At 66.1% G+C, this 56,260-nt stretch carries 54 protein-coding genes (1 of these 54 running past the window's edge); 29 read left to right on the forward strand and 25 right to left on the reverse strand.

Going from position 1 to position 56,260, the window contains the following annotated elements:
- Positions 1-105: 105 nt before the first annotated feature.
- Positions 106-1,362: an MFS transporter gene (locus AC5RVB_RS03360; RefSeq protein ID WP_494141960.1), complete on the reverse strand. Its 1,257-nt coding sequence runs from the start codon at positions 1,360-1,362 to the stop codon at positions 106-108.
- A gap of 119 nt (positions 1,363-1,481) precedes the next feature.
- A complete protein-coding gene (locus tag AC5RVB_RS03365; protein WP_494141961.1) occupies positions 1,482-2,330 on the reverse strand; it encodes an MBL fold metallo-hydrolase in 849 nt (282 codons plus the stop codon).
- Between the two features lie 168 nt (positions 2,331-2,498).
- Here AC5RVB_RS03365 and AC5RVB_RS03370 point away from each other — a divergent pair, with 168 nt between their 5' ends.
- The 5 genes from AC5RVB_RS03370 (at position 2,499) to AC5RVB_RS03390 (ending at position 4,994) form a co-directional block, all read left to right on the forward strand.
- Positions 2,499-2,867: an ArsR/SmtB family transcription factor gene (locus AC5RVB_RS03370; protein WP_290245637.1), complete on the forward strand. Its 369-nt coding sequence runs from the start codon at positions 2,499-2,501 to the stop codon at positions 2,865-2,867.
- On the forward strand, positions 2,864-3,370 hold the full coding sequence (locus AC5RVB_RS03375) for an SRPBCC family protein (protein ID WP_494141962.1): 507 nt from the start codon (positions 2,864-2,866) through the stop codon (positions 3,368-3,370). Before AC5RVB_RS03370 ends, AC5RVB_RS03375 begins: the two co-directional genes overlap by 4 nt.
- A complete protein-coding gene (locus AC5RVB_RS03380) occupies positions 3,370-3,855 on the forward strand; it encodes an SRPBCC family protein (protein WP_494142018.1) in 486 nt (161 codons plus the stop codon). Before AC5RVB_RS03375 ends, AC5RVB_RS03380 begins: the two co-directional genes overlap by 1 nt.
- Positions 3,856-3,860: 5 nt before the next feature.
- The gene (locus AC5RVB_RS03385; protein WP_494141963.1) at positions 3,861-4,286 is read left to right on the forward strand and encodes a VOC family protein; all 426 of its coding nucleotides are present in this window, start codon (positions 3,861-3,863) and stop codon (positions 4,284-4,286) included.
- Positions 4,287-4,430: 144 nt separating this feature from the next.
- Positions 4,431-4,994 (forward strand): hypothetical protein, encoded by a 564-nt coding sequence (locus AC5RVB_RS03390; RefSeq protein WP_494141964.1) that lies wholly within the window; start codon positions 4,431-4,433, stop codon positions 4,992-4,994.
- 72 nt (positions 4,995-5,066) lie between these two features.
- Here the strand turns inward: AC5RVB_RS03390 and AC5RVB_RS03395 are convergent, their stop codons facing one another.
- Positions 5,067-5,993 (reverse strand): hypothetical protein, encoded by a 927-nt coding sequence (locus AC5RVB_RS03395; RefSeq protein ID WP_494141965.1) that lies wholly within the window; start codon positions 5,991-5,993, stop codon positions 5,067-5,069.
- 253 nt (positions 5,994-6,246) lie between these two features.
- A complete protein-coding gene (locus AC5RVB_RS03400; protein ID WP_494141966.1) occupies positions 6,247-6,870 on the reverse strand; it encodes a hypothetical protein in 624 nt (207 codons plus the stop codon).
- Between the two features lie 230 nt (positions 6,871-7,100).
- On the opposite strand from AC5RVB_RS03400, the gene AC5RVB_RS03405 reads away from it, so the two are divergent.
- Positions 7,101-8,471, forward strand: coding sequence for an amino acid permease (locus tag AC5RVB_RS03405; RefSeq protein ID WP_494142019.1), 1,371 nt, complete (start codon positions 7,101-7,103; stop codon positions 8,469-8,471).
- Here AC5RVB_RS03405 and AC5RVB_RS03410 read toward each other — a convergent pair whose 3' ends face one another.
- The gene (locus AC5RVB_RS03410) at positions 8,472-8,777 is read right to left on the reverse strand and encodes a hypothetical protein (protein ID WP_227905519.1); all 306 of its coding nucleotides are present in this window, start codon (positions 8,775-8,777) and stop codon (positions 8,472-8,474) included.
- Between the two features lie 77 nt (positions 8,778-8,854).
- A complete protein-coding gene (locus tag AC5RVB_RS03415) occupies positions 8,855-9,136 on the reverse strand; it encodes a hypothetical protein (protein WP_494141967.1) in 282 nt (93 codons plus the stop codon).
- A gap of 150 nt (positions 9,137-9,286) precedes the next feature.
- Between AC5RVB_RS03415 and gluQRS the strand changes: the two genes are divergently transcribed.
- Positions 9,287-10,183, forward strand: coding sequence for a tRNA glutamyl-Q(34) synthetase GluQRS (gene gluQRS / locus AC5RVB_RS03420; protein ID WP_227905524.1), 897 nt, complete (start codon positions 9,287-9,289; stop codon positions 10,181-10,183).
- Positions 10,184-10,211: 28 nt separating this feature from the next.
- On the forward strand, positions 10,212-11,996 hold the full coding sequence (locus AC5RVB_RS03425; protein ID WP_494141968.1) for a glycoside hydrolase family 15 protein: 1,785 nt from the start codon (positions 10,212-10,214) through the stop codon (positions 11,994-11,996).
- An 18-nt stretch (positions 11,997-12,014) separates the two neighbouring features.
- Here the strand turns inward: AC5RVB_RS03425 and AC5RVB_RS03430 are convergent, their stop codons facing one another.
- Complete coding sequence (locus AC5RVB_RS03430) at positions 12,015-13,010, reverse strand: GmrSD restriction endonuclease domain-containing protein (protein ID WP_227905529.1); 996 nt, start codon at positions 13,008-13,010, stop codon at positions 12,015-12,017.
- Between the two features lie 143 nt (positions 13,011-13,153).
- Between AC5RVB_RS03430 and ppk2 the strand changes: the two genes are divergently transcribed.
- On the forward strand, positions 13,154-14,176 hold the full coding sequence (gene ppk2, locus AC5RVB_RS03435; protein WP_494141969.1) for a polyphosphate kinase 2: 1,023 nt from the start codon (positions 13,154-13,156) through the stop codon (positions 14,174-14,176).
- A 48-nt stretch (positions 14,177-14,224) separates the two neighbouring features.
- On the opposite strand, the gene AC5RVB_RS03440 is transcribed toward ppk2, so the two are convergent.
- The gene (locus AC5RVB_RS03440) at positions 14,225-15,076 is read right to left on the reverse strand and encodes an NmrA/HSCARG family protein (protein WP_494141970.1); all 852 of its coding nucleotides are present in this window, start codon (positions 15,074-15,076) and stop codon (positions 14,225-14,227) included.
- Positions 15,077-15,287: 211 nt separating this feature from the next.
- Between AC5RVB_RS03440 and AC5RVB_RS03445 the strand changes: the two genes are divergently transcribed.
- Positions 15,288-16,010 (forward strand): FadR/GntR family transcriptional regulator, encoded by a 723-nt coding sequence (locus tag AC5RVB_RS03445; protein ID WP_227905532.1) that lies wholly within the window; start codon positions 15,288-15,290, stop codon positions 16,008-16,010.
- Between the two features lie 9 nt (positions 16,011-16,019).
- Positions 16,020-16,805, forward strand: a complete 786-nt coding sequence (locus AC5RVB_RS03450; RefSeq protein WP_494141971.1) for an alpha/beta fold hydrolase — start codon at positions 16,020-16,022, stop codon at positions 16,803-16,805.
- 3 nt (positions 16,806-16,808) lie between these two features.
- On the opposite strand, the gene AC5RVB_RS03455 is transcribed toward AC5RVB_RS03450, so the two are convergent.
- Positions 16,809-17,387 carry a GNAT family N-acetyltransferase gene (locus tag AC5RVB_RS03455; RefSeq protein ID WP_494141972.1) on the reverse strand — a complete coding sequence of 193 codons (579 nt, stop codon included), beginning with the start codon at positions 17,385-17,387 and terminating at the stop codon, positions 16,809-16,811.
- A 9-nt stretch (positions 17,388-17,396) separates the two neighbouring features.
- Positions 17,397-18,593 (reverse strand): cation:proton antiporter domain-containing protein, encoded by a 1,197-nt coding sequence (locus tag AC5RVB_RS03460; protein ID WP_494141973.1) that lies wholly within the window; start codon positions 18,591-18,593, stop codon positions 17,397-17,399.
- A 210-nt stretch (positions 18,594-18,803) separates the two neighbouring features.
- Between AC5RVB_RS03460 and AC5RVB_RS03465 the strand changes: the two genes are divergently transcribed.
- On the forward strand, positions 18,804-20,240 hold the full coding sequence (locus tag AC5RVB_RS03465; protein ID WP_494141974.1) for a DUF2252 domain-containing protein: 1,437 nt from the start codon (positions 18,804-18,806) through the stop codon (positions 20,238-20,240).
- 74 nt (positions 20,241-20,314) lie between these two features.
- On the opposite strand, the gene AC5RVB_RS03470 is transcribed toward AC5RVB_RS03465, so the two are convergent.
- Together AC5RVB_RS03470 and AC5RVB_RS03475 are read right to left on the reverse strand one after the other, a co-directional pair.
- Complete coding sequence (locus AC5RVB_RS03470) at positions 20,315-21,718, reverse strand: GntP family permease (RefSeq protein ID WP_290245651.1); 1,404 nt, start codon at positions 21,716-21,718, stop codon at positions 20,315-20,317.
- A 43-nt stretch (positions 21,719-21,761) separates the two neighbouring features.
- Entirely contained in the window at positions 21,762-22,283 is a 522-nt protein-coding gene (locus AC5RVB_RS03475) for a gluconokinase (protein ID WP_494141975.1), read from the reverse strand.
- A gap of 150 nt (positions 22,284-22,433) precedes the next feature.
- Between AC5RVB_RS03475 and AC5RVB_RS03480 the strand changes: the two genes are divergently transcribed.
- The 3 genes from AC5RVB_RS03480 (at position 22,434) to AC5RVB_RS03490 (ending at position 27,658) form a co-directional block, all read left to right on the forward strand.
- Positions 22,434-23,246, forward strand: coding sequence for a sulfite exporter TauE/SafE family protein (locus tag AC5RVB_RS03480; RefSeq protein ID WP_494141976.1), 813 nt, complete (start codon positions 22,434-22,436; stop codon positions 23,244-23,246).
- A gap of 143 nt (positions 23,247-23,389) precedes the next feature.
- The gene (locus tag AC5RVB_RS03485; RefSeq protein ID WP_494141977.1) at positions 23,390-26,722 is read left to right on the forward strand and encodes a DEAD/DEAH box helicase; all 3,333 of its coding nucleotides are present in this window, start codon (positions 23,390-23,392) and stop codon (positions 26,720-26,722) included.
- A 483-nt stretch (positions 26,723-27,205) separates the two neighbouring features.
- Positions 27,206-27,658 (forward strand): MarR family winged helix-turn-helix transcriptional regulator, encoded by a 453-nt coding sequence (locus tag AC5RVB_RS03490; RefSeq protein ID WP_290245655.1) that lies wholly within the window; start codon positions 27,206-27,208, stop codon positions 27,656-27,658.
- Positions 27,659-27,691: 33 nt separating this feature from the next.
- Here AC5RVB_RS03490 and AC5RVB_RS03495 read toward each other — a convergent pair whose 3' ends face one another.
- Together AC5RVB_RS03495 and AC5RVB_RS03500 are read right to left on the reverse strand one after the other, a co-directional pair.
- On the reverse strand, positions 27,692-28,609 hold the full coding sequence (locus tag AC5RVB_RS03495; protein ID WP_494141978.1) for an NAD(P)-dependent oxidoreductase: 918 nt from the start codon (positions 28,607-28,609) through the stop codon (positions 27,692-27,694).
- A 96-nt stretch (positions 28,610-28,705) separates the two neighbouring features.
- Positions 28,706-29,350, reverse strand: a complete 645-nt coding sequence (locus tag AC5RVB_RS03500) for a CE1759 family FMN reductase (RefSeq protein ID WP_494141979.1) — start codon at positions 29,348-29,350, stop codon at positions 28,706-28,708.
- A 281-nt stretch (positions 29,351-29,631) separates the two neighbouring features.
- Here AC5RVB_RS03500 and AC5RVB_RS03505 point away from each other — a divergent pair, with 281 nt between their 5' ends.
- A complete protein-coding gene (locus AC5RVB_RS03505) occupies positions 29,632-30,162 on the forward strand; it encodes a hypothetical protein (protein WP_227905564.1) in 531 nt (176 codons plus the stop codon).
- Between the two features lie 93 nt (positions 30,163-30,255).
- On the opposite strand, the gene AC5RVB_RS03510 is transcribed toward AC5RVB_RS03505, so the two are convergent.
- Positions 30,256-31,944: an FAD-binding dehydrogenase gene (locus tag AC5RVB_RS03510; RefSeq protein ID WP_494141980.1), complete on the reverse strand. Its 1,689-nt coding sequence runs from the start codon at positions 31,942-31,944 to the stop codon at positions 30,256-30,258.
- Between the two features lie 219 nt (positions 31,945-32,163).
- Here AC5RVB_RS03510 and AC5RVB_RS03515 point away from each other — a divergent pair, with 219 nt between their 5' ends.
- A complete protein-coding gene (locus AC5RVB_RS03515) occupies positions 32,164-32,304 on the forward strand; it encodes a hypothetical protein (RefSeq protein WP_290245660.1) in 141 nt (46 codons plus the stop codon).
- A gap of 156 nt (positions 32,305-32,460) precedes the next feature.
- On the opposite strand, the gene AC5RVB_RS03520 is transcribed toward AC5RVB_RS03515, so the two are convergent.
- Positions 32,461-32,697 (reverse strand): YegP family protein, encoded by a 237-nt coding sequence (locus AC5RVB_RS03520; protein ID WP_494141981.1) that lies wholly within the window; start codon positions 32,695-32,697, stop codon positions 32,461-32,463.
- A gap of 125 nt (positions 32,698-32,822) precedes the next feature.
- On the opposite strand from AC5RVB_RS03520, the gene AC5RVB_RS03525 reads away from it, so the two are divergent.
- Genes AC5RVB_RS03525 through AC5RVB_RS03535 form a run of 3 tightly spaced genes read left to right on the forward strand, consistent with a single transcriptional unit; the run spans position 32,823 to position 34,276 of the window.
- Complete coding sequence (locus AC5RVB_RS03525) at positions 32,823-33,326, forward strand: very short patch repair endonuclease (RefSeq protein WP_494141982.1); 504 nt, start codon at positions 32,823-32,825, stop codon at positions 33,324-33,326.
- A complete protein-coding gene (locus AC5RVB_RS03530; protein ID WP_494141983.1) occupies positions 33,323-34,015 on the forward strand; it encodes an HAD family hydrolase in 693 nt (230 codons plus the stop codon). The genes AC5RVB_RS03525 and AC5RVB_RS03530 overlap by 4 nt, the downstream gene beginning before the upstream one ends.
- A 36-nt stretch (positions 34,016-34,051) precedes the next feature.
- On the forward strand, positions 34,052-34,276 hold the full coding sequence (locus tag AC5RVB_RS03535) for a hypothetical protein (RefSeq protein WP_227905580.1): 225 nt from the start codon (positions 34,052-34,054) through the stop codon (positions 34,274-34,276).
- Positions 34,277-34,340: 64 nt separating this feature from the next.
- Here the strand turns inward: AC5RVB_RS03535 and AC5RVB_RS03540 are convergent, their stop codons facing one another.
- The gene (locus AC5RVB_RS03540; protein WP_494141984.1) at positions 34,341-36,842 is read right to left on the reverse strand and encodes a Tex family protein; all 2,502 of its coding nucleotides are present in this window, start codon (positions 36,840-36,842) and stop codon (positions 34,341-34,343) included.
- Between the two features lie 53 nt (positions 36,843-36,895).
- Complete coding sequence (locus AC5RVB_RS03545; protein WP_494141985.1) at positions 36,896-37,189, reverse strand: DUF503 domain-containing protein; 294 nt, start codon at positions 37,187-37,189, stop codon at positions 36,896-36,898.
- A gap of 79 nt (positions 37,190-37,268) precedes the next feature.
- Between AC5RVB_RS03545 and AC5RVB_RS03550 the strand changes: the two genes are divergently transcribed.
- The 6 genes from AC5RVB_RS03550 (at position 37,269) to AC5RVB_RS03575 (ending at position 43,457) form a co-directional block, all read left to right on the forward strand.
- Positions 37,269-37,757 carry a DUF2243 domain-containing protein gene (locus tag AC5RVB_RS03550; RefSeq protein WP_227929176.1) on the forward strand — a complete coding sequence of 163 codons (489 nt, stop codon included), beginning with the start codon at positions 37,269-37,271 and terminating at the stop codon, positions 37,755-37,757.
- Positions 37,750-38,532 (forward strand): cytochrome c oxidase assembly protein, encoded by a 783-nt coding sequence (locus AC5RVB_RS03555; RefSeq protein WP_494141986.1) that lies wholly within the window; start codon positions 37,750-37,752, stop codon positions 38,530-38,532. The genes AC5RVB_RS03550 and AC5RVB_RS03555 overlap by 8 nt, the downstream gene beginning before the upstream one ends.
- Before the next feature lie 53 nt (positions 38,533-38,585).
- Positions 38,586-40,247, forward strand: a complete 1,662-nt coding sequence (locus tag AC5RVB_RS03560) for a RecQ family ATP-dependent DNA helicase (protein WP_494141987.1) — start codon at positions 38,586-38,588, stop codon at positions 40,245-40,247.
- A gap of 65 nt (positions 40,248-40,312) precedes the next feature.
- Positions 40,313-41,512, forward strand: coding sequence for a type III polyketide synthase (locus AC5RVB_RS03565; RefSeq protein ID WP_494141988.1), 1,200 nt, complete (start codon positions 40,313-40,315; stop codon positions 41,510-41,512).
- On the forward strand, positions 41,509-42,243 hold the full coding sequence (locus tag AC5RVB_RS03570; protein WP_494141989.1) for a class I SAM-dependent methyltransferase: 735 nt from the start codon (positions 41,509-41,511) through the stop codon (positions 42,241-42,243). The genes AC5RVB_RS03565 and AC5RVB_RS03570 overlap by 4 nt, the downstream gene beginning before the upstream one ends.
- A 5-nt stretch (positions 42,244-42,248) precedes the next feature.
- Positions 42,249-43,457, forward strand: a complete 1,209-nt coding sequence (locus AC5RVB_RS03575) for an FAD-dependent oxidoreductase (RefSeq protein WP_494141990.1) — start codon at positions 42,249-42,251, stop codon at positions 43,455-43,457.
- Between the two features lie 20 nt (positions 43,458-43,477).
- Here the strand turns inward: AC5RVB_RS03575 and AC5RVB_RS03580 are convergent, their stop codons facing one another.
- From AC5RVB_RS03580 to speB, 4 genes are all read right to left on the reverse strand, one after another.
- On the reverse strand, positions 43,478-45,151 hold the full coding sequence (locus AC5RVB_RS03580) for an MDR family MFS transporter (RefSeq protein WP_494142020.1): 1,674 nt from the start codon (positions 45,149-45,151) through the stop codon (positions 43,478-43,480).
- A 50-nt stretch (positions 45,152-45,201) separates the two neighbouring features.
- Complete coding sequence (locus tag AC5RVB_RS03585) at positions 45,202-45,717, reverse strand: MarR family winged helix-turn-helix transcriptional regulator (protein WP_227905599.1); 516 nt, start codon at positions 45,715-45,717, stop codon at positions 45,202-45,204.
- 86 nt (positions 45,718-45,803) lie between these two features.
- Positions 45,804-47,459 (reverse strand): thiamine pyrophosphate-binding protein, encoded by a 1,656-nt coding sequence (locus tag AC5RVB_RS03590; RefSeq protein ID WP_227905603.1) that lies wholly within the window; start codon positions 47,457-47,459, stop codon positions 45,804-45,806.
- Positions 47,456-48,424: an agmatinase gene (gene speB / locus AC5RVB_RS03595; RefSeq protein WP_227929182.1), complete on the reverse strand. Its 969-nt coding sequence runs from the start codon at positions 48,422-48,424 to the stop codon at positions 47,456-47,458. The genes AC5RVB_RS03590 and speB overlap by 4 nt, the downstream gene beginning before the upstream one ends.
- A 119-nt stretch (positions 48,425-48,543) precedes the next feature.
- Here speB and AC5RVB_RS03600 point away from each other — a divergent pair, with 119 nt between their 5' ends.
- Positions 48,544-50,226, forward strand: a complete 1,683-nt coding sequence (locus tag AC5RVB_RS03600) for an FAD-dependent monooxygenase (RefSeq protein WP_227929183.1) — start codon at positions 48,544-48,546, stop codon at positions 50,224-50,226.
- 70 nt (positions 50,227-50,296) lie between these two features.
- Here AC5RVB_RS03600 and AC5RVB_RS03605 read toward each other — a convergent pair whose 3' ends face one another.
- The 3 genes from AC5RVB_RS03605 to AC5RVB_RS03615 are packed head-to-tail and all read right to left on the reverse strand — an operon-like array spanning position 50,297 to position 53,860.
- On the reverse strand, positions 50,297-50,872 hold the full coding sequence (locus tag AC5RVB_RS03605; RefSeq protein ID WP_227905606.1) for a cupin domain-containing protein: 576 nt from the start codon (positions 50,870-50,872) through the stop codon (positions 50,297-50,299).
- Between the two features lie 3 nt (positions 50,873-50,875).
- On the reverse strand, positions 50,876-52,042 hold the full coding sequence (locus tag AC5RVB_RS03610; RefSeq protein ID WP_227905607.1) for an AI-2E family transporter: 1,167 nt from the start codon (positions 52,040-52,042) through the stop codon (positions 50,876-50,878).
- A 15-nt stretch (positions 52,043-52,057) separates the two neighbouring features.
- Positions 52,058-53,860, reverse strand: coding sequence for a long-chain-fatty-acid--CoA ligase (locus AC5RVB_RS03615; RefSeq protein ID WP_494141991.1), 1,803 nt, complete (start codon positions 53,858-53,860; stop codon positions 52,058-52,060).
- A 338-nt stretch (positions 53,861-54,198) separates the two neighbouring features.
- Between AC5RVB_RS03615 and AC5RVB_RS03620 the strand changes: the two genes are divergently transcribed.
- Entirely contained in the window at positions 54,199-55,332 is a 1,134-nt protein-coding gene (locus AC5RVB_RS03620; protein WP_227905611.1) for a VIT1/CCC1 transporter family protein, read from the forward strand.
- A 445-nt stretch (positions 55,333-55,777) separates the two neighbouring features.
- Positions 55,778-56,260, forward strand: the 5' end (the start) of a protein-coding gene (locus AC5RVB_RS03625; protein ID WP_494142021.1) for a BCCT family transporter. Its footprint extends 1,335 nt past the window's final position; the window shows 483 of its 1,818 coding nt (coding positions 1-483); it begins with the start codon at positions 55,778-55,780; its stop codon lies off the right edge, out of view.

The raw sequence follows: 56,260 nt of genomic DNA on the forward strand, positions 1-56,260 counted from the left end.
TCGACAGCCCACTTAGTGTTCGGGATCTCTGCTGACGGGGTGTTCAGCGTGCAGGTAATGCTGTCTGCCGCCCGCCCAGGCTGCGTTGACTATGAACGGGTGCCCCTAGACCGCTTGGCCGTCCGGGGAGACCCGGGGGTCCGCTGTATCCGCGACGGGCCGCCCGGGGCGCGGAATGACCGCCACGGCCACCACCCCCAGGGCGGCGGCGAGCGCAAAGACGTAGAACCCGAACGGATAGGCAATCCCCGCCGTGACCAGGGCTCCGGTCAGCCACGGGCCCACAATGGCGCCCAGCCGCCCGACGCCGGCAACAAACCCCATGGCTGAACCCACCACCGCGCGGGGATACAGGTATCCGACGAATCCGTAGACCAGGACCTGTGCGCAGAAAACAAAAACGCCGGTAACCAGAACCACGGCATTCAACAGCAGCGAACTCTCCATCCGGATACTGAGGATGGCCAGCAGCACCGCAGCCGCACCGAACCACGCCATGGTGGTTCCTTTGGGCCCGCGTTTGTCCGCCACCCGGCCGCCAATCAGCAGCCCGATCACTGCGCCGACGTTCAGTACCAGCAGCAGCACCAGCGAGGCGGACACCCTATAGCCGGCCTCCCGCATAATCTGCGGCAGCCAGGTGTTCAGGCCGTACACGAGCATGAGCCCCATAAACGCAGCCACCCACAGGCCCAGGGTTATCCGCAGATACGGCGGACGAAGCAGGTCTCCCAGCTTCACCTGCGCGGCCCCCTTCTCCTTGGAGTCCTTGGCGGCCAGATGCACGGATCCCGTCTCCGGCAGGCGGAACCACATCACAACGGCGGCTGCCAGCCCCAGGGCACCGCCGGCATAGAACAGCCACCCCCAGTGCTCACGGAAGATGATCGCCAACACCGAGGCCAGCACGGCGCCGCAGTGGTAGCCGGTCATGGTGATGGTGCTGGCATTGGCCTTCGCGTTCTCGGAAGCCGCTTCCTGCATGGCGGTGATGGCCACGGGCATGCACCCACCCAGACCCAGACCGGCGATAAACCGGACCACCCCCATCAGTGCAACGCTGGGCATCAGCGGCAGCACGAGGGTGAACAGGGAGAACACCACCACGCACAGGATCAGCGGGACCCGCCGGCCCCAGCGGTCCGACAGAGGGCCGATCAGCGCGGCGCCGATACCCACGCCCACCAGGGAAATGGTGGAGACATAGGTTGCACCGGCCGCGGTGATGCCCACGTGCCGGGTATCCAGCAGGGTGGGAATGGCGGCCCCCAGCGCCACAATGTCATAGCCCTCAAACACCACGGTGAGCCAGCACAAGGCTACGATCCAGCGCCGCCGGGGCGTCATGACCTGTTTCTGCATGATGCGCTTCCTTCGTATGCTTGCCGGTCCGCAACCGTGCCGGAGGGCGAGCCAGCTCCGGTTCATCTGCACAGCGACGGCGGTACTAACGTGGCGCTCAGTGTACGACTGTGCGGGGGTCAGGTGAAGAAGCGGACGCCGTTGCCGGCCAGCCCTGTCCGTCCCGGCACCGGTGCCAGCCCCGGCCGGGTGGACCGGCCGGCGCGGCTGCCGGTCACCGAGGTCCGGCGCACCGCTTCCACCGCATCACGGACAGGCATCCGGAGCGCGGGACCGTGCCCGGGCAACAGCAGGCCGGCGTCCAGTTTCGCCAGGACCGCCAGCGACCCCTGTACTCCGGCACGGTGGTGATGGAACATCGGGTGCAGCAACTGCGGGCCGTTCCGCGTGCTGATGCCGTGGCCGGTCACCAGTGCGTCCCCGGTGGCCACCGCCCTGGCCGCCGGCAGATAAAACGCCGTATGCCCTGGCGTGTGACCCGGCGTGGGTACGGCGACCGGCCCGCCCGGCAGCGAAGCCAGCAACGCGTCATCCCAGACCTCAGCCGATGGAACAGGCACCGCTTTGGAACCGCCGGACTGCAGCGCGCGCACCGTCCAGCGCAACACCCTGGGCCGCCAGGCACGGGCCAGTATCTGCAGCGGTGACACCTGGAATTTAACAACACCCGTCATCTGCAGGTGCTCGGCCGCGCTGCTGAACACCGGCGTGCCGTAACGCCGGGCAAAATGTGCGGCAGCGCCGGTGTGGTCCACGTGCGCGTGAGTGATCAGGAGCGCGACGGCGCCGCCCGGGTCCAGCCCGACGGCGCGGATGGAGGCCAGGACCCGGGGCAGGTCGCCCCGGTAGCCGCCGTCAATCAGGGTGAACTCCCGACCGCGACGCGCAATGATCCAGTTCGACGCCGGACCCTCCACGAAGAAGATTCCAACCGCCTGTTCGGTAAGGGTATAGCCCGCCCGTTTCACGCTCCACGCCTCCCGCGGTCCAGAGGGACACCACCATACTGCCCGGACTTTTTTCACCGCTACCCCTTGAACCCTGCCCGGCCGCGGCGTAGTTCGTAATCAACCGCAAGGTTGAACAACCAGTACCTTGACTACCAGCATCGTGCTTTACAGAAACTGACCAGGCGTATGGACTCCCACAGCGACGAACCCCTTCTGGACCAGGCCTTCCTGGCCCTGGCCGATCCGGTCCGCCGCCACATCATTGCCCGGCTCTCCCGGGGTCCGGCCACGGTCAACGAACTGGCGGAACCCTTCGAGATCTCCAAGCAGGCGGTCTCGAAGCACATCCAGGTCCTCGAGCATGCCCGGCTTGTCACGCGCAGCCGTGACGCTCAGCGCAGGCCCGTCCACCTGAATCCCGCACGGTTGGAGGCGCTCACCGCCTGGATCGGCCAATACCGGCTGGTCCGCGAGGAGCAGTTCCGCAGCCTTGACGCCGTGCTTCACGCACAGGCCGCAGCGAAAGGCGGCCCGCAGGCAAAGGATCCATCATGACCAACGCACTGCAGCTTTCCGTTCCGGACGGTGTTCCGTTCATCGATTTCAGCCGTGAAGTGGACTACCCCGTCGCCCAGGTGTTCCGCGCCTACGCCGAACCTGCCCTGATCCTCCAGTGGCTGGGGCCGCGCGGAATGAAAATGGAGATCAACCACTACGACTTCCGCACCGGCGGCTCCTACAGCTACATCCACACCGGACCGGACGGGGTGCCCTACGAGTTCCGCGGGATTTTCCACACCGTCCGGGAAAACGAAGCCGCCATCCAGACCTTCGAGTTCTCCGGCTACCCGGATGTGACCAGCCTTGAGTTCATGACACTGACAGCGCTCGACGGCGACCGTACCCGGATCACTGCCCACGCCGTCTACCCGTCCATGGAGGCACGGGACGGGATGGCCGCCTCCGGTATGGAAGCGGGTGTCGCCGAGGGCTTTGACCGGATGGATGAACTTCTCGCCCAGCTCCAGCCGGAACCGCTGCAGGGACGGGGTGCGTGATGGGCAACCCTCTGACCCTCAACGCTCCGGCGGGCGAACCGTTACTCGAATACCACCGGGAGTTCGACTTCCCGGTGAGCGATGTCTTCCGCGCGCACACGGACCCGGACCTGTATGCACGGTGGGTCGGGCCGCGGGACCTGGATACCCGAATAGATGCTTTTGAGGCCCGCAGCGGAGGGACCTACCGCTTTGTGCAGTCGCGGGGCGACGACGAATTCGCCTTTCGGGGTTTGTTCCACACGGTTCGGCAGGATGAATTTGTGCTGCAGACCTTCGAGTTCGAGGGGTATCCGGACGTGGTGACCCTTGAATACTCCGCCTTTACGGCCCTGCCCGGCGGGCGGAGCAGCGTGCAGGGCCGCTCCCTCTATCCCTCCGTGGAATCCCGCGATCAGTTCCTGACCAACGGCATAGAGGACGGTATGTCGGCCGGCTATGACCAGCTGGACGAACTGCTGGCATCCGCCCGGACAGGAGGATGATCCGAGTGGATTGGACCCTCGAAGTGGTGCAGGTTCCGGTCAGTGACCTGGACCGCGCGGTGAGCTTCTACCGTGATCAATTGGGCTTTGTCCTGGATCACCGCACCACCACTGACCAGATGGATTTCGCCCAGCTGACTCCGCCGGGTTCGGGCTGCTCAATAGTCCTGGGCATGGCGCAGATGGCACCGGGGTCCCTGCACGGGCTGCAGCTGGTGGTCCCTGATGCCCGGGCTGCCCGGCAGGAGCTGGTGGAGCGCGGTGTTGACGCCGGCGATGTCACGGTCATCGACCCGCGCGACGGCGGGACACTGTTCGGGTTCTCGGACCCGGACGGCAATTCGTGGACGGTTCAGGAAATGAAGGTCCGCGCCGGCCGCCCCCTGATTCCCTTCGAGGCGCGCATCGGCTACGGCGCAGACCGGGACTGACACTGGATGTATTTGGCGAGACAGTATTGACAGACCGGCATGCCGGCCCGATGATGCCTTCCTTATGCTTGACACTCCTGTACTGAGGAGTAACGTGGGGGCTCCCCAAGGCAACGGGACGATTCCGTTGCACGAAGGAGCGACATGTTGAGCACGAGCAAGAGAACCGCCGTCCTACTGTCAACCGCCGGCCTCGTTGCCGGCTCCGTGGCCCTGGCACCGTCAGCAGCCGCTGCAGGGACCGAGTGCGGCCCCGGTGATGTGAAAACAGGCTTCGACCACCATGACGTCACCACCAGTAAGGAAGCCGTCTCCTCGGTCACGCTGTCCAATGCTTCCGGATTCGACGTCCCCGTCTCACTGACTGCGCAGACCCCCGCCACCGCCACCGCTTCGGTGTCCGGTTCTGTTCCTTTGGGGCAAATCCTTGAGCCCCTGCAGGCACAGGTCAACGCCGACGCCTCCCTGAGTAAAAGCTGGAGTCTCCAGGATCCACTGCAGCTTTCGGGGCCGGTAACGCTCGGCCAGTCGAAGATCGCGACGTACGGCTTCGACATCGTGTCTTTCTCCGGATCGCAGCAGATCTGCCAGCTGGACGGACAGTTCGGCCCGCCGAACCGCTTTTCCGGCACCGCGCCCACGGGCACCTACATCGAGGAATACACGGTGCCCTACGTTCCGCAGACGGTGCAGCCGACTGTTCCGTAGCCGCTGACCGGCAGCACGACGGCGGTGCCTCCGCAGTGGGAGGTACCGCCGTCGTCTGTGTTCTTGGGCTTGCTACTGGGCCGACCAGTACGCTCGGTCGTTATTGCTCAGCGAGAAGCTGGGTTCCACGAAGATCTTGGCATCGGTCAGCGCTTCGACCGGGACGTCCATGCAGACCTGGTAAGTGGCTGTACCGCTCTTTTCCAGGGTGGGTACATCCATGTCCGGGTTGGGCACCACGGCACCGCAGGTTGAGCGGTCATACTGCCGGGCGTCGGCCCCGATGAACTTGGTCTGCAAATCGATCCAAGGGTTGCCCTCCCCGTCGCCGGAGTATTCCACCGCAAGATCCACGAGCACGTACTGCCCCACGGGCGGTTCATTGAACTGGTTCGCTGCGAGAATGATTTCGGCCGCATTCGTGTTCACCGCGGTGACGGCGACACTGTAGTCGCCCACCTGTGCCGCAGTTCCCATAGCCAGTGCCTCAGCAGCGGCAGCTTCCTGCTCATTCTCAGAACTCTCGACTACGCCGTCGGCTCCATCTTCGATGGACTCCGTGACATCGTCGATCACCTTGCCGTAGAAGGCCTGCGTTGCCAGGACCCCCACCAGGGACAGGATTACAAGAATCAATGCCGCGATGGACATGCCCTTTGCGCTGGACCGGTTTTTCACCGAAATGATTAATGCCGGAATGGCGAAGCCCAAGCCAATCAGTCCCAGGAAAAACACCACGTTATTCACGATGGGAATCCAGCACAGCAGCAGGGACACGATTCCGATGACCAGCGCCGTGATGGCCAGGCCCTTTCCGGCCTCGGGGTTGCCCGGTTTCCCCGGGCCGGGACCACCTCCGGGACCGGGACCCGCATAGGTGGTCCCTGCATAGCCGGAACCAGCGTAGGCGGAACCAGCAGGGTCCGGCTGGCCACCGGGGCGCCCGCCCTCCCCTGACTGGTTTGAGGGTGGGTAAGGCGTGTTTCCGGTGTTGTCCATAATGGTCCCCATGTGATGTGCGTGCCGGCAAAGCAGGCAGCTGATGAAATGGTGCAGACACAGTTCGAGGTGCCTGCCGGGTTCGGTTGATCCCAAGGGTGAAGGTACCTGCCGCCTCCGACATTTTCGGGTTTTCCGCTCAGATGGAGCCCGAATGTCGGCCCCGCTAACGGCATTCGGCAGCGGCCGCACCCGGATCAGCACCCATGCGGCCCACCCCGTCCACTGTCGATCATTTCGGGCACTTTGGCGCCTACTTCACCGCCCAGTCCACCTCGTCCTCCTGCTCATTGACCCATATATAGGAGCCGATCCGAATGGTGGCCCCGGAGAGGTCCTCCGACGGCACGTCCATGCAGGTCTGGAACTCAGCGGTGTCACCGTTGGCCATGGCCGGAACGTTGTGCATGGGTTTGGCCATCAGCGCCTTGCACTGGCCGTATTCGCTCCCGTCCGCAGCAACGAACTGGATCTGGAGATCCTCCGACGGTGTCCCACTGCCGGTGCCCAGATATTCCGCGCTGATGTCCACCAGCACATAGTTTCCCTGCGGGTCTTCGTTAAACGCCGCGACAGATTTGAGCTCCTCGGTGGCATCAGTGTCCACGCCGGTCACCGTCAGGTTGTAATCGGCCACCTGTTGGGCCGTTCCCACCTCCGGTGCACCGGACTCGGCAACCGGTTCCTCGCCGTCGTTGTCCCGGGACAGGACCAGCCCGGCGATAACCGCGAGCACAGCGAGGAGGAGTACGCCCGCCAGCAGGAGATTCCGCCGCCGGCTGCCGTTTGCCGGTTCCGGCTTTTCCTTGTGCGGTGGCGGCGGGGCCGGCGGCCCTGCCGGCGGATAGGCAGTGCTGTGGCCCGAGCTGTTGTCCATGGTTGTCCCCCCATTGGTGCGTGCAGTTGGGACGAGTCTACAAAACGGTGCGCAGCGTCGAACGGCACCAGGCTCGGGAACAGCCGGTGAAAAGGGAGCCGCCGGCAGCAGGCGTACCATGGATAGGCCGACTATTCGGTTGATCCCCCAATCTCCAAGGTGCGTTGTCTTTGAAGTCCTCCTTTACCCAGGCCTTGGCCCGCGGGCTGAATGTCCGGCACATCCGCTTCATGGCGCTCGGCTCGGCCATCGGCACCGGCCTGTTCTACGGTTCAGCGTCCGCCATCCAGTCCGCCGGTCCGGCCGTACTGCTGGCCTACATGATCGGCGGCGCGGCTGTGTTCCTGGTCATGCGCGCCCTGGGCGAGATGGCCGTCCGGCATCCGGTCTCCGGGTCCTTCGGCCAGTACGCCAGCCGTTACCTCGGCCCCTTCGCCGGCTTCATCACCGGCTGGACCTTCGCCTTTGAAATGGCGGTGGTGGCCATTGCCGACGTCACTGCGTTCGGCATCTACATGGGCTTCTGGTTCCCGAACGTGCCGCGCTGGATCTGGATTTTGGCGGTGGTCCTGCTCATCGCGGCACTGAACCTGATGCGGGTGAAGGTGTTCGGCGAGACCGAGTTCTGGCTGTCCATCCTCAAGGTCTCGGCCATTATTGCCATGATCGCAGGCGGCATAGCGATCATCGTGTTCGGTTTCGGGCTCGACGACGGCGCCACCCCGGGCATGGACACTCTCCTGGGCTCCGGCGGGTTCTTCGCCAACGGCTTCTGGGGCCTGTTGGCGTCCTTCTCGATTGTTATGTTTGCCTTCGGCGGCATTGAAACCATCGGCATCACTGCGGGAGAGGCAGAGAATCCGAAAAAGGCCATCCCGGCGGCCGTGAACACCGTCCCGTTCCGGATCCTGCTCTTCTACGTATGCACCCTGGCCGTGCTGATGATGATCTTCCCGTGGCAGGACATTGACGGCTCCACCAGCCCCTTTGTGCAGATCTTTGATTCGCTCGGCATCCACGCCGCGGCGCACATCCTCAACGCAGTAGTCATCACCGCTGCCCTCTCCGCGATCAACGCCGACATTTTTGGTGCCGGACGGATGATGTACGGGCTGGCCCGGCAGGGCCAGGCACCGGCGTCGTTCGCCAAGGTCTCCCGAAACGGGGTGCCGTGGATGACCGTGGCGGCCATGGCCGTGGTGCTGCTGGCAGGGGTGGTGCTGAACGCGCTGCTGCCCGAGTCCCTGTTCACCATCATCGCCTCGATTGCCACCTTCGCCACCGTGTGGGTATGGCTGATGATCCTGCTTTCGCACATCGCAATGAAGCGGGAGATAGCACGGCGGAACCTGCCAGCGTCGGAGTTCGGTGTTCCGTTCTGGCCGGTGGCCTCCTACGCCGCGCTGGCGTTCATGGTGTTCATTGTGGTGTTGCTCGGCATTATGCCGGGCACCCGGGTAGCGCTGATTGTCGGCGCCGTCTGGATTGCACTGCTCTTTGTCGCCTACCGCCTGTGGGTGCGCGGCGACGGGCGGGTGCGCGCCGAACTGGCCGACGAGACCGGGGTGGACCGGGAAGCACCCCTTCCCGGACGGGTCTAGTCAGCCCCAGTGGATGGCGGTGGCAATAATCGAGGCAATCAGCCCCGCCAGCGCCAGAATCCCGCCGAGCAGCCGGTTGGGCAGGTCCAGCCAGGACGGCCGGTTGGTCAGGAAGGTGTAAAGCCCTGTGCACAGGGCTATCAGTCCGGCCGAGCCGAGCAGTCCGGTGAAGCCTGTCGCCACCCCCTGGGCAATGATGAGCAGCAGCATCACCAGGCCCACCACCACAATGGTCCACCGTGATCCGCCCGTCGTGGTGCTGCGCCGTCCGGATGATGAGCTGCGTCCCGCGTAACCACTTGTCATGATCATCCCAACCGGGGCCGCCGTCCCGCCCAGCACGGAAAGCGGCGGTTGCCTCTTCGCGGAACACGGTACTCCGCTCACCCCGGAAAAAAGCTGGACGTCCCGTGTGAATCGGAGGCCGGACCCCGCTGCGGCAGGTGCACGGTGCGGAAGAGGACAAGCTGGAACGGACCGAGCCGCAGCGTGATGACGGGCCAGTCCAGTTTCACGGCGGACCGCAATGCGGCCGGTCGCTCCCGTTGCCGGTCCCGGGCCGGCAGCCGTTCACGCCTTAGCCGCTGAAAGCCGTTGCGCCGCTCGGCGTCCTCGGTTCGTTGTCGGTGCTCCAGCCGGGCAAGTTCCAGCTCCATGAGTCCCATGCCTGCCACGCTAGGCACTCCCCCGGAAACTTCCCACGCCTTTGCGGACACCTCCGGTCCGCTGGTGTGAGCGGCCTTCCAGGACCCGCGTTGCGCCGGCACCAGGGTGCGGGTGGCCCGGCCGGAGCCGCAGGTTTATAGACTGAGGGGGTGCCTACCTCCGACGCCGCCGGCCGCTTCGCCCCCAGCCCCACCGGAGAGCTGCATGTGGGCAACCTGCGCACCGCCCTGCTGGCCTGGCTGTTCGCGCGCAGCACCGGGCGGCGGTTCCTGCTCCGGATGGAGGACCTGGACCGGGTCCGTTCCGGCGCCGAAGCAGCGCAGCTGCGTGACCTGGCCGCCGTCGGGCTGGACTGGGACGGCGGGATAGTCCGGCAGTCCGAACGCGGCGACCTCTACCTCGAAGCGATCAACCGGCTGCGCAGGGACGGACTGGTGTACGAGTGCTTCTGCACCCGCCGGGAAGTGGCGGAGGCTTCCTCCGCCCCGCATGCCCCGCCCGGTGCCTACCCCGGCACGTGCCGGAACCTCACCGAGGAACAGCGCGCGGTACGACGGCGTGAGCGGCCCGCGGCGCTGCGCCTGCGCGCGCAGATGCCCGAGTTCACGGTGACCGATGAGCTGCACGGCGAATACACCTCCGCCGTGGATGACCTGGTGCTGCTGCGCAATGACGGGGTGCCCTCCTACAACCTGGCCGTGGTGCTCGATGACGCCCTGCAGGGCATCGACCAGGTGGTGCGCGGAGATGACCTGCTCAGCTCCGCACCGCGGCAGGCCTACCTCGGCTCCCTGCTCGGCGCTCCCCCGGTGCGTTACGCGCATGTGCCGCTGGCCCTGAACACCGCCGGACAGCGGCTGGCCAAGCGCGACGGGGCGGTCACCCTTCCGGACCTTGCCGCCGCCGGTATTGACGCTGATGCCGCCCGGGAACTCATTCTGGGCTCACTGGGACTTCCCGGGACCCTGGACGCCGCACTGGCGCAGTTCGACCCGGCACGGATTCCGCGGGAGCCCTGGATTTTCGAGGCACGCAAAACCGCCTGACCGCCTAAAGCATTACGAGGAGCTGCACATGACACTGCCCCAGCCGGACCGCGTGGACGGGTACGTCGATCTGCGCTCCTACGCTGCCATCGGTGACGGACGCACCGTGGCACTGGTTGCCCTGGACGGATCGATCGACTGGTATCCCACACCGGATTTGGATTCCACCCCTGCATTCGCCCGTCTGCTGGATGCGGCGAACGGCGGGCAGATAGAGCTGCGGCCCGCTGCGGATTTCACCGTGGAACGCACCTACGTGGAGGGCACCAATGTCCTGGCCACCACATTCTTCACGGACACCGGAAGCGTGCGGGTCACCGATTCGCTGAACACCGGGGTGGCCGGCCGGTTGCCGTGGGGTGAACTGGCACGGCGGATCGAGGGGCTCGACGGCGAGGTGGACATGCGCTGGTCCGTTGCCCCGGGCAGCAGTTTCAATACCGCCTCCCCGTGGGTGCAGCATTCCGTGCACGGGCCCGTGCTGCAGGTGCAGGGCACCACCATGGCCGTCCGCGGCCGGGGTATCGGCGAGGAGCAGGCCTCCGACCGGGACATCAGCGGTACCTTCACCACCGACGCCGGGTCACGTCACCTGCTGGCCGTGATTTCCACCCATGAGGAACCGCTGCCGCTGCCGGACCTGGACACCATTGACGACGGCGTTGACCGCACCATCGCGAACTGGCAGGACTGGTCCCGCGAGTTCCAGTACGACGGTCCGTGGGCGGACGCCGTCGAACGCAGTGCGCTGGCGCTGAAGCTGCTGCTGCACAGCCCCACCGGGGCCATTGCCGCCGCCGCCACCACGTCCCTGCCGGAAAACGTGAATGGTGGAAAGAACTGGGACTACCGGTTCGCCTGGGTCCGCGACACGGCCTACACCCTGAACGCCATGATCCGCTTCGGGCTGCGCGAGGAAGTCCATGCGGCCGTCTCCGGGATGCTCAAAAGCGTGCGCGAACAGGGCACGGATTTGAAGGTCTTCACCCGGCTCAACGGCAGCCGCGCCGACGGCACCGAGGTACTGGATTTGCCCGGCTGGCGCGGCATCGGTCCCGTGGTCAACGGCAACGACGCCGCCGCGCAGCTGCAGATGGGCGTCTTCGGGGACCTGTTCAACATTGTGCAGCTGTACGTGGATGCCGGCCATGTCCTTGATACCGGCACCGGCCGCTACCTGGCGGACCTGGCGGACCTGGCCTGCGATGTCTGGCAGCGCAAGGACTCCGGCATGTGGGAACTGGACGAGGAACGGCACTACACCACCTCCAAACTGGGGGCCTGGCATGCGCTCAGCTGCGCTTCCCACCTGGCGGACCTGGGCCAGATTCCCGGCACCCCCGAACGCTGGCGGGCCGAGATGGAACGGATCCGGAACTGGGTGGAGACCAACTGCTGGTCCGAGGAGCGCGGCAGCTACGTCTGGTATCCCGGCACCGACCAGCTGGACGCCTCCATCCTGCTGCACGCCATCAGCGGGTTCGACCGCGGGGAACGGATGAACTCCACGCTGGACGCACTGCGCCGCGAACTCGGCCGCGGACCGCTGCTCTACCGGTTCAGCGGCGCCGAGAAGGAGGAAGGAACGTTCGTCGCCTGTGCCTTCTGGATGGCCGCCGCCCTGGACTGCGTGGGCCGCCGGGACGAGGCCGCAGCGCTGATGGATGAGCTGGTGCCGCTGGCCAATGACGTGGGCCTGTACACCGAAATGATCGCCGAAGAGGACTCCTCATTCCTGGGCAATTTCCCGCAGGGACTGTCCCATCTGGCACTGATCACGGCTGCCCTGACACTGGGCGAGGACCGCGACTGACAGGCCTGGCAGGTCCGGTTAGGACTCGCAGCCGACGCCGTCGCCGTCCCGGTCAAACTTGGGATCCCAGCCGGGATCGCCGGTGCGGATGGGGGCGGCTCCGGCGGCCTTGACCGCTGAGCAGTTGGCATAAACGGGCGCTGGGTCACCGGCGAAGGGAGCAGTCCCGGGCCCGGGCTCGACGGCTGCCTCGGCCACGCCTGCCCCGGTCCCGGCAGCGACCGACGCGGACGCGGTTCCGGCACGTTCGGGCACCGGCTGGTCCGGGCAGCCGGCGAGCACGGTCGCGATGGCGTCATGCTCGGCCTGGGTCATCCACAGCCGGTATTCCGCCTTGACCGCAGTCTGCCGGGCCACGTATTCACACCGGAAGGCCTTGTTGGCCGGCAGCCAGGTGGCGGCGTCGCCGTCGGACTTCGCCCCGTTGGCCGGACCGTCCGCGGCCATCAGGTTCAGCGGATCATTGGCGAACAGCCGCCGCTCCTCGGCGCTGAGCTGCTGCGCCCCCTTCTGCCAGGCGTCGGACAGTGCCACCACATGGTCAATCTGCACGGCGGTGCTGGTGGTGTTGCCGCGGACAAAACCGATGGTTGCCCCGGTGTACGGGTCCAGGAAGGTGCCGGACGCAACGACGCATTCCTTGGTGCCGTCCTTGTAGACCACGTCCACGAGGTCGCGGGCCAGGATGTCATTGCGGGTGTCGCAGCCGTTGCGGTCCGTGTCCGCCCAGGCCGGCCCGAACTGCTCACGGTCATAGCCCGTTTTTGGTGCCCGCCCCTTGATCGGGATGCCGGCGAGCTGCTCGAGTGCCGTGCCGGCCGCGGCCGACGGTGCCGGCGTTTCGGCGGGCGCCGCGGCGGAATCCGCGGGCGTCTCCGTGACGGCGGGGGCTGCTGCTGCGGACGACGGCGCGGCGCCGGGAACACTCTCGGCAACAGGGGTGCAGGCGGCAGCGCCGAACAGGACCGCGGGCAGGGCAAGAAGGGACAGAACTTTGGTGCGTAGTGAAGTCATCGCCCTCAATTATCGGCCGCGCGTCCTGCGCTTCCGTTCAGGCGCGCCGCACACGGCCCGCCCGTGATGGAGACCGGGCAGCCTCTTCCAATCAGGTGGCCGTCCCGCGTAAGTTCGGATAACGAACCGTCGCAGGAGGGGCCATGCCAACAAATAAGAGCACCAAGGAAACACCGAAGGACGCCTCCCCTGATGAGCTGGGTGAAAACGGCCGGAAAGACGTACGGCGGGTTTCCGTTTCAGAGGACTATGTCGAGGAACTCGAAGAGATCCAGGAACTGAACCGCAAAGGCAAAAAGGTCAAGGTCAAGGCTGACGATGATGCCTGGCGGCAGAACTACCCCTATGACACCAAACTCAGCCGGCGCAGCTATGAACGGCAGAAACGGCTGCTGCAGATTGAACTGCTGAAGATGCAGCTCTGGGTGAAGGAAACCGGCCAGAAAATGCTGTTGATTTTCGAGGGCCGGGACGCCGCAGGCAAGGGCGGTGCCATCAAGCGCTTCAATGAGCATTTGAATCCCCGCGGCGCCCGCGTCGTGGCCTTGGAGAAACCCACTGCTGAGGAACAGACGCAGTGGTACTTCCAGCGGTATATCCGCACCCTGCCCAGCGGTGGGGAGATCGTGATGATGGACCGGTCCTGGTACAACCGGTCCGGCGTGGAACGGGTGATGGGGTACTGCACGCCGGCGCAGTATCTGGAGTTCATGCGTGAGGTGCCCGAGTTGGAACGCATGCTGGTCAACTCCGGCACGCTGCTGCACAAGCTGTGGTTCTCCGTGGGACGCGAGGAGCAGCTGGCCCGGTTCGCCGCCCGCGAGACGGACCCCGTGAAACAGTGGAAGCTCTCCCCTACCGATCTGGCCAGCCTGGACAAGTGGGATGCCTACACCGAGGCCAAGGAAGCCATGTTCTTCTACACCGACACCGGGGACGCCCCCTGGACGGTGGTGAAGTCGAATGATAAAAAACGTGCCCGGCTCGAAGCCATGCGCTATGTACTCAGCACCGTGGATTATCCGAACAAGGACACCTCCATTGCCCACGAACCGGACCCGCTGATAGTGGGACGGGCCGCCAACCACTTCGAAGAGGACGAGCAGTCACACGGCAGTTTCCCCGTGGTCCGGCCACAGGGCAACGCCGGCGCCTCGAGCTCCTAAGTTCCCTTCGCACGCTCTGCCCGTAAGAAGGCCTGCCGGCGGCTGCCCTCAGCGGGTAGCCAACCAGCCGTCCAGGTCCAGCGCACCGCCGGCCAGCGTGTTGGTTGCCTCGAAGTCCCCCTGATAGGCAGGCAGCTCACCGAACCAGCGGAACATCGCCTGCGAGTCAGCCTGTCCCTCCAGCGACTCCAGGGGAAGCGGCTCATACCGTCCGGGCCGGCCGGCGGCGGCACCGAGCACATTCGCTATCTTGCTTCCGGTCAGTTCGTCTCCGGCGATGCCTAGCGCGCCGCCGGGTACCGCTGACGGGTCCAGCAGCGCCGCAGCGGCCACCCGGCCGACGTCGCGCACGGCCACCATCTGCAGCGGAATCCCGTCCGGCAGGGGCATCCGCAGCACCGTTTCCCCGTCCTCTACTGCGGAAAGATACGGCAGGTTCTCCATAAAAAAGACCGGACGAACCACGGTGAGCCCCACGGGCAGCTCCCGCAGGTACTGCTCGGCGTCGTACTTACTGTCGAAGTGCGGCACGCTGCTGTTCCGTTCGGCGCCGTCCACGGAACTGAAGACCAGGCGCCGGACGCCGGCCTCCGCGGCGGCATCACCGAGCGCCTTGGCCATGGGCGGCTCCCCGGCCGGACCGGCGGGAGTGTTCATGGTGGTCATAAACCACAGTGCGTCCAAACCCTCCATGGCCGGACGGAGCGTCTCCGGGCGGTCCAGGTCCGCCAGGACCACCTCGGCGCCGCGTGCTTCCAGGTCCCTGGCCTGCTGAGAATCCGTCCGCCGCACAAGGGCGCGAACCCGGGCACCCTGCTCCAGCAGCGCCTCGGCGGTCGCTGAACCCTGTTTTCCTGTGGCGGCGAAAACGCCGTAAAGCTCAGTGCTGTTAGCGGACATGGGAATGGCTCCTTCTCGGGCTGGAATTGTCCGGTCACGCTATGACCGCGCGGGGGAATGCACAACCGTTTTACGCGTCCGGCGGAGCGGGAATAAACCATCAAAATAACTGCGTGCCGAATTCGATATTCCGCAGCCGCCCGGAACGTCCGGAGCGCAGGAAAGAATCCAATGCATAGAATGATCGGGTGATTCGAATCCCGGCCGCCGCATGACGTCAAGGCTGCATAACCTCGTCATTGAATCCGTGGGCACCCGGATTATTTCCGGCGACCTCGCGGCCGGTGACACCATGCACTCCGAGCACCTCGAGACCGAACTGCAGGTGTCCCGTTCCGTAGCCCGTGAAGCCGTGCGCGTGCTGCAGTCCCTGGGCCTGGTGGAAAGCGTCAAGCGCGTCGGCATCCGGGTCCTGCCCGAAACCAGCTGGAATGTCTTTGACCCCTCCGTAATCCGCTGGCGGCTGGCCGCGGCCGGTAAGGGTGCCCAGCTGCGCTCACTGACCGAGCTGCGCTCCGCCGTCGAGCCCGCCGCCGCGGAACTCGCCGCCCGGCATGCCCCCTCCGATCTCGGCGCCGAGCTGATGGCCGTCGCCGCCAAGATGCGTTCCGTGGGACGGGCCGGAGACCTGCAGCAGTTCCTGGACCTGGACATCCACTATCACGGGCTGGTGCTCGCAGCCTCTGGCAATGAGATGTTTGCCCGGATGCAGTCGATGATCGCCGAAGTGCTGCGTGGCCGGACCGACTACGGGCTGATGCCCGAGCGTCCGCATGAGGAGGCGCTGCAGCTGCACATGGACGTGGCCGACGCGATATCCGGCGGCGATCCCGAGGCCGCCCGCACTGCCATGGACAAGATCATGCGCCGCACCATGGAGGAAGTCGGCAGTGTCTGGGCCGACGAACCGCGGATTTTTACGCAGCTGCCCTAGGATGATCCGGTGATAGCGCATGAGGTTGGGCAGGGCAGGCCGCTGGTACTGGTGCACGGATTCGAGCTGGACCACCGCAGCATGCTGCCCCTGGACGCCTCACTGGCCGAGGGCCCGTGGCGGCGCATCTACCTCGACCTGCCGTGGACCGCGCAGGCGGTTCCCGGATCCGTTGCGAGCGCCCAGGAGGTGGCCGACGGCGTCGTCAACGAACTTCGGCAGCTGCTGGGTGAGGAGCCGTTCGCGATCATCGGACATTCCTTCGGCGGCATGATTGCCCGCCATGTGGCCCACACGATGCGCAGCCAGGTGCTCGGGCTGGCCACGCTCGGGGCCGTCTTCACTGCCGATCACAACGAGCGGGTACTCCCCGCGCCCGCCGTCATCCGTGCGGATCTTCCCGAGCAGGAGGTCGACGGCGATTTCCTGGGTATTGCCGTGATCCAGACTCCGGACACGCTTGCCGCGTTCAACGAGTTTGTCCTTCCCGGCCTGCGCGGAACGGATCCGCAGGTGACCGAGCGGATTGCCGCGGACTACGCGCTGCAGCGGGAACCGGAGGAAGCGTATCCGGAACCGTTCGAGGCGCCGTCGCTGCATATCTTCGGGCGGCAGGACCACGTCACCGGGTATGAGGACGGCCTGGCGCTGCGGGATCACTATGTGCGCGGGACCTTTGCCGTGCTCGACGCCGCAGGCCACCACCTGTATATGGAGCGTCCCGCGGTGGTTTCGGCGCTCGTAAATGACTGGCTGGCCAGCATCGCGGTACCCTCGCCCGCTCTCCCCCGCTAGCCCCTACCCGGCGGTGGAGGCCCGGTACTCGTCCGCCAGCATGCCCAGCAGCACCTGGTCGTGGAAGGCTCCGCGGTGGAACACGGCGGCTCGGCGGCGGCCCTCTTCAGCGAATCCCAGTGACGTGTAGAGGTGCAGCGCCCGATGGTTGTAGGACCAGGTCTGCAGTTCCGCTTTGTGCGCACCCATTTCCTCGAACACAATCCGCAGGCCCAGCCGCAGCGCTTCCCGGCCTATGCCCTGGTCCTGGAATTCCGGGCCGATGATGATCGCCACGGTGGCAATCCGCTCGGGCACCGCGATGCCCCAGACGCTGATATGCCCCACCAGCCGCTCGGCAGGGTTCACGATGCTGTAGCCGAATCCTGAGGGTGAGTCGTTTTTGCTCCAGGTCCGGAACATGGCTGCTGCGGACTCCTCCGGCCGTGCAACCACCCGGTTTTGCTGCAGGATGGCCTGAGCCGGGTCATTCCACCACTCGGCGAGGTGCCGCAGGTCCTGCTCCCGCAGTTCACGGAAGCGGACCCGCTCGCCCGTGAGCAGAGAGGCGGACCAGTCCTGCAGATCGCTGATGTTGTTCACGCGGCGATCCTAACCCGGCCCGCCGGGGTTTGCAGCGGTCCATCGTTGGAAAGCCGCTACGAGCGGTTTGGCCGAGAACCCATGGGCGAAAACGCTCAGTCCCACGGTCACGGCCACAGTGGTGATAAGCGTGGTCGCTTCCGGGGTCCCACGCTCAAAGGCCAACAGCCCGAACACCACCGAGGCCAGTCCTCTCAGGCCAAACCAGCCGATAAAGGCCCTGGTCTGCCAGCGGGCCCCACTGCCCAGCAGCGCGACGGCGACCGGCAGCATCCGGATGACGGTGAGACTCAGCACGGCGTAGGCAATCACCTGCCAGGTAATGTGCGGCAGTGCGGCCAGAATTGCAACGGCACCGAAGATCATCCAGGTTGCCGCCGCCAGCACCTGCCCCGTTTCCGCGGTGAAGCGGGTGGGCGCCACGATCCCGGGGCCGGAGGCCAGACGGAACGCCATACCGCCCACAAACGCCGCGATGAAGGCACTGCCACCGAGGGATACCGCTGCCGCATACGCGCCCAGGGCAACGGCCAGGCTAAACGGCTGGCGCCATTCGGGCTGAATTCTCTCCGCCGCAGCCCGCAGCAGGTACCCGCCAGCGGCTCCCACCCCAACCCCGGCCAGCAGGCCCCACCCGAGTTGCCCGGCAATGGCGGCCGCGACTGCCGAGGGGAGGCTGCCCTCCAGCGGTGCCATGGTGATGTCCAGGGCCACCAGGAAGAAGGGCACGGCAATACCGTCGTTCAGGCCGCTCTCCACGGTCAGTGCCTGGCGTACCGGGCCCGGCACAGCCGGGTCTTCGACCACGCGCTGGCCCAGCGCCGCATCGGTGGCGCAGAGCATGGCGGACAGGAGGAAGACGCTGGCGAGCGGAAGCTCCGGGAAGAGGAGAAATCCTGCCCCGAACCCAAGAACGAGGGTCAGCGGGAGGCCGATGAGCAGTAACCGGCCCGGCCAGCCAAGGCTGTGCCGCAGGACGCCGAGATCCAGCCGTGCGGCGTCGGTAAAGAGAAGGAAGACCAGGGCCAGTTCTGCCAGCCGCTCAACCGTGTGGCCTTCCACGTGGGCCGATCCGCCGAGCGTCGCGCCCAGGATGGACCCGGCGAGCACAAACACCATCGCGCTGGTCACGCCGTGCCGGCTCAATGGCGACGAAAAGGCGCTGTAGGCCAGCATTACCGCGGCTGCGAGCAATAGCGGGACCATCCTGTCCTCCGTAGCTGTTGGATCAGCGGCGTTCACGGGGCGGGGGCGGTGGGGCCTGCCCGGTACTCACCTTCCGGGATGCGTGCACCGTGAGGGTCGAGGGCGGAGGTTTGGGCTCACCGCTGGCCTAAGGAAGATCGCCGGCGGTAACCTGACCCCGCAGGGCCTGACCGAGGGAAGCAGCGAACTGCTGCAGAGAGGCCGCGGACCATGGGAAGCACCCAAACCACCCGTCCCACTGTCGCGGAGCGGGCAGCAGCAGGCAAGGACCTCCGACAATCGACTTCCGTTTCCGCCCATCAGGGGTGGGGGCCTGCATCGGGCCGCCCGGACCCGGTGACGCTCATCGAGGCACAAAACCGCACCCGCGATCCGGATCTGGTGCCGGTGCGGCACGGCCGGATGCTCGCTTCGCCGTTCACCTTCTACCGCGGCACGGCCAAGGTCATGGCCGCCGATCTCAGGGATATGCCGCGCGCGGGCCTGACGGTCCAGCTGTGCGGGGACGCGCACCTGTCCAATTTCGGGGTCTTCGCCTCACCGGAACGGGCGCTGATGTTCGACCTGAACGATTTCGACGAGACACTTCCGGGTCCGTTTGAATATGACGTTCTGCGGCTGGCCGCGAGTTTCACCATCGCAGCCCGGAACAACGGCTTCTCCACGGAAGAGACCCGGACGGTCACCGGGGCCGCGGTTCGGTCCTATCGGGAAGCAATGCAGGACTTCGCGCACATGGACACCATGGACATTTGGTACGCCCATCTGGCGGAGCAGGACGTTGCGGAAACCATCCGGCGCGCAGCGGAGTCCGGCAAGGGCAAGGCAGACAAGAAGGCCGCCAAACACGTCAAAAGGACGGCCAAGGAGACAGCCCGGAAGGCCCGTTCCCGGGACAGCCTGCATGCACTGTCAAAGCTGGCCGAAGAGGTAGACGGGTCATACCGGATTCTTAGCCGGCCGCCCATCATCGTTCCCCTGAGGGAGCTCGACGTTTCATGGGGGTTGACGGCCGAGGAAATGGAAACAGCCATCCGGGACCAGCTCCGGTCCTACCGGGCGAGCCTGCAGGAAGATCGGCGCCAGCTCCTTGAGCGCTTCGAAGTGGTCGACGTCGCCCGCAAGGCAGTGGGAGTCGGCAGCGTGGGTACCCGGAGCTTCATCGTGTTGTTGCAGGGCCGCGATGCCGGTGATCCGCTGTTCCTGCAGGTCAAGGAAGCCACCCGCTCCGTCCTGGAGGACCACCTCCCCAAAAGCAAGTACCGGCAGCCGGGTGCCCGGGTGGTGCAGGGCCAACGCATGATCCAGGCGGCAAGCGATATTTTCCTGGGCTGGACCAGGGGCGTACAGGACAACCGCTACCTCTACTGGCGCCAGCTGAGGGATATGAAGGGTTCCATAGCCGTTGAGGCGATGAAGCCCTACGGTATGGAGCTTTATGCCCGGATCTGCGGTTGGACCCTGGCCCGGGCGCATGCCAGGTCCGGGGACCCCGTTGCGATTTCCGCTTATTTGGGCAAAAGCGACAAGTTCGACAACTCGGTGGCCGGCTTCTGCGAACGGTACGCCGACCAAAACGAGCAGGATTACTCCGCTTTCGCTGCGGCAGTTCGCTCGGGCCGGCTGCGTGCGGTTGAAGGGGTGTAGCACCGACCCTGGCTCCGCTGAACGAAAAGGGCGGACAGGCCTTCCGGCCTGCCCGCCCTTTGCATGTCCTGCGGCTAGAACCCGGAGGCCACCAGGTAGATCACCAGCGCGAAGGCGAAGCCGACGACGCCGATCAGCGCCTGGCCCACGGTCCACGTCTTCAGCGTGGTCTTGGTATCCATCTGGAAGAAGCGGCTGATAAGCCAGAAGCCGGAGTCATTGACGTGTCCTGCGAAGACCGATCCGCCCGCCAGTGCCAGCACAATGGCCACCACCTGCACGGCGTTGAAGTCGGGGCTGTCCATCACCACGGGCTGGACCAGCGCCGCGGCGGTGGTCAGCGCCACTGTGGCCGAGCCCTGCGCCAGCCGCACAATGGCGGCGATCAGGAAGCCGGCCACAATGACCGGAAGTCCGATGGCGTCCAGCGATTCGGCAATGGCGTTGCCGATTCCGGAGGCGCGCAGCACTCCGCCGAACATTCCGCCGGCACCGGTGATCAGGATGATGGAGCAGACCGGACCCAGGGCACTGTCCACCACCGTTTCAATGAGGGTTCCTTTTTTGCCCTGGCGGCGGCCCAGCAGCCACATGGCAAGGAACACCGTGATCAGCAGGGCCACGGGGGTTTCGCCCAGGGTCCGCAGGATCTGCACCCAGCCGTCCTCCAGGGAGACCACTTCGGCAGTGGCCAGCATGTTCAGGCCGGTGTTCAGGAAGATCAGGAAGAAGGGAAGCATCAGCAGGGTCACGATGGTGCCCAGCTTCGGAGCGGACCGGAACTCGGATTCCGCCGAGCCGGTGGGTGCGTCCAGGATGGACGGGACCGGGAGGACAAACTTCTTGCCCAGGAAGGTGCCGAACAGGTAACCGGCCAGGTACCAGGTGGGAATGGCAACCAGCAGGCCGAAGATCAGGACGAGCCCGACGTCGGCGCCCAGCAGGCCCGTGGCAGCCACGGGGCCGGGGTGCGGCGGCACAAAAACGTGCATCACGGAGAACGCGGCGGCAGCCGGGAAACCGTAGGTCAGCAGTGAGCCGCCCATCCGGCGGGCAACGGTGAAGATGATCGGCAGCATGACCACCAGGCCGGCGTCAAAGAAGATCGGGAAGCCGAACATCAGCGACGCGATGGACAGGGCCAGCGAGGCCCGCTTCTGGCCGAACTTGTTGATCAGCGCGTTGGTGAGGACCTCGGCACCGCCGGAGACCTCGAGCATCCGCCCGAGCATGGCGCCCAGGCCCACCAGCAGGGCAACGCTGCCCAGCGTGGAGCCGAACCCGGACGTCAGTGTGGGCACAATTCCCGAGGCCGGGATTCCGGTGGCGACGGCGGTCAGCAGGCTGACCGTGATCAGTGACAGGAAGGCATGAATGCGGAACTTCATGATCATCACCAGCAGCAGCGCAATGGCGGCCACGGCGATGAGGAGCAGGCCGGGAGTACTCAACGTCCAGTTGAGCTCTAGATCGGTCATCGTTGTCCTATCTGGATAAAACGGTTGGTTAGGGGGAGGGAAGTCAGCGGCTGGTGAGCACGGTTGCCACGACGGCGGCAATTTCCTCGGGCGTGAGGTTGATGTCCACCGGGATGCCTGCTTCATCAGCTTCCAGCGGTTCCAGTGTTTCGAACTGGGAATCGAGCAGCGCAGGAGGCATGTATTCGTGGTTCCGGTGCGAGAGGCGTTCGGCGATCAGGCCGCGGTTCCCGGCAAGGTGCACAAACCGCGTCCGGGGCGCGAAGGAGCGGATCAGGTCCCGGTACCGGCGTTTCAGGGCCGAGCAGGCGATGACGGTGGATTGTCCGCGGCTGAGTCCCTCGGCCAGGGCGGTACCGATGGCTGCCAGCCAGGGTTCGCGGTCAGCGTCCGTCAGCGGGTGGCCGGAGGCCATCTTTGCCTTGTTACTGAGCGGATGCAGATCATCCCCGTCGATGAAGGGCAGGGACAGCGCTTCTGCAATGGCGCGTCCGGAGGTGGATTTCCCACACCCCTGCACCCCCATCACGATCAGCGGGGGAACACCCGGGTTTGCCAACGACATGACAATAGACTCCTCAGACGCGTCATTACATCTGACTTGTGTGACCGAAGCGACAATAAATCAGATTTATCTTCCAAAAGATAGCACGACTGAACGGCCGGCGACGGCGCCGCCTAGTCTGCGGGCTCCCCCGGTGCGAGCGTGGAGTCCATGAGTGTGGTCGGAGTGGCAGTTGCCCTCGTCGTCGGCGCCGTGGTGGGCCTGACCGGGGCGGGCGGTGCCATCATTGCCGTACCGGCGCTCGTATACCTGGTGGGCCTGGACCCGGAGGATGCCGTTCCCACCTCGCTGATTGTGGTGGGACTGTCGTCGCTGGCGGGCCTGCTCCCCCGCCGGCATGTTGGCATCAACTGGCGCCTGGTGGCCGTTCTTGGTGCGGCGGGGATTCCTGCATCATGGGCCGGCGCCGCCGTTGCTGAACGCCTGGATCCGGACGTCCTGATGCTGTTCTTCGCCGGGATGATGGTGCTTGCCGCCGTCCGAATGCTGCTGGCCAGCCGCGTCGGGGCGGCGGCGCGGACCGCCCGCCCTCCGGGGGAAAGCCCGGCGGGAGAAAGCCCGGAAGCGGCCATCCGCGGGATGCTCGTCCGCGGGCTCACCGTCGGCCTGGTGGTCGGTTTCCTCACCGGGATGCTGGGGGTCGGCGGCGGTTTCCTGCTCATTCCAGCCCTCACGCTGATTCTGCGGGTGGGTATGCAGCAGGCGGTGGGAATCTCGCTGGCGGTAATCGCCATCAACTCGGCTTCGGGGTTTGCCGCCCATCTGCCGGGCCTGACCATGGACTGGGCATTGACGTTGTCCTTTGCCGCCGTGGCGGTCATCGCTTCCCTGGCAGCGGGGCGCTTGTCCCGGCGGCTGAATGAGCGAGTAGTCAGCCGCGCGTTCGCAGTGCTGGTTCTGCTGGTGGCTGCCTGGGTGGCCGCCTCCAGCCTGCCGTCCGTCATCTCCGGGCGGGCCCTCTGAACAATGCAGAAGACTTAGCACGCAGATCACGCCATTGTGATCCGCGTTACCCACCATCCTAGGCATGGCCCCCCGGTGGTCACCAAATCCGCCCGCCGGAGCCGGCCGCATAAACGGTCGGTGCTGCGTGAGACGATAAAACCATGCCTGAAACCCCTCCGCTCGTCGACGTCACCGACGTCATCCGCGTGGTGGGCGGCTCCGCGTTCCAGCGCGGACAGACCTACTCGCGGGGCGGGGCCGTGGAGTCCCTGGAATGGGATCCGGCCGGCGAAGTGCTGCGTGCGCAGGTCCGCGGCAGCGCGGCGGCACCCTACCGGACCCTGCTGCAGCTGGGTGCCAAACGGCAGGGCGACTACCGGCTGCTGGACAACCACTGCAGCTGTCCCCTGGGCTTTGACTGCAAGCACGTGGCAGCGGCGGCCCTGCAGAGCAATGCCGAGCATCTGCGCGCCCGGCAGGAGCTCTCCGCCCCGGTATCAAGGCCCACGGTGCCGGCCTGGCAGCAGTCCCTGCAGACCCTGATTGACGCGGACCTGGCGGATGGCACCAAGGCGGTGGAAACAACCCCCCTGGCCCTCCAGTTTGAACTGCGCAATATCGTGGCTGCGGCCACCCGGTGGGGCGCGCCCGCCCCGCGCAGCCAGCACCGGGCCACTCCCTTCCGCCTGGGGGTCCGCCCTGTGGTGCGCAATACCAAGGGCAACTGGGTGAAGAACAACCTGGCCTGGAGCAACATCAGCTACCAGACATACGGGCTGCGGCTGGATCCGGACCAGCACCGCTGGTTCTCCCAGTTCCCGGCACTGCACCGCTCCAACGGGGTGAGCTATTTCGGGCAGAACGACTCCTGGCTGTACCTGGACGATTTCGCCAATCCGCTGCTCTGGCAGCTGCTGGAGGAAGCCACCCGTCTGGGTATCCCGTTTGTCGGCAGCAAAAAAGACGCCCAGGTCCGCGTAGGGAAACTCGCCACCCTCTCACTGGACGTCCGCGCCGCCGGCGTGGAAACCCCGGCACCCCTGCAGCTGCTGCCTACGCTGGAAATCGACGGCACCGTGGTCCCCATGGAGGATGCCGGCATTATTGGCAGTCACGGCATTTACCTGCGTTCCCCGCAGAACACCATCACCCTGGCACCCACTGCCAAAACCCTTACGGAACAGGACAAGGGCCTGCTGCTGCAGGGCGCTCCGGTGATGGTGCCCCGGGCGGACGCCGGAGTGTTCCTCGAAAAGTTCTATCCGCGGCTGCGCCAGGTGCTGCCGGTGACCAGCAGCGACGAATCGGTCGAGTTCCCGGAAATCTCCCCGCCCGTCCTGGTCCTCACCGCCGCCTTCGGCGCCGAGGATCAGCTGGCCCTGCGCTGGGAGTGGGAATACCGCCACGGCAGCACCGTGACCCGGCTGCCGCTGACGGGCAGGTCCCCCGGCACGTCCGACGACGCCGACACCTCCTACCGGGACGTTCCCGCCGAAGGTGCGCTGCTGGCCGCAGCTGGAAAGGCGCTGTCCGCCGTGCCGCGGAACCGGACACTGCACGGCATTGAGGCCGCCGAGTTCACTGAGCACCTGCTGCCGGTGCTGGAGGGGACCGAAGGCCTGCGAGTGGAAATACAGGGCCAGCGGCCCGACTACCGCGAACTGCTTGAAGCACCCAAGCTGAAGATCACCACGGTGGAAACCGAACGCCGCGACTGGTTCGATCTGGCGGTGATGGTCACGGTAGAGGGCCGTCTGGTCCCGTTTGCTGACATCTTCAAGGCCATCGCCCAGGGCAAGACCAAGCTGCTGCTGGTGGACCGCACCTACCTGTCACTGGACCGTCCGGAGTTTGAGCACCTCCATGCCCTGATCAATGAGGCGCAGGGGCTGCAGGAGTGGGACACCGGGGAACTGAGCATCAGCCGGTACCAAGCCGGGCTGTGGTCCGAGCTGGAGGAGCTGGCGGAGGAAACCGAGGAAGCCGTTGCCTGGCGGGAATCGGTCTCCGCCCTGCTGGACCTGGAATCCGTAGAGCCGGTGCCGCTGCCGGCCGGACTGCAGGCCAACCTCCGGCCGTACCAGCACGAGGGGTACAACTGGCTGGCTTTCCTTTGGGACCACGGGCTTGGCGGCATCCTCGCCGATGACATGGGCCTGGGTAAAACCCTGCAGACGCTGGCCCTGCTGGCCCACGCCCGCGAAAAGCAGGCCGGCCAGGACCGAAACCCCGGGCAGTCCCCCGGCGCCCCGGAGCCCCGGCCCTTCCTGGTGGTGGCCCCCACGTCCGTGGTGCCGAACTGGGGATCCGAAGCGGCCCGCTTCACTCCCGGCCTCAAGGTAGTGACCATCGGAGACACCACAGCCAAGTCCAAGGTGCCGCTGGCCGAGGTGGTGGCCGGCGCCGACGTCGTCATTACCTCCTACGCCGTGTTCCGGCTGGACTTCGCCTCCTATCGGAAACTGGACTGGGACGGGCTGATCCTGGACGAGGCCCAGTTTGTGAAAAACCGGGTAACCCGCGTGCATCAGTGCGCCCGCGACCTGCCGGCTCCCTTCAAACTGGCCATCACCGGCACCCCGATGGAAAACAACCTGATGGAGCTCTGGGGGCTCTTTGCCATTGTGGCGCCGGGACTGTTCCCCTCCGCCCGGAAGTTTGCCGATGAGTACCAGCGGCCGATCGAGCGCGGCGACAGCCCGGACCTGCTCGCCCGGCTGCGCCGGCGTATCCGGCCCCTGCTGATGCGCCGGACCAAGGAAGCCGTGGCCAAGGACCTGCCGGAGAAACAGGAACAGGTCCTGGAAGTGGAGCTGCACCCCAAACACCGCAAAATCTATGAAACGCATCTGCAGCGGGAACGCCAAAAGCTGATGGGCCTGATCCAGGATATGGACCGCAACCGGATGATCGTGTTCCGGTCCCTGACGTTGCTGCGCATGCTCAGCCTCGACGCCTCCCTGGTCGAGGAAGAACACGAGGGCGTGCCCTCAGCCAAACTCGACGTCCTCTTTGAACAGCTGGAGGACATCACCGCCGAGGGCCACCGGGCACTGATCTTCAGCCAGTTCACCTCCTTCCTGAAAAAGGCAGCGGACCGGCTGGACGAGCAGGGCATCAAGTATGCCTACCTGGACGGCTCCACCCGCAACCGTGCGGAGGTGATTGCCTCCTTCAAGGACGGCGTGGTGCCTGTATTCCTGATCAGCCTGAAGGCCGGCGGCTTCGGCCTGAACCTGACCGAGGCGGACTACGTCTTCCTGCTGGACCCGTGGTGGAACCCCGCAGCGGAATCCCAGGCCGTGGACCGCACGCACCGGATCGGGCAGAAGAACAACGTGATGGTCTACCGCATGGTGGCCCGGGACACCATCGAAGAGAAGGTCATGGCGCTGAAGGAACAGAAGGCCAAACTCTTCAGTTCCGTCATGGACGACGACGCCGTCTTCAGTTCCGCCCTGACCGCTGAGGACATCCGGGCACTGCTGCAATAACTGCCGCGTGAAATAGGGCACGCCACCGGTCCGTGAAGCCCGTGGAACAGCGGCTTCCGCGCACCCCCACTTTTTCTACGGAGTGTAGAAAAAGCTACCGTGGAACTAGGCCTGTTGGCTGCCCTGCGGCTCCGGGCCCCGGTACCACGTGGCAAGGAAAGGTAATGAGCGTCCGGGAATCTACCCTGACCCGACCGGTGGAAGCACCGCCGAGGGATGAAGATGATCTGGTGCACGTGTTCTGCACCCCGTGTAAACAGCAGGCTTTGCGCCGCGCCCGCCGGCCCGTGCCGTATTGCGGCAAGCACATGCCAAACCGTCCGCTGCGCGATGACACCGGACAGCTCCCCGTCTGTATTGTCTGCATGGAACTGGCCAGGTCCGCACCCTGTCCGCGCTGCGGTACGCGGGCGCGGCTGGACTAGGCGCAATGCCGAAGGCCCAAGGGTTCCCGGCAGGGTGTTTGATTTGTACAGTGGAGTGATGGCGACTCAGGAGCGGCCCATTGGATTCTGGCTCAAACTCGTAGACCAGCTGGTTGATGACCAGTTCGGTGCCAGCTTTGAGGAGCATGGGGTTACCCGCCGGCAATGGCAGATGATGAACCTCCTGGTGGAGGGCCCTGCCTCACAGAAACAGCTGGCGGACGGGCTGCGGCCGTTTTTCCCCGCGGTGGAAACCGGTACCTCCGAGGAGCTCATTGAGGAACTGCGCGAATCTGGGTGGGTGGCCTTGGACGCGGAGCAGTATGAGCTCACCGATCTGGGCCGGCGCAGCCTGGAAAACCTCCGCGGGGCAGTGGACCGCATCCGCGGCCTGATGACCGAAGAGATTACCGAAGAAGAATATGCCGCCCTGCTGACGGTGCTGCAGCGGATGGCGCGCAATCTCGGATGGGACGGCGACGTCGCCTCCGGACCGGCCGTGGATACCTAAACCCGGGCCGGGGAGCGGCCCGCCGGCATGGGCTCAGTAGCCCGCCTGCGCGTCCACCAAACCTTCCAGCGGCGCTCCGACCGCCAGGTTGTGCACATTGTTCCGCACCCGCCGGGCAAAGTGCGGACGGATCATGTCCTGTGTTTCACCGCTGTGCGGGGTTATCAGCGCCCTGGGCTCGGACCACAGCGGGTGGCCGTCCGGCAGGGGCTGCGGATCGGTGACATCCAGGGCCGCTCCGGCCAGGCGGTCCTGGGCCAGGGCAGCGACTAGCGCATCCGTATCCACCAACGGGCCGCGGGCAATGTTGATCAGGAACGCCTCGGCAGGAAGCAGTGCCAGGCGCCGTGCATCGACCAGATGCTCCGTGGCAGCCGTCATGGGTGCCGCCAGAATCAGGACCTCCGTGCCGGGCAGCACGCCGTCCAGCCCGGCGTCGGTGACGGTTCTTCCCGCCCCCGGCACGGGCCGGTCATGGGCACGCACCATGGTGACGTGGTCGGTGAAGGCTGAGACCAGGCGCAGGATCTCCCGACCCACTCCCCCGGCTCCGACAACGGTTACGTTCTTCCCATGCAGTGAAACGCCCTGCGGACTCCCCCAGGACCGTGCCCGTGCAAAGGTGTCCACCGAGCGAAGTACTGCCAGGGTCAACGCCAGGGCGAATTCACCCACCGGCTGCGCAAAGGCGCCTTTGCCACTGGTCCATTGGCGGTCCGGGGTGCGCAGGATCAGGTCCTCATATGCGTCCACACCTGCCAGCGGCAGTTGGATCCAGGTCAGGTGCGGATGCTGCAGCAGTACGGTTTCCAGCGCATCCCGGGAGAGGCCGCCTGTAAGGACCAGTCCGAGAGTGCTCGGGGAAAGCGGTTCAACCACGCCCCCGCCGGCGTGCACCGCCTGAAGCAGGTAGTCGCTGGCCTGAGGCAGGATTGCAACGCTCGGTTCCATGAACGGTCCCCGTTCGAAGTGAGCTGGCAGTCCCAAAAGTATAGGGTCCGCGGGTCCGGCCGGGCAGGGTCCCGGCCGGATTGGCCACCGCGGACGCTACTTGCGCTGCGTCTGGGCCAGCAGCTCTTCGAACGGCGGTGACGTTTCAGCAAGCTTCTGCGGCGCCGCGGCCGCCCGCGGCTGTGGAGCGGGAGCATCCCCCATCAGGGCAACCAGCTCGCCGGCAGCACGGCGGACCCGCTGGTCCAGGGAACCGGTGCCGGTTTCGCCTTCCCCCCAGTCGCCGGGAGCAGCGTAAACAGCGGTGGGGGCCGTCCGTGCGCGCAGGTAGCTGAACATGGGGCGCATGGAATAGTCCAGCACCATGGAATGGCGGGCACTTCCGCCGGTGGCGCCGATCAGTACGGGCTTGCCGTCAAGGGACGAATTATCGATGACGTCAAAGAAGGATTTGAACAGGCCGCTCATGGAGGCGGTGAAGACCGGAGAGACGGCAATCAGGGCATCGGCGGCGACGAGCTCGTTGATGGCCGCTTCCAATCGCGGAGGCGCATAGCCGGTGACCATGGTGTTGGCGATGTCCACGGCGTATTCCCGCAGCTCGAAGGTGCTGACGGATGCGCTCAGTCCGCCGGCTTCGATTTCCGTCCGCGCTGCCGCTGCCAGAGCATCGGCCAGCATCCGCGAGGACGAGGGAACGCCCAGCCCGCCCGAAACCACCACTAGCCTGCGATCAGTCATCCGATTCTCCTTTTCATGCGTTTGCATACAGTGGGGAACGGCCACAGACACACCCTTTATTCCCGCTCTTTCCGCACCCGGCAGCCAGCACCACCGCGTGACCTGCCCGCACATCCTCCATTCGGTGGAGCCCGGTTTCGGAAGCCGGGCAAAAACCCCGGGAATATCCACCGTTATGGGGACCCATTGGGGCTTTGACTTGGCTAGGCTGGGCAGGACATCGTTTGGGTCTTCACTGATAGTCATTCATTATTCGTGTGAAACAAAAGGGGAAAATTACTATGAGCACGCCTAATTACAACTACGGCGCGTACAGCGGCGGAGAATCCGCCCCTGTAGCCAACGAGCCGCAGCGGCCCTCGGCCGTGGAGCGCGGCTTCTGGCTGCTGATCGCCTCGGCTGTTGCGAGCCTCATCGGTCTGGTTCTGTCCGTGGCTACCCTGACCTCCGATGCAGGCCGCGCTGAACTGGCACGCGCCAGCGGCCTGACCGGCTCCGATGTGGATACGGCCGTCACCATTGGCCTGGTCACAGCAGTCGTTATCGGCGTGATCAGCCTTGCCGTCAACGTCCTGTTCGCTGTGTTCGCCCGTAAGGGACACAACTGGGCCCGGATCGTCATGGCCGTTTTCGCCGGCCTGTCCCTCACCAGCCTGATCGGGGTCAACGGTTCACCGGCCGGCATCCTCAGCCTGGTCTCCATCCTGCTGCTTATTGCCGGCGTGGTCATGCTGTTCATGGGCCCGGCCAGCGCCTACTACAACCAGATGAAGGAATACCGGCAGGCCCGGAAGATGGGTTACGCGGGCTAGTCCCTTTAACTCCCGCACCGGCCGGGACGGCATCCATGCGGCTGCTGTCCCGGCCGGGCGTCTTTAAGCGGCGCCTCTATGTTTGTGCGGTGCCTATGTTTGTGCGGTGCCCTGCCCGGCCGCAGCTCGGCCGGCTGCACGGCCGCTGAAGAGGCATCCGCCCAGGAACGTGCCTTCCAGGGACCGGTAGCCGTGCATACCGCCGCCGCCGAATCCCGCTGCCTCGCCTGCGGCGAAGAGCCCCGGCACCGGAGCGCCGTCGTCACCCAGGACCCGTGACTGCAGGTCAGTTTCCAATCCGCCGAGGGTTTTGCGGGTCAGCACCGAAAGGCGGACGGCAATCAGTGGTCCTGCCTTGGGGTCCAGAATCCGGTGCGGGGCGGCCGTGCGGATAAGCCGGTCGCCAAGGTACGTGCGTGCGCCCCGGATTGCGGTGACTTGGGAATCCTTGCTGAACGGATTGAGGATTTCGCGGTCCCGGGCCTCCAGCTCACTGCGGACCGCGTCAACGGACAGCTCGGGGACCTGCCCCTGCGCCGAAGATCCTTTGGCCAGCACATTCATTCCGGCCACGAGTTCCTCCACGGAATCGGCCGTCAGGAAATCCTCACCGTGGTCCAGGAAGGCCTGCACGGGTGCCGGTACGCCCGCGGTGGCCCGCCGAAGCACGTCCCGTACCGATTTGCCGGTGAGGTCGGGGTTCTGCTCGGACCCGGAGAGGGCAAACTCCTTGCGGATGATCGACTTGTTGAGGATGAACCAGCTGTAGTCGTGCCCGCTGCGGCGCAGATGTTCCAGCGTGCCGAGGGTATCGAAACCGGGGAAGAGCGGAACCGGCAGCCGGTTGCCGGCCGCGTCCAGCCAGAGGGAAGACGGCCCGGGCAGGATCCGGATCCCGTGGTTCTTCCATACCGGGTCCCAGTTCCGGATGCCTTCCACATAATGCCACATCCGGTCCGGGTTGATTACCCGCCCGCCGGCCGCCTGTGCAATCCCGATTCCGCGGCCGTCCACGTGTTCAGGCACGCCGCTGAGCATGTTCTTTGGTGCCGGTCCCATCCGTTGCGGCCAGGCCGCCCGCACCGCGTCATGGTCTCCGCCGATGCCGCCGGTAGTCAGGATCACCGCAGAAGCAGTGAATTCGAAGTCGCCGGTAACCGTCCGCGACGAGGCCGTGCCGCGCGGCGTCGTCGTGGGTTCCAGCACGCTGCCGCGCACTCCGGTCACGGCCCCGTTGGTCAGGACCAGCTCATCCAGCCGGTGGCGGAAGGCCAGGCGGACCAGGCCGCGTTCGACGCCGTCGCGCACCTTCGCTTCAAAGGGTGCGGTGATCCCGGGGCCGGTACCCCAGGTGATGTGGAAACGCGGCACGGAGTTGCCCGGACCGTTGGCGCCGTACCCGCCGCGCTCCGCCCAGCCCACCACCGGGAAAAGGCGGTGTCCCATCTGCTGCAGCCAGGCCCGTTTCTCCCCGGCGGCGAAATGCACGTACGCCTCGGCCCAGCGGCGCGGCCAGTAATCCTCTTCCCGGTCAAAGCCGGCCGTGCCAAGCCAGTCCTGCCAGGCCAGTTCCACGGAATCCCTGACCCGGAGCCGGCGCTGTTCCGGTGAATCCACCAGGAACAACCCGCCGAAGGACCACCATGCCTGGCCGCCGAGGCTCTGCTGACCCTCCTGTTCCACCAGGATCACGGTTTGTCCGGCCGCCACCAGCTCGGCGGTGGCCACCAGGCCGGCGAGGCCTGCTCCTACAACAATGACATCTGCGTCTTTGGGCTGCATCCGGCTCACGCTACCGGCAGTGTGCGGTACAGGCCAGCAGTTTGTGAGGGAGTGTCTGATCGCCCTGCCCCGCACTTATCGCAGCCGCCCGGCGGGACGGGGACGGGTTGAACCGTCCGGGGTTCCCACACCGGGCCAAGTCCCTAGACTGGAACGAAGGCCGCTCCACAGGAGAACCGGCGTCCGCCGGTGCCGGCCGTGAGCGAAGTGGAGAATCCCATGAGCGAGCAGGGCAGCGAGGAAAAGGACTCCGGCCGGACGCATCCGCAGCAGCCTGCGGAGGGCAACGGCAAGGATGAGGAAAACGAGGCGCAGGTCCACCCTCAGGAACCCGCTGAGGGCGGCGAGGACCAGACCTAGGCACCGGGAACCCGGCGTCAGGTGACGCGGCAGCTCCCGGAGACGTAGAACAGGCCCCGTCCCCACCTAAAACGGTGGGGACGGGGCCTGTTCCGTAGTGCGGAGGTGCTGTGTTGCTGAAAATGCCGTGTTACTGGTGCTCTACATACTTCCGGTTTAGTTGGCAGCCGCCCGTGGCGCAGAGCTGTTGGCTGCCCCCAACACGTCCGCGTCCTTGCTCTGGTCAACCACGGGGCCGGTGCCGGCAATCTCGCGCAACTGCTCGATTCCCGCCGCCGCATCCTGCTTGGTGTCGAAGGTGGCGGACACTGCCATCAGCGTCCCGTCACCGGAAATGAGCTTGATCCGGTAACTTCCCTCGTGGGCGTCCACCAGCTTGAAGTAGCCCGACATCACTTACCTCCTTGTAAGGGTTTATCAGTGACTTCAATAGTAAGCGACCTTATGGCTTTGGAAATCCCCTCCAGCCAATCCGGGTAGCGCGAAACCCAATCGTGACCTTTTCCTAGACTGGGACCATGGCCGACATCCTCACTCCCGAGCAGCGCAGCCGGAACATGTCCCGCATCCGGGGCAAGGACACAAAACCGGAGCTTTTGGTCCGCCGCCTCCTGCACTCCGCCGGATATCGGTTCCGGTTACACGGAAGCTACGGTCCCGCCCGTCTGCCAGGGAAGCCGGACCTGGTGTTCGCCGGCCGCCGGAAGGTCCTGTTCATCAACGGCTGTTTCTGGCATGTCCACTCCTGCCGGGCCGGGCAGCATGCCCCGCAAACCAACAGCGCGTTCTGGTCCGCAAAACGAAACCGCACGGTGGAACGGGATGCCGCTGCCCGGGCCGGCCTTGAGGCGGCGGGCTGGGAGGTTTTGGTGGTGTGGGAATGTGAGCTCAAGGAACTGAGCGTGGTGGAACGGCAGCTTCGCGCCTTCCTGGCCCCCCCGGGAGGGGCAGGGTTCCCGGACCCGGCACTAGACTCGACAGCAGGCACAGGCACTACGGATAACGAAGGCGGCAAGCTATGAGCAGTTCCGGCAACGGCAAGCGCGGAGTCCTTTTCGATGTCGATGGCACCCTCGTGGATTCCAATTATCTGCACGCGGTCTGCTGGTGGCAGGCATTCCGCCGGATGGAACATGACGTTCCCATGTCTGCCATCCACCGCGGCATTGGCATGGGCGGGGACAAACTCGTGGAACACCTCCTTGGCGAGGACCGCAACAAGGAGGAGGACGAAAAGCTCGACAGCACCCACGGCGCCATCTTCTCCACCTGGTGGCCTTCGCTGCGCGCGTTCGACGGCGCCGGGGACCTGCTTAAGGCCTGCGCCGGCAAGGACCTGACCGTGGTGCTGGCCTCCTCCGCTTCGGAGGCTGAGCTCGGGTTCCTGCGCACCGTGATCGACGCCGATTCGGCCATCAGCGGCGCCACCAGCTCCGGCGATGCCGATGCCAGCAAACCCTCCCCTGACATTTTGGAGGCGGCACTGGAATCGGGCGGACTGGACGCAGCAGACACCGTTTTTGTGGGCGACTCCGTCTGGGACGTGAAAGCGGCAAGCAAGCTCTCCATCCCTACCATCGGACTGACCTGCGGCGGTACCAGCGAAGCCGAACTGCGCGAGGCCGGTGCCGAAGAGGTCTACGAGGATCCGCGCGCATTGCTGGCGGCCTTGGACGGCAGCCTGCTGGGCACACTGATCAGCCGCAACTGATTTTCCAGAAGAAGCAAGCATCACCGAGAGGACACCGTGACTACTGAACCCACCGGACCAGCCAACGACGCCGAGGACCCGCTGGGTCCGAGCGCACCTCAGCCCGGCCCCACCGGAGAACCCCGTAGGCCGGGAAGCTCTTCGCACTCGGCCGGGAACATCCGCGAGGACCAGGGCACCCATGCCGCGGGCACCGTACCTGCCTCACCGGATCAGGCGGACGAAGCCGAAGCGGCCGATCGGCCCGGCAACCCCGACTAGCTCTTCCGCACGCACACCGGGCGCAGTCCTGCGCCGGGCACCGCTCCTTGAGCCCGGCACCGCCCTATTTCAGGAGCCCGGCAGCCCGCATGGCGTCGGCCATGGCACCGGTGGGAACCGTGGTCTGTGGTCCGCCCCTGCCAGCCTTCGCGGCGGGGGTGGACGCGGACGACGACGGCGCCCCGGTTTTGGCCGGCTTGCTGTCGCCTCCCCGGGCAGACTTCCCCACACCCGCCTTGGCCGGCGGTTTCCCAGCGTCGGACCGGGCTTGCCGAACGGATCGCTTGGTTCCGGCGCTGCCTGCCGGTGCTGCCGGTGACGGCAGACGCCGCGGCCGGCCGCCCGCGGGTCCCTCGGCGTCGTCGTCGAGCCGGAGCGTCAGCGAAATGCGTTTGCGGTCCGGATCCGCCTCCAGCACTTTGACCTTGACCACCTGCCCGGATTTCACCACTTCGCGGGGATCGGAGATAAAGCTGGTGGACATGGCGGAGATGTGCACCAGGCCGTCCTGGTGCACTCCCACGTCCACGAAGGCACCAAAGGCCGCAACATTGGTTACCACACCGTCCAGGATCATCCCCGGACGCAGATCCGAGATCTTTTCAATGCCCTCCGAGAACGTTGCCGTTTCAAAGGCCGGGCGTGGGTCGCGGCCGGGTTTGCGCAGCTCAGCCAGAATATCCAGGACCGTGGGCAGGCCAACGGTACCGTCCACAAAAGCTGCCGGATCAACCCCGTCCAGGGTGGCACCTGCCGCACTCATGGTGGCCCCGGCCGCGGCCAGGACCTTCCGCGCCGTGGGGTAGGACTCCGGGTGCACGCTGGTCCCGTCCAACGGTTCGCTCCCGCCTGTGACGCGCAGGAAGCCGGCGCACTGTTCAAAGGCCTTGGCACCCAGCCGGGGCACCTTCACCAGGTCCCGGCGCCGGGTGAACGGGCCGTTGGCGTTGCGGTACGCCACAATGTTTTCGCTAAGCAGCGGGCCGACGCCGGCCACCCGGGTCAGGAGCGCGGGTGAGGCGGTGTTCAGGTCCACGCCCACGGCATTAACGCAGTCTTCAATCACCGCGTCCAGGGACCGCTCGAGTTTGGCCGGTGTGACGTCGTGCTGGTACTGCCCCACACCAATGGATTTCGGATCAATCTTCACCAGTTCTGCCAGCGGGTCCTGGAGCCTGCGGGCAATGGACACCGCCCCGCGCAGCGACACGTCCATGCCCGGCAGCTCAGCGGAAGCCAGTGCCGAGGCTGAGTACACGGACGCCCCCGCCTCGGACACCACCAATTTCCGCACCTGCGTGCCTGCCGGCAGCATCCGGATCAGTTCGGCGGCCAGCTTGTCCGTCTCGCGGGACGCGGTGCCGTTGCCAATGGCAATAAGTTCGACGCCGTGCTGCCGGACCAGTCCGGCAAGTGTCGCCAGTGCCTCGTCCCAGCGCCGCGCCGGAGCGTGCGGATACACGGTGTCCGTGGCCACCACCTGGCCGGTGCCGTCCACCACCGCCACTTTGACGCCGGTCCGCAGTCCGGGGTCGAGCCCCAGGGTGGCCCGGTTGCCCGCCGGGGCAGCCAGCAGGACATCGCGGAGGTTGGCCGCGAACACCCGTACGGCCTCAGCCTCCGCGTCAGTGAACAGGCGGACCCGCAGGTCCACGGAAAGTTTGGCCAGGATCCGGCGCCAGGCCAACTGCACGGTTTGCGCCAGCCACGCGTCCGCCGGACGTCCCCGGTCCGCCACGCCCAGCCGCGCGGCTACGGACCGTTCATAGCGGGCCCTGGCCTTGGCGAGGGCCTCGGCGTCGGCCGGGTCTCCTTCACTCAGGCTCAGTTCCAGGATTCCTTCCTTCTCGCCCCGAAACAGTGCCAGTACCCGGTGTGAGGGCATCCCCGACGGTGACTGGGAAAAGTCGTAGTAGTCGGTGAACTTGCGCCCTTCGGTTTCCTTGCCCGGGCGGACCTGCGAGCGCATCCGGCCCTGCCGCCAGAGCTTCTCCCGCTGCTCGGTCAGCAGGTCCGCGTCCTGGGAGACGCGCTCAATGAGGATGGCCCGGGCACCGGCGAGCGCCTCGGCGGCATCAGGGACCCCGTCGCCCAAATAGGCCGCGGCTTCCTTCTCCGGGGAGCGCCGCGGGTCGGCCAGCAGGGCATCGGCCAGCGGCTCCAACCCGGCTTCCCGTGCGGTCTGGGCCTTGGTCCGCCGCTTGCTGCGGTACGGCAGGTAAATGTCTTCGAGGCGGGACTTGGTGTCGGCGGCGACGACGGCGGCACGCAGTTCGGGGGTCAGTTTCCCCTGCGCTTCCACGGCCGCCAGGATGACCCGGCGGCGGTCCTGCAGTTCGCGCAGATACCGCAGCCGCTCATCGAGCTCGCGCAGCTGGGCGTCATCCAAGGTGCCGGTGACTTCCTTGCGGTACCTGGCAATAAAGGGAACGGTGGCCCCGCCGTCGAGCAGTTCAACTGCTGCACGGACCTGCCAGGGCGCCACCCCCAATTCGGCAGCCAGCTGGGCAATGACCTCGGCATCGGGAGCGGAAGGGGCGGGGGCGGGTGCTGCGCTAAGACTCACCCGCCCAATTGTTCCCCATTGCCTCCACCGTGGCGAGGTCAGGCGGAGGTCGGCTAGTCCTCTGCCGTGAATAGCCGGCGCCGGGTGCTCAGCAGCTGGACTTCCGGCCGGGCAGCGACCAGCCGTTCGGCGGCGTCGAGCACATCCACCACATGCCTGCGGTCCGCGGCCACCACGCCCACGCCGATGGCAGCCCTGCGATGCAGGTCCAGTGACCCGACCTCTGCTGCGGAAACATCGAACTTCCGCCGCAGCTCGGCGAGGATGGGCCGGACGAGCGAGCGTTTGCCCTTCAGCGAGTGCACGTCCCCCAGCAGCAGGTCTACTTCCAGCGCGCCGATCCACATCCCTCCATCCTTGCTGCCGGGATGGACCTTGTCACTGGCGGACCTGCGGGTGCGCGGGGCCCGGTGTTATGTTCGAAACATGGCTTCTCCGCTTCCTCCATCACGGTCCCCCCGGCGGCGCAACCTCCTTTCCGGAGCCCTTTTCGGCATCGGGGTGGCTGCTTTCGTAGACGAGGTGGTTTTTCACCAGTTACTGCAGTGGCACCACTTTTATGACCGGTCCACTACTGCAGCGGGGCTGTTTTCGGACGGCCTGTTCCACGCCTTCGGCTGGTTCGCCGTGGTGGCCGGGCTGTTCCTGTTCGCGGATCTGCGCCGCTGGCACGAGGTCATCCTGCAGCGCTGGGCCGGCGGGGTTCTGCTGGGCGCCGGAGCCTTCCAGCTGTATGACGGGACGGTGCAGCACAAGCTCATGGGGCTGCACCAGATCCGCTACGAGGTGGACCTGCTGGTGTATGACACGGTGTGGAACGCGGTGGCCGTGCTGCTGATGCTCTCCGGAGCCGTGCTGCTGTGGCGTACCCGTGCTGCGGTTCCCCCGGCCGCGGACGCCAGGACCGATGCATAGCCACGGTGAGGGCGGATTCCCGGCGGAGTCGCTTTTCTTCATTCCCGCCGTAGTGGCGCTGGTGGCGTACTGGGCCGGAGCGCTCTCGCCCCGGTCCGGAAGCTGGCCCTGGCACCGCACGGTGTTCTTCACCCTGGGGGTAGCCGCAGTGCTGGCGACCGTGCTGAATCCCCTGGCCGAACTCTCACATACCGATTTCGCCGTGCTGAGCTTCTCCCACCTGTTGGCCGGTATGGTTTCGCCGCTGCTCCTGGTCCTCTCGCGCCCCTTCACCCTGGCCCTGCGGACTCTCGATGTTTATCCCGCACGCCGGCTCTCCCGATTGCTGAGAAGCGGGTTTGTACGCTTCCTCGGCAATCCCGTCACCGCCGCCGTCCTGAATACCGGGGGCATGATCCTGATGTTCCGCACCGGGCTGCTGGATGCCATGCAGGACTCCATGCCGGTGCACTGGCTGGTCACCTTCCATCTGCTGGCCGCCGGATACCTCTTCACCGCCTCGATCATTGGCCGGGACCCGTCACCGCACCGGGCCGGATACCGGTTGCGTGCCGTGGTCCTGATCCTCTCCATTGCCGCCCACAACATCCTGGCCAAAGGCATCTACGCTGACCCGCCGCCGGGCATTGAGCCGGCAGCCGCGGAACAGGGCGCCCTGGTGATGTACTACGGCGGGGCCGCCGTCGAAATCGTGCTGATTGTGCTGCTCTGCCGGCAGTGGTACCAATGGTCCCGGCCGCGCAGCCGAATCGCATCCGGAACCCGTCGTCAGTAAGCTGATTACTTCACGCCGGCAGGAGCCGGCCCGGTACGCCTGAAGGATCATGAATGAATATCACGCGGGAAGACCTGATCAGGACGGCGTCGGAGATCTTCGGCTGGGACACCCCGCGCGAAGGACAATTGGAGGCCATGGCCGCCGTGGCACAGGGCAGGGACGTCCTCTGTGTGATGCCAACCGGACACGGTAAATCCGCCGTGTACCAGGTGCCCGCCTTCACCCTGCCGGGCATCGCCGTCGTCATTTCGCCGCTGATTGCACTCCAGCGCGACCAGGCAGACGGGATCAACGCGGCCGCCGGCGCCACCCGCGCCTACGTCCTGAATTCCAGCCAGTCCCAAAGCAGCATTGATGCCGCCTGGGCTGCCGCCGAAGACCGGAATGAGGACACCAGGGCCAAGTTCCTCTTCCTTGCACCCGAACAGCTGGCCCGCCAGGAGGTCTCGGACCGGCTCAAAGGCCTGGATGTTTCCATCCTCGTGATTGACGAGGCGCACTGCGTCTCAACCTGGGGCCATGACTTCCGGCCGGACTACCTTCAGCTCGGCGGGCTGGCGCAGGCGCTGGGCCGGCCCGTCGTGGCGCTGACGGCCACCGCCGCTCCCCCGGTCCGGGCCGAGATCGCCGAGGTACTCCAGCTCAAGGACCCGTTCCTGATTGCCCAGGGGTTCGACCGGCCCAATCTGCACCTGGCCGTCCACATGCACGTTGAAGCCGAGGACAAGCGCCGCGCAGTGATGCAGAGCGTCACGGAACTCACCCATCCCGGGCTGGTCTACGTGGCAACCCGCAAGGAAACGGAGCAATACGCGGCGGACCTGGCCATGGCGGGCCTGCGCACGGCGCCCTATCACTCCGGCCGGCCCGCCGGAGAACGCAAAGAGGTCCACCAGCAGTTCCTCGATGACCAGCTGGACGTGGTGGTAGCCACTACCGCCTTCGGCATGGGGATCGATAAACCCAATGTCCGCTACGTGGTGCACGCCGGTATCCCGGATTCCATTGACAGCTACTACCAGGAGATCGGCCGCGGCGGGCGGGACGGTCTGCCGTCGGCCGCCGTACTGCACTACCGCCCGGAGGACCTGGGGCTGCGCCGCTTCTTCGCCAGCAAACGCCCCGATGAGGGTTCCCTGCGCCAACTGCTGGCGGCACTGCGCGCCGAACGAGGCCCGATCAAGCAGGCGCAGCTCGCGCAGAAACTGGGCGTCAGCGGCAGAAGGCTCTCCGGCCTGCTGAACCTGCTGCAGGAAGCCGGCGCCGTAAGCATGTCCAAACGCGGCTACAAGGCACGCAAAATAGCACCCAATGACGCGGTGGCCGCCGCCATGGACTACGCCGAACGCCGCGAGAACATTGACCAGTCCCGGGTGGACATGGCCCGCCAGTATGCCGAGACCTCCGGCTGCCGCCGCCAGTTCCTGCTTGGCTATTTCGGCGAGGAACTGCCCGAACCGTGTGGCAACTGCGACAACTGCGACAGGGCTGCCGCCGAAGGTGCGGCCGTGGAGGACGCAGCGCCGAGCACCGGGGAAATGAAGGATCCTTTCCCGCTCCAGTCCGCCGTGACGCACGCCGAGTGGGGACCCGGCGTCGTGATGAGCTACGAGAATGACACGGTAACGGTTCTCTTCGAGTCCACGGGATACAAAACATTGTCCGTGGAACTGGTGGTGGAAAAAGGCCTGCTGGAGCCGCTAAACCGGTAGCCTCGGGCAACCGTCAGGGGACACCGGGCATTGTGCGGAAGATCACCATCCCCTAAGAATGGACTATGACGGTTACCCTCAGGTCCTTGGAAACTGCAATTCCCCCCACTGTTCTGGTGCAGGATGAAGTCCGCGATACGTTCGCCGCGCAGCCGGGGCTGACCCGGCTGGGCGAACGGCTGGTCCGCACCTGTTTCAATTCCGCTGCCATCGATACCCGGCGCACCGCGCTGGCCGAGCTTTCCCTCAATGACACCTCGGAACACCCTAAGTTTTATGATGCCCGCAGCGGCCTGCTGCTAAGTCCCAGCACCAAGGTCCGCAACGATATTTTCGCGGTCGAGGCCACCAAGCTATTTATTGAAGCCGCCGCGAAGGCACTGGACGCGTGCGCCGGAATTGCCGCGGCGGACGTCACCCATGTCATCACCGTCTCCTGCACCGGGTTCTTCAACCCGGGACCGGACTACAAGGTGGTCCGGGCGCTGGGCCTGAACGCCTCGGTGCAGCGCTACCACCTCGGTTTTATGGGCTGCTATGCGGCCTTCCCGGCGATGCGGGCCGCCAAATCCTTCTGCGACGCCGATCCCAACGCCGTGGTGCTGGTGGTCAGCGCCGAACTGTGCTCCTTGCACGTGCGCACTTCCAATGACCCGGATGCCATCATGGGGTCCTCGCTCTTCGCAGACGGCGCGGCGGCGGCCATCATCACTGCCCGCGAAGACCTCCCCGCTTCGGGTCCGGCCATCCGGCTGGACCACTTCGAAACCGTGCTCACGCCCGTCGGCGAGGAAGCCATGGCCTGGAACATCGGCGACGAGGGGTTTGAGATGGTGCTGGGAACCTACGTTCCGCACATCATCGATGATCACATCGTCGGGGCACTCGAGCCCCTGCTGGCACACGACCCGAGCGTCAACGGCCGCCCGTACAGCGACATTGAGCATTGGGCCATCCACCCGGGCGGACGCAGCATCCTCGACAAGGTGGAAACCAAACTCGAACTCACCGAGGAGCAGCTGCACCCGGCGCGGGAAACCCTGCGCACTGTAGGAAACATGAGCAGCGCCACCGTGCTGTTTGTGCTCAAACGCATTCTGGACCTGCCCTTCAATGGCGGTAATGAGCGGATCTGCTCCATGGCCTTCGGGCCCGGACTCACGGTGGAGACGGGGCTGTTCACCCGCGTTGGCGGGCCGGTGCAGCCCGGTTCAGCAGAGCAGGCGGACCGGGCGGCGCCGCTGGGCGTTCCTGCGGCCGTATGACGCCTGGCTTTCCGTCCCTGGCAGAGCGGGCGGTGGACGCAGTGGAGGAAATGGACAGCCCGGACGCCGACCCGCGCCGCCTCGAGCGAACCTATGCCCAGTTCTGGCTCATCAATGCGGTGGTCTCCGGGTGGCGGCGCAACTATGTCCGCTACCTTCGCCCCCTCTTCCGTGAAGCGGGCGGCGGGAGCCTGCTGGACATCGGCTCCGGAGGCGGGGACGTAGCCCGCAGCCTGGCCCGCTGGGCCCGGCGGGACGGCCTCGACGTGGAAATCACCGGGATTGACCCCGATCCCCGGGCCCACGCCTTCGCTTCCGCGCGGCCGGCGGTCAAAGGACTGACCTTCCGTCAGGCCTTCAGCTCTGACCTGGTGGCTGAGGGGCAGGTTTTCGATGTGGTGATCTCCAACCACATGCTGCACCACCTCACCCCGGAAGAAATGCAGGCCTTGCTGGCGGATTCACGGCAGCTGGCCCGGCACCTGAGCCTGCACAGCGACATTGAACGCAACCCCTGGGCGTATGCCCTCTTCTCCCTCGGGACCCTGCCCTTTTTCCCCGGCTCGTTCATCCGTGCAGACGGACTGACCTCGATCCGGCGCAGCTTTACCCGGGAGGAACTGCTCACGGTAACTCCGCCGGGCTGGCAGGGACGGCAGCACCGCCCCTGGCAGAACCTGCTGTTCTGTCCGCCGCCCGGACGGGTCCCCGGCCTGTCAAAGGAGGCGTGATCCGCGTGGCGACAGCCCCGGCTCCCACGGCCCTCCCATCCCCACTGCCGGACGCGCCGCCGCCCCTCGTGCCGCGGCCTGCTGCCGACGTCGTGATCGCGGGCGGCGGACCGGTGGGAATGTACCTGGCCATCCTGCTGCTTCAGGCAGGGGTGTCGGTCCAGGTGCTGGAACAGCGTCAGGTACGCAGCGCGCATTCGCGGGCCATCGGGGTGCATCCCCCGGCGCTGGAATCCCTGGCCCTGGCCGGGATCGCCGGGGCGATGGCCCGGGAAGGGGTGCAGATCAGCCACGGCGAGGCACGCAGCGCGGGACGGACAGTGGCCCGTTTGGGATTCGCCGCTGCCTCGGCCCGTTATCCGTATGTCCTCACCCTGCCGCAGGTGCGCACCGAGGAACTGCTGAAAGAGCGGCTGCAGGCACTGGACCCGCAGGCCCTGGTCCGCGGGGCCCGGGTCGAATCCTTCGAGGAGGACGGCCCCTCGGTGCGCGTGCACGGTACCGCAGGCGGATCCGCCTTCACCTCCACGGCCTCACTGCTGGTGGCCGCCGACGGTGCACGCTCCTCCATTCGCACCGCCCTGGGGACACCGTGGTCCTCGCGGCTGCTTCCGGATACCTATCTGATGGGCGACTTTCCCGATGACACGTCCGACGGCCCGCTGGGCGTGCTGTATCTGGAACCGGAGGGCATAGTTGAGTCCTTCCCCCTGCCCGGAGGCCTGCGCCGATGGGTGGTGCATACCGATGCGCTGGCCACAGATGCCTCCGCCGCTGATCTGGCGGCCATGGTGCGCCACCGCACCGGGCACCGGCTGGACGCAACGCGGAACTCGATGCTCAGCGCCTTCGGGGTGCGGATTGGCCGCGCCGAACGCCTGGTCCGGGGCCGGACGCTGCTGATCGGTGATGCGGCCCATGTGATCAGTCCCATCGGCGGGCAGGGCATGAACCTGGGCTGGCTGGACGCGGCGGCCGTGGCACCGCTGATCGCCGCTGCCCTGCAGGGTGAACCGGTCGGCACGCGGCTGCGGGGCTTTGAACGGGACCGCCGCCGCGATGCGGTGGTGGCGTCCGCCCAGGCCCGGGTAAACATGATGCTGGGCCGTCCCCTGCCTGTGGGGGTGATGGCCCTGCGCAACGCCGGGCTGGAACGGATGTTCCGCAACCCGGTGCTGGCCGGAGCAGTGGCGCGCCGGTTCACCATGCAGTAGGTGCCGGCGCGCTTCCCGCCTTACTGTTTCGGGCTCGCGCCCGGGGTCTGTCCGTCGCCTGCGTTTCCGGCGTGGCCCGCCTGCCGGGAAGCCTCCGTTTCCGCTGTGCGGGCGGCCGGGACCGCGGCCATGGCGCCGGTCTGCAGCATTTCGCTGCCTCCGGTCAGGCCCGGTTCCACCGGGCTGGCGGAGGTCGGTTTGATGTCCAGCGTCCGGCGCAGCGCCTGTTCCTTGATGAACAACACAGCCACCAAAGCGATCACGGCAACGGCCGCTGCGATGCGGAAGATGTCAGCGGTTCCTTCGGCATAGGCGATCCGGAAGAACGTCTGCACCTGCTCCGGCAGCTCCGCGATGTCCAGGGTGGCGGTGGTGCCGCCGCCCTCGGTCGGGATGCCCGCATCCGTCAGTTCCCGGGTGACCCGGTTGCTCACCGAGCTGGACAGCACGGCGCCCAGGACGGAGACGCCGATGGCGCCGCCAACGGTGCGGAAGAAGGCCACCGAAGCGCTGGCAGAGCCGACTTCGGTGACTTTCACCGTGTTCTGCACGGCGAGGACCAGGTTCTGCATCAGCAGGCCCATGCCGACACCGAGGATAAAGATGAACAGGCTGACCAGGACCATCTCGGTTTCGTGGTCAATGATGCCCGCGAGCCCGGTACCGAGAATGACCAGAAGGGTACCGATGATCAGGTAGCGCTTCCATTTACCAAACCGGGTGATCAGCAGGCCCGATCCCACGGACCCGAGCAGGTTGCCGGCAATCATGGGCAGCATCAGCAGGCCGGCTTCGGTGGGGGTGAAGCCGCGGGCCAGCTGGAAGTACTGGCCGAGGAAGGTGGTGGAACCGAACATGGCGATGCCCACGGCCACGGAGGCGATGATGGCCAGGGCGGTGGTGCGCTGGGAGATGATCTTCAGCGGAATGATCGGTTCGGGAACCTTGGACTCAACGAACACCAGCAGGGCCAGCAGGACCACCGAGCCGCCCACCATGGCGGCCGTTTCCCAGGACCACCATTCGTAGTAGCCGGCCTTGCCGGCGAAGGAGACCCAGATCAGCAGCAGCGAGATTCCTGCGGTGAGCAGGATGGAGCCCAGCCAGTCGATCCGTGCCGGGCGCCGCACGTGCTCCAGGCGCAGGGTGATCTGCAGCAGGACCAGGGCGACGACGGCGAGGGGAACGCAGAGGAAGAAGGTCCAGCGCCAGCCCAGCGGGCTGTCCACAATGAAGCCGCCCAGCAGCGGGCCGCCCGCAGTGGCCACGGCCATCACGGCACCCATGTACCCGGAGTACCGGCCGCGTTCGCGCGGCGGAATGATGGATCCGATGATCGCCTGTGCCAGTGCCGTGAGTCCGCCCATGCCGAGGCCCTGGATCACGCGGGCCGTCAGCAGCAGCTCCATGTTGTGCGAGAACCCGGCCAGCACCGAGCCGGCCACGAAGACCACGATGCTCAGCTGCACCAGCAGCTTTTTGCTGAACAGGTCAGCGAGCTTGCCCCAGATCGGTGTGCTCACCGCATTGGCCAGCAGCGCCGCGGTGACCACCCAGGCGAAGTCCGTCTGGGTTCCATGCAGTTCACCCATGATGGTGGGCAGTGCGTTGGCCACGATGGTGGTGCTCAGCATTGCCGTAAAGAGGGCGGCGAGCAGGCCGGTGAGGGCCTGCAGGATCTGGCGGTGGCTCATCTCGCCTGGTACGTGTTTTGTCCTGGCTGTCTTTGCTGTCTTGGTTTCGGTCACTTAGCTGTTTGCTCCTGCGGAGTAGGCATGGAATCGGACGCGCCAGGTGTTGAACGGGACGTACCGGCGGTGCGGAAGGAAGAAAAGAGAGTGTCGGAGAGTGCCCCGATAGAGTTCGATGCCGTCTGGGCCTGCTCCTCGGTCCAGTCGGAGAGGGTTTGCTGCAGAATGGCTGCCCGGTGTGCCAGGGCCTGCGCCAGGACTGTTTCCCCCAGTTCGGAGAGGCTGATGAGGTAGGCACGGCGGTCCTGGGGGTGCGGGCGGCGCCGGACATAGCCAAGCTCTTCCAGCTCGGCGACGTGGCGGCTCAGTCCTGCCGGCCCGATGCCCAGTTTGGCTGCGAGCTCGGTGGCCCGCAGTTCACCGTCTTCGGCGATCATGCGCATGACGCCCTGCGATGCCACCCCGGGTCCCCCGCTGTCGGCGCTGAGCTGGGTGACGCACCGCAGGGCCCGTTGAAGGGCGAAGACTTTCCGGGTCAGGTCTTCCGCCGTTGCCTGCTGCACGGGCATGGGATTCCTCCGGACGGATCGATAGTTGACCTAGGCAACTATACGCCGGAATTTGACTAGGTCAACTAACTAAACGCCACGGAACGCTAGGCCAGATGGGTGGGGGCGAAAAGTCCTATCCGTGCCTCCACCACCACAACGTTGGGGCCCTCCGCAGTGAAGGACTCCTCGAGGGTTTCACGGATACCTGCGGGTGAACAGCGGCGGGCCGGAACCCCGAAGGATTCGGCGAGCTTCACAAAGTCCGGCCGCGCCAGCTCCGTTGCCGTGGCCTTGCCAAAGGCGTCCTCCATGTATTCGCGCAGGATCCCGTAGCCGCCGTCGTCGACAATCAGCCAGGTCACGGCGGCGTCGTGCTGGCGGGCGGTGGCCAGCTCGGCTATGGAGTACATTGCGGAGCCGTCCCCCGACACCGCCAGCACCCGCTCCCCCAGGCCGAGGGCCCCGCCGATGGCCCCGGGGAAGCCGTAGCCGAGTCCGCCGGCGCCCTGGGCGGAGTGGAACTGCCCGGACCGGGCGTCCCAGCAGCTCCAGGCCCAGTACGCGGAAATGGTCATGTCCCAGTAGGTCTGCATTGCATCCGGAACAGCGGCCCGGATATCAGCCATGAACCGGCGCTCCAGGGCGAGGTCCTGTGCATCCAGCCGTGCCTGCACCCGGTCCAGGGCCGCGGCGACCGCCTCCCGGGCGGTCTGTCCGTGCCAGTCCGGGAGTTCGGCTGCGGCCGCAGGCAGTGCAGCGTCAAGTGCTTCCAGTGCCTGCCGTGCATCGGCGCGGATGCCAAGGGCCGGTGCGTTGGACTCCAGCACCCGCGGTTCGGCGTCGATCTGGATGATCCGGCCGCGCGGTGCCATGGTGAAGTAATTGGAGGTCACTTCACCCAGCGAGGACCCGATGACCAGCAGCACGTCAGCGTCCTCCAGCAGGTCGGTCATATGCCGGTCCTCCATCCACGATTGCAGGGACAGGGGATGTTCCCAGGGGAAGGCACCATTGCCGCCCGGGGTACAGATCACCGGCGCGTGGAGTTTCTCGGCGATCGAGAGCAGGGACTGCCCGGCCCCGCTGCGGCGCACTCCCCCGCCGGCAATAATGGCCGGACGCCGGGCACCGGACAGCCACTGAACGGCTTCCTTCACCAGTTCACTGCGCGGAGGATTGTCGAATGGCTCGGCCAGGGCGTCCTCCACCGCCGGCACCAGCACGGGATTCAGCAGGACGTTTTGCGGCACCTCGATCCACACCGGACCCATCGGGGAGGAGATGGCCTCGGTCCAGGCATCCTGGATGGCGGACGGAATGCCGGAAGCGTGCTGGATCAGCCGCTGGCTCTTGGTGACGTTGGCAGCGGAGGCCTTCTGGTCATCGAGCTGGTGCAGCATGCCCCTCCGCCGGGCGCCCAGCCCCTCGATCGGCAGCTGGCTGGCCACCACAATCAGGGGTACACCGGTGGCATAGGCTTCCTGCAGCCCCGCCAGCGCGGTCAGTGCCCCGGGGCCGGTGGACAGGAACACCACCCCCACCTGTCCGGTGGCCCGGGAAAAGCCGTCGGCCGCGAAGGCTGAGTTGTTTTCCACCCGGGAGGAAATGAACTCCAGCCGCGAGCGGGACAGGGCGTCAAAGAGTCCCAGCGCATGCTGGCCGGGAATCCCGAACACCTTCGTGGCGCCCAGGGCTTCGAGTGTTTCCACCACCAGATCGCCGCCGTTACGTGCAGGTGCGGTGCCGGCTCCGGCGCTCATGCGGAAAGTCCCATCAGGGTGATCAGGTCATAAGCGACATGCGAGGCCGCCACGGCGGTGATATCGGCATGGTCGTAGGCGGGAGCGACTTCGACGACGTCGGCCCCCACCAGGTTCAGTCCGCGCAGTCCGCGCAGGATCTCCAGCAGTTCCCGGCTGGTCAGGCCTCCGGCTTCGGGAGTGCCGGTTCCCGGGGCGTGGGCCGGGTCCAGGACGTCAATATCCACGGAGATATAGAGCGGCCGGTCGCCGATCCGCTCCCGCAGTTTCGCCACCACCTCATCCACCCCCTGGCGGAGGACGTCGGAGGACGTCACGATGCCAAAGCCGAACCGTCGGTCCTCTTCGAGATCCTTCTTGCCGTACAAGGGCCCCCGGGTACCCACATGGGACAGGGCGTCGGTGTCCAGGATGCCTTCCTCCACGGCCCGGCGGAACGGGGTTCCGTGTGTGTATTCGGCGCCGAAATAGGTATCCCAGGTGTCCAGGTGTGCATCAAAGTGCAGCAGGGCCACCGGGGTCCCGGCGCGTTCTGCAGCGGCGCGGAGCAGCGGGAGGGCAATGGTGTGGTCCCCGCCCAGGGTCAGCAGTCTCGCCCCTCCGCCGGTCAGGTCCAGGGCGTTCTGCTGCACGGTCTCAATGGCCTCATGAATGCTGAACGGGTTCACCGCCATGTCACCGGCGTCCGCCACCTGCAGGTTTCCAAACGGTGATGCGTCGAGCGCCGGATTGTAGGGGCGCAGCAGGCGGCTTGCTTCCCGGACATGGTTGCCGCCGAACCGTGCGCCCGGCCGGTAGGAGACGCCACTGTCAAAGGGCACACCCACCACGGCCACATCGGTGCGCTCCACCTGGTCCAGCCGGGGCAGCCGGGCAAATGTGGCAGCGCCGGCGTAGCGCGGAACCAGCGCAGCATCCACCGGACCGGTGTTGCCGTTGGCGCTGACGCGGGGAAGGTTGTCCATGGGGTTCTCCGGATCCGGCGCGGGCGTCGTTGCCCGCACCCCTGTTATCTGTAGGTAATCAAAAGTTTACCGAAAGGCTAAAGTGGAACTGCGCTCAGGGTCAAGACTAGGCTGAGAGCATGGCGGCCCACGATAACAGCGCAGACCCTTCCTTCGACGTCGACGTCCTGATTGTCGGCGCCGGCCCTACCGGCCTGGCTCTGGCCGCCCAGCTCAGCGCTTTCGGCGCGAGTTTCCGCATTATTGACCGGCGGCAGACACCGGGTACAGAGTCGCGTGCCATTGCCATCCAGCCGCGCACTCTCGAAGCACTGCGCCCCTTCGGTATTGGTGATGAACTGGCCGCGGCGGGCCACCCGGCACGGCAGCTGCAGCTGCACCTGCCCGAGGAAACCCTGAATGTGGACCTCTTCGATTCCGGACTGGAGGACTCCGCCTACCGGCAGCTGCTGTTCCTCTCCCAGACGGAAACCGAACGCATCCTCACGCAGTACCTGCTCTCACGCCGGGTGCGGATTGAGCGCGGCGCCGAGCTCCAGGACCTCGAACGCCTGGACCCGGAAGACCCGTTTGCCGGCATGGAAGCCAAGATCCAGCGCATGGACCGCGGCATCGAACGCATCCGCGCCCGTTATGTGGTGGGAGCGGACGGTGCCAACAGCACGGTGCGCGCGAAGGCCGGCATGGACTGGCGCGGTACGGCCTACCCGGACACCTTCATCCTGGCGGACGTCGAGGTTGACGGCGTGGAGCCCGACACCGTGCACTCCTACCCCACTGAGGACGGCTTCCTTTTCCTCTTCCCGCTCGGCGGCCCGGCCACCTGGCGGATGATTGGCATCAAACCGCGCGGGGACAACTCGCCAACCACCCTGGAGACGCTCCAGAAGCTGGCCGACACCTTCACCCGCGGAGAACTGCAGGTACGCGATCCGCAGTGGATCAGCACCTTCCGGCTTTCCCACCAGGTGGCGGAGTACTTCCAGCGAGGTTCCGTGTTCCTGGCTGGCGATGCCGCGCACGTGCACTCCCCCGTGGCGGCGCAGGGCATGAACACCGGCATCCAGGACGCACTGAACCTTGGCTGGAAACTTGCCCTCGGCTCCCGGGGCCTGGCCAGCGATGACCTGATCGACAGCTACGACGCCGAGCGGCGGCCCGTGGGCCGGGATGTGGTCTCCGCGACGGACCGGATCTTCAAGCTCGCCACCAGCCGCAGCGGCCTGGCGAAACTGCCGCGTACCAAGCTTCTGCCCGCGCTCGCCCCGAAGGTCATGGACTGGGACGGGCTGCGTTCGCGCCTCTTCCGGACCATGTCGCAGCTGAACGTTAATTACCGCGGCTCGGACATGGTGCAGTCCGGCACCTCCCGCCTGCCGGGTTTGCTGGCCTCCGGTCCGCGCCCCGGTGACCGGATGCCGGATGCCGATGTGATCCACCAGGGCCGCGAACGCCGGCTTCAGGACCTCGCGGTTGCGCCGGGCTTCACGGTGCTGCTCTGCGGCCCGGGATGGCCGCAGGACGCCGCCGAGCAGATCCAGGCATCACTGCCCCGCCTAGCCGGGCTGCTGCACGTGAAGCAGCTGATGACAGGCAGCAGCCTGATCGCCGGCGGGCCCGGCATCATCCAGGATGTCAGCGGCCTCGCGTTCCACCGCCTGGGCCTGAGCTCACGCCGTCCGGAACTGCTGGTCATCCGCCCGGACGGCTACGTTGGCTACCGGACTGCGGGCCGGGACCTGTCCGGTGCGCTCAGCTACCTGGCAGACCTTACGGCCGCGGCTGAGCCGGCACGGGTCTAGCAGGCCGGGACAGCCTCCGGCCCGGGTCCAGGCGGAAGGTACCCAGCGCCGACCCGGCAGCGGAACGCGCTTACGCGCTGCCGGGTCCAACCAGGGTCCACAGCACTACGGCCTCCCCGCTGCCGGGGTTATGCCAGGAGTGCGGTTCCCTGCCGGGAAAGGTGACGGTATCCCCGGCAGCCAGATCCAGTCTCTCGCTGCCCAGAATCAGCTGGAAACGGCCCTGAACCACGTGCAGCACTTCGACTTCGCAGTCCACGGAATACAGGTCTGCTTCTCCGGTGCCGCCGGGTTCAATGACGGAGCGGACCACTTGGACCCGGCGCTCGGTGCGCGCCGTGACCAGGCGTTCCACAATCCCGTCGCCGCCCAGGCTGATCCGCGGGGCGTCCTCCCAGCGGGTCAGATTAATCTGGGGGGCCGAAAAGAGGTCTCCGATGGAGATCGAGAGCACCTGGCACAACGTCACCAGGGACGCCACGGACGGTGAGGTCAGATCCCGTTCCACCCGGCTGAGGAAGCCCTTGGTCAGGCCGGTTGCCTCGGCCACCTGTTCAATGGTCATCCTGCGGGCCTGCCGGGCGGCACGGATGCGCACGCCGATGGCAACCGGCGCGTTGGTAGGTTCTACGGGCAGGGCCTTCACGCGTCAGCTCTCCGCGGATTCCATTTCGGGCTGTTCCTCGGGATCAGGGATCTCAGCCAGCTCCTCGATGTCCTCACCGTTGTCTTCCCCGGTCCACACCTTGATGACCGCCCAGCCGACGGCCGTGATGGGTACCGCCAGGATGGCGCCGATAATCCCGGCCAGGATGGTTCCGGCTGTCAGGGCCAGGAGGATGACCAGGGCATGGATACTCAGGGATTTACCCATCACCACGGGCTGCAGGAAGTTTCCTTCGATCTGGTTCACGGCAATGATCACCACCACCACCACCAGCGCCACCACGGGGCCGTTGGCTACGAGCGCAATCAGGGCGGCGAACACTCCGGCCGCCGTTGCACCCACCAGCGGAATGAAGGAACCGACGAAGACGATCACTGTCAGTGGCAGGGCCAGCGGGACCTGCAGGATGAACAGGGCCGCACCGATGCAGACCGAGTCCACCAGTGCCACGATGGCGGTGCCCCGGATGTAGCCGCCGAGGACTTCCATGACCCGGAAGCCGGAGATGCGGGCCTTTTCGCGCCGGTCTTCGGGGAACCACCGCAGGAAGAACGCCCAGATCCGGTCCCCGTCCTTCAGGAAGTAGAACAGCACCACGGCCATCAGGAGGAATCCGGTGATAAAGGACGTCGCTGCTGACAGGCCCGCAATTGCCCCGTTACTGACGGTGCTGCTGGTGGCGAAATCGATGGCCGCGTCCCGGGCGTCCCTGAGCATGTTGTCATCGATTGGCAGGGGGCCGTTCAGGATGAAGTCATAGAGCTTGTCGAAGCCCTGGACTGCCTGGTCCACCAGGGAAGACCACTCGCTGCGAATGGCAAAAACAATGCCCGTCACCAGGCCGCCGAAGATCGCCAGCAGCAGCAGGAAGGACAACCCCGTAGCCAGTGCACTGGGCCATCCCTTACGACGCAGCCAATTCACGAAGGGAGCGATCGCCGCCCCCAGGATGAGGGCAAGAAGGACAGGGATCACCACCAGCGTGATCTGCCGGAGCCCGTACACGGACACTGACACGAGCACCAGGATCAGCAGGATCTGTGCCGCACGCTGTGCGGCATGCCCCAGCGGGCCGCTCCAATACCGGCCGGGCCTGGTGTGGTCGGCTTCGGCAGGCCGGTCCTTCCGCTGCGTGCTTGATGCGCTCATGTCCGCTCTCTCTGCTCAGGGCTGTTTCGGGGCACCGGCAGGACCGGCGTCAGGATTGACGGGCGCAGTGCCCTGGTCGGGTGCAGCGGACGATCCGTCGATGCCGTTCTGCAGGTTATCGCGCACATGCCGGCGCAGGACCTTGCCGATCAGCGAACGCGGCAGTTCCTGGATTTCCACGATGCGCCGCGGGACCTTGTAGGCGGCCAGTTCATTGCGCACATAGGTACGCAGCCCTTCGGCATTGAATCCCGAGCCGGGCTTGAGCACCACGGCGGCCACCACGTCCTCGCCGCCTCCGGTCCGGGCCATGCCCACCACCGCGGCATCATCCACGGACTCGTGCCGCTTCAGGGCGTCCTCCACTTCGGACGGGGAGACGTTGAAACCACCGGTAATGATCAGTTCCTTGATCCGGTCCCGGATGGTGACAAATCCGTCGTCGTCCATGGACACAATATCGCCGGTGCGGAACCAGCCGCCCTCAAGCAGCGCCGCTTCGGATTCCCGGGGCTTGTTCCAGTAACCGCCAAAGACCTGCGGGCCCTTGATCAGCAGTTCGCCGGGCGTGCCGTGCTTCACCTCCACGGCGGGATTCTCCGGATCCACAATGCGGATATCGGTCTCGGGGAAGGGCACACCCACGGTGCCGGGCTTGCGGCTGGGACCGAAGGGGTTACCCAGCGCCACCGGGGAGGTTTCGGTCAGCCCGTAACCTTCGATCAGGTGCCCGCCGGTTGCCGCTTCCCAGGTTTCCACCGTTTTCGGCGGCAGGTTCATGGCTCCGGAGATGGCGAACCGGACACCCTTGAGCGAGACGCCCTGTTCCGCTGCGGCAGCCGCGAGCCGGTCGTAGATGGGCGGAACTGCCGGCAGGAAGGTTGCGGGCGTTTTCTTCATGGCCTGCAGGGTGAGGTCCACATCAAACTTCGGGAACAGCACCAGGCGGGCGCCCATGCTCATGGCAAAGGTCAGGCTCAGCGTCAGGCCGTAGGCGTGGAACATCGGCAGCACGGCATAGACGGTTTCCTTGCCGGGGCGCAGGCCCTGCACCCAGGCCCGGCCCTGCGCGGCGTTCGCCATCAGGTTGGCGTGCGAGAGCATTGCCCCCTTCGGATCGGCCGTGGTGCCGCTGGTGTACTGGATGGCCGCCAGGTCCGAGGACTCCGGACGCGGGTGCCGGCGGCGCAGCGGGCGGGTGTCCAGCAGCGTCTTCCAGGTCAGCACCTTCCGTGCCCCGCTGCGCGGCCGCTTGTCTGCCGTCAGCGCGGCGCGGGCCGTGCGTGCCTTGGCAACGGGCAGCTTCAATGCCAGCCGGTTGCTCAGCGGCATGGCTTCGATCAGGCCAACGGAAATGATGGTGTGCACCGGGATGTCCGCGGGCAGGTCCTGGATCTGCTGGACGGTCTTGTCCCAGACAATGGCCATGGTGGCGCCGTGGTCTTCGAACTGGTGCCGCAGCTCACGGTCGGTGTAGAGGGGGTTGTGCTCCACCACTACAGCGCCCAGCCGCAGGATGGCGTAGAACGCCACGACATGCTGCGGGCAATTGGGCAGCACCAGCGCCACCCGGTCCCCCTTGCGTACACCCAGCTTCTGCAGTCCCGCCGCTGCCCGGCGGATCTGTTCACCCAGCTCGGCGTAGCTGGTGGTGGCACCAAAGAACTGCAGCGCGGTTTTGGAACCGTATTTACGTACCGACGTCTCCACCATGTCCACCAGGGAACCCTCGGGAAGGCTGAAACTTGTCAGGACCCCGTCGCTGTAGTGGCGGGTCCATGGACGGTCCGGATCCGGGACAGGAAAGTTATTGCTCACGTAATTGACTTTAGCGCCTGCCCGGCTTTGCCTTAAGCTGCTGTGTCTTGGCCCAAACCGTGCCTTACCGCGAGCCGGCGGGTTTTGCACACCGGGATCGACTACACTTGGGCGTCGAAGGGGAGTAGCTCCGGCCGGGTCTGTGTTCTGAACGATGTCTGAAGTGATGTCTGGGATGGCGCAGCCTGTCAGCCCGAGGCCTGTCGACACACTGGACGCTGCGGCGTCCCGGCAGTCCACCCGCCGACATCAGCGGCGGGCGAGCGAGACCTTCGGTCAGAAGAGTCGTAGCTAAGCTGGCCGGATCCCCATGCGTTCCGGTCCCTGTCAGGAGCACCGTGAACCCCTCCCCCTCGCCGGACCGTTCAGGCGAAAGCCCGCACCAGCCGACGGCGGCCGATAAGAAACGCTGGCGCCAGTACCTGGCCGATGAGCAGGCCGAAGCAGCCACCTACCGTTACCTTGCCGAACGCCGCGAGGGCGAAGAGCGGGACATTTTGCTGGCCCTCGCCGAAGCGGAGGGACGCCATGAAGAGCACTGGCGCAGCCTGCTGGGCGACGACGCCGGCCGGCCGCTGCGCCCCTCCCTCCGCAACCGGATGCTGGGCCTGCTGGCCCGCCGGTTCGGTTCGGTGTTTGTGCTGGCCCTTGCCCAGCGGGCGGAGGGCCGGTCTCCGTATTCCCAGGACCCGAATGCCACCAGCGCCATGGCCGCTGATGAACAGATCCATGAGGAAGTGGTCCGCGGCCTGGCCACGCGGGGCCGGACCAGGCTGTCCGGTAACTTCCGCGCGGCGGTGTTCGGCGCCAATGACGGTCTGGTGAGCAACCTTGCCCTCATTATGGGCATCGGCGCCACCGGGGTCTCCAGCACCTTCATCCTGATCAGCGGTCTGGCCGGCCTGCTGTCCGGCGCCTTGTCCATGGGTGCCGGCGAATACGTGTCCGTTCGCTCCCAGCGCGAACTTCTGGACGCTTCCCGGCCCACGCAGATCACGCTTTCCGCCGCGAAGTCACTGGACATTGATGCCAATGAGCTGGTGCTGGTCTACCGTGCCAGGGGCATGTCCAAGGAAGCGGCCGAGCACCGGGCGGCCGAGCGGATGGGACTCTTCAGCTGCGACTGTGATCCGAGCTTCTCACTGAATCCCGAGGCTGACGACGCCGGGGAGGCCCGGGACCAGCACGAGTCCGTGGGCACGGGCCTCGGCGCTGCCGCGTCGAGCTTCTGCTTCTTCGCCTCCGGGGCCGTCATCCCGGTACTCCCTTACCTGTTCGGTCTGACCGGCCTGACCGCCGTTGTCCTCTCCTGCGTACTGGTGGGTCTGGCACTGCTGATGACAGGCGCCGTCGTGGGTCTGCTGTCCGGTGCTTCCCCGCTCAAGCGGGCCCTGCGGCAGCTTGCCATTGGCTTCGGCGCCGCGGCCGCAACCTACCTGCTGGGTATGTTCTTCGGCACCACCGCGCTCTAGCTCCGGGACCCGTCCGGTGGCCCGGCCCCCACTGCCGGCATGCCGCCACAGCCTGTTCCGTGCGCGTTGCCGGGCACGGAAATGGAACCAGCCGATTTGACTTGCAACGAAGCCGACCGCAACGTTGAAAGGAACACACTCGCGAATTATGTAAAGGGACGCAGAGGTCCGGCCGCGTTGCTTTTAAGAAATCCGGCGGACTGTGGGCGGTAATCTGAGCCCCGCCGCCGGGAGTGGTTGCCTTTCTGCCTGCCCCGGGTCCGTCACAAGGACCCGCCCTTTGCGCTGACATAAGGAAAGGCCTATGGCTACCACAGAAGGTCCGCCGCGCGACTCCGCAATGCACGACGGTGATCCCGCGTCCTCACGGCTCGCCATCACCATCGATGAAACCACCACGTCCTCCCTCCCGGTGGTGGAGCAGGAACACGAACTCGTCCAGCTGATGATTGAGGGGCAACGCGCGCAGGAGAAGGCACTCAGCCGCGGTGTACCCGCGAAACTGGACAAGCTGCTCTTTGCCGTCACCGGTGTCCTCGCCCTTGCATTTATTGCGTGGGGCTTCTTCGGAACGGACAACCTTTCCGCCGTCTCCCAGACGGCGCTTGACTGGGTGATCACCAATGCCGGCTGGTTCTTCGTCCTGCTGGCTTCGTTCCTCGTGGTGTATGTCATCTGGCTGGCCGTGGGCCGGTTCGGCCGCATTCCGCTGGGCCAGGACGGCGAGGAACCCCAGTACAAGACCGTGTCCTGGATAGCCATGATGTTCTCCGCCGGCATGGGCATCGGCCTCATGTTCTACGGCGTCGCAGAACCGCTGTTCTACTACATCTCTCCACCGCCGGGCACGGTGGATGCCCAGACCCCGGAAGCGCTGCAGACCGCCATGGGAACCTCGCTGTTCCACTGGGGCCTGCACCCCTGGGCC

Source organism: Arthrobacter sp. Y3225209 (assembly GCF_059090685.1).

Coding starts and splice junctions, on each gene's coding strand:
- AC5RVB_RS03360 (WP_494141960.1), bottom strand. CDS start 1,362: ATGCAGAAACAGGTCATGACGCCCCGGCGGCGCTGGATCGTAGCCTTG.
- AC5RVB_RS03370 (WP_290245637.1), top strand. CDS start 2,499: ATGGACTCCCACAGCGACGAACCCCTTCTGGACCAGGCCTTCCTGGCC.
- AC5RVB_RS03375 (WP_494141962.1), top strand. CDS start 2,864: ATGACCAACGCACTGCAGCTTTCCGTTCCGGACGGTGTTCCGTTCATC.
- AC5RVB_RS03380 (WP_494142018.1), top strand. CDS start 3,370: ATGGGCAACCCTCTGACCCTCAACGCTCCGGCGGGCGAACCGTTACTC.
- AC5RVB_RS03390 (WP_494141964.1), top strand. CDS start 4,431: ATGTTGAGCACGAGCAAGAGAACCGCCGTCCTACTGTCAACCGCCGGC.
- AC5RVB_RS03395 (WP_494141965.1), bottom strand. CDS start 5,993: ATGGACAACACCGGAAACACGCCTTACCCACCCTCAAACCAGTCAGGG.
- AC5RVB_RS03400 (WP_494141966.1), bottom strand. CDS start 6,870: ATGGACAACAGCTCGGGCCACAGCACTGCCTATCCGCCGGCAGGGCCG.
- AC5RVB_RS03405 (WP_494142019.1), top strand. CDS start 7,101: ATGGCGCTCGGCTCGGCCATCGGCACCGGCCTGTTCTACGGTTCAGCG.
- AC5RVB_RS03410 (WP_227905519.1), bottom strand. CDS start 8,777: ATGACAAGTGGTTACGCGGGACGCAGCTCATCATCCGGACGGCGCAGC.
- AC5RVB_RS03415 (WP_494141967.1), bottom strand. CDS start 9,136: ATGGGACTCATGGAGCTGGAACTTGCCCGGCTGGAGCACCGACAACGA.
- AC5RVB_RS03425 (WP_494141968.1), top strand. CDS start 10,212: ATGACACTGCCCCAGCCGGACCGCGTGGACGGGTACGTCGATCTGCGC.
- AC5RVB_RS03430 (WP_227905529.1), bottom strand. CDS start 13,010: ATGACTTCACTACGCACCAAAGTTCTGTCCCTTCTTGCCCTGCCCGCG.
- ppk2 (WP_494141969.1), top strand. CDS start 13,154: ATGCCAACAAATAAGAGCACCAAGGAAACACCGAAGGACGCCTCCCCT.
- AC5RVB_RS03440 (WP_494141970.1), bottom strand. CDS start 15,076: ATGTCCGCTAACAGCACTGAGCTTTACGGCGTTTTCGCCGCCACAGGA.
- AC5RVB_RS03445 (WP_227905532.1), top strand. CDS start 15,288: ATGACGTCAAGGCTGCATAACCTCGTCATTGAATCCGTGGGCACCCGG.
- AC5RVB_RS03460 (WP_494141973.1), bottom strand. CDS start 18,593: ATGGTCCCGCTATTGCTCGCAGCCGCGGTAATGCTGGCCTACAGCGCC.
- AC5RVB_RS03465 (WP_494141974.1), top strand. CDS start 18,804: ATGGGAAGCACCCAAACCACCCGTCCCACTGTCGCGGAGCGGGCAGCA.
- AC5RVB_RS03470 (WP_290245651.1), bottom strand. CDS start 21,718: ATGACCGATCTAGAGCTCAACTGGACGTTGAGTACTCCCGGCCTGCTC.
- AC5RVB_RS03475 (WP_494141975.1), bottom strand. CDS start 22,283: ATGTCGTTGGCAAACCCGGGTGTTCCCCCGCTGATCGTGATGGGGGTG.
- AC5RVB_RS03480 (WP_494141976.1), top strand. CDS start 22,434: ATGAGTGTGGTCGGAGTGGCAGTTGCCCTCGTCGTCGGCGCCGTGGTG.
- AC5RVB_RS03485 (WP_494141977.1), top strand. CDS start 23,390: ATGCCTGAAACCCCTCCGCTCGTCGACGTCACCGACGTCATCCGCGTG.
- AC5RVB_RS03490 (WP_290245655.1), top strand. CDS start 27,206: ATGGCGACTCAGGAGCGGCCCATTGGATTCTGGCTCAAACTCGTAGAC.
- AC5RVB_RS03495 (WP_494141978.1), bottom strand. CDS start 28,609: ATGGAACCGAGCGTTGCAATCCTGCCTCAGGCCAGCGACTACCTGCTT.
- AC5RVB_RS03500 (WP_494141979.1), bottom strand. CDS start 29,350: ATGACTGATCGCAGGCTAGTGGTGGTTTCGGGCGGGCTGGGCGTTCCC.
- AC5RVB_RS03505 (WP_227905564.1), top strand. CDS start 29,632: ATGAGCACGCCTAATTACAACTACGGCGCGTACAGCGGCGGAGAATCC.
- AC5RVB_RS03510 (WP_494141980.1), bottom strand. CDS start 31,944: ATGCAGCCCAAAGACGCAGATGTCATTGTTGTAGGAGCAGGCCTCGCC.
- AC5RVB_RS03515 (WP_290245660.1), top strand. CDS start 32,164: ATGAGCGAGCAGGGCAGCGAGGAAAAGGACTCCGGCCGGACGCATCCG.
- AC5RVB_RS03520 (WP_494141981.1), bottom strand. CDS start 32,697: ATGTCGGGCTACTTCAAGCTGGTGGACGCCCACGAGGGAAGTTACCGG.
- AC5RVB_RS03525 (WP_494141982.1), top strand. CDS start 32,823: ATGGCCGACATCCTCACTCCCGAGCAGCGCAGCCGGAACATGTCCCGC.
- AC5RVB_RS03530 (WP_494141983.1), top strand. CDS start 33,323: ATGAGCAGTTCCGGCAACGGCAAGCGCGGAGTCCTTTTCGATGTCGAT.
- AC5RVB_RS03545 (WP_494141985.1), bottom strand. CDS start 37,189: ATGTGGATCGGCGCGCTGGAAGTAGACCTGCTGCTGGGGGACGTGCAC.
- AC5RVB_RS03550 (WP_227929176.1), top strand. CDS start 37,269: ATGGCTTCTCCGCTTCCTCCATCACGGTCCCCCCGGCGGCGCAACCTC.
- AC5RVB_RS03555 (WP_494141986.1), top strand. CDS start 37,750: ATGCATAGCCACGGTGAGGGCGGATTCCCGGCGGAGTCGCTTTTCTTC.
- AC5RVB_RS03560 (WP_494141987.1), top strand. CDS start 38,586: ATGAATATCACGCGGGAAGACCTGATCAGGACGGCGTCGGAGATCTTC.
- AC5RVB_RS03565 (WP_494141988.1), top strand. CDS start 40,313: ATGACGGTTACCCTCAGGTCCTTGGAAACTGCAATTCCCCCCACTGTT.
- AC5RVB_RS03570 (WP_494141989.1), top strand. CDS start 41,509: ATGACGCCTGGCTTTCCGTCCCTGGCAGAGCGGGCGGTGGACGCAGTG.
- AC5RVB_RS03580 (WP_494142020.1), bottom strand. CDS start 45,151: ATGAGCCACCGCCAGATCCTGCAGGCCCTCACCGGCCTGCTCGCCGCC.
- AC5RVB_RS03585 (WP_227905599.1), bottom strand. CDS start 45,717: ATGCCCGTGCAGCAGGCAACGGCGGAAGACCTGACCCGGAAAGTCTTC.
- AC5RVB_RS03590 (WP_227905603.1), bottom strand. CDS start 47,459: ATGAGCGCCGGAGCCGGCACCGCACCTGCACGTAACGGCGGCGATCTG.
- speB (WP_227929182.1), bottom strand. CDS start 48,424: ATGGACAACCTTCCCCGCGTCAGCGCCAACGGCAACACCGGTCCGGTG.
- AC5RVB_RS03600 (WP_227929183.1), top strand. CDS start 48,544: ATGGCGGCCCACGATAACAGCGCAGACCCTTCCTTCGACGTCGACGTC.
- AC5RVB_RS03610 (WP_227905607.1), bottom strand. CDS start 52,042: ATGAGCGCATCAAGCACGCAGCGGAAGGACCGGCCTGCCGAAGCCGAC.